Here is a 57,671-nt window from a genome sequence, read left to right on the forward strand (position 1 = left end):
CTACCTTTGGACTGTATGCATCTGCGCACCCGTCTCCGAGTATAACGGCATCAAAGCCCGCTGCATCTGCTGTACGTATCATTGTTCCGATATTCCCTGGATCCTGCACACGATCAATTAATAATACAGTTGAAATGTCCGCTCCTAACTCAGGGAAAGTTGGCTTTCTGCAAGCCGCTGCAACTCCCTGTGGTGTGTCAGTATCCGCGATTGCTTTAAAAATGTCTTTATGTACAGTAAACAGATCAATGCCTTCTAGCTCCCACTTTAAAGGTAAATCAGTACCTTCCTTTACAATCAGTTCTTCCACTAATCCATGCATAAGAGCTTCCTCTACTAAATGAAAACCTTCCACTAGGAAAAGACCGCTTTTATCCCTGTCCTTCTTTGTCAAAAGTTTCTTCCATTGCTTTACACGTGCATTTTGCATTGATTCAATATATTTCAATATAAGTCACCTTCTTATCAAACGTTCTTTCATTATATCCCAAATTTAATACATAGAAAAAGGAAAGAAAAGCAAAACTAAGTATGAGACCAAAATTGGAGGGAATATCCATGAATTTAAATCTTAGAAATGCCATTATCCATAATGTAACAGGCAATACCCAGGATGAACTTGAAGCCACTATTGTAGATGCCATTCAAAGCGGTGAAGAAAAAATGCTGCCGGGCCTTGGTGTATTATTTGAGCTTATTTGGCAAAAAGCCTCTGAAAGCGAGAAGGACGAGATGCTCCATCTATTAGAAAGTGCACTCAGCAAATAACAAAAGAACGATGACGGAGTTATTCTCCATCATCGTTTTTTCGTATTCAATCAAACGTAATCTTATCCACCGTTTCCCTGTTCAGACGTTTAACCAATTCTACAATAAGGTTAACCGTATTTTCATAATCATCACGATTTAATATCCCCGCATTAGAATGGATATAACGAGTTGGAATCGTAATCGCGATAGAAGGTACACCCGTACCGCTGACATGGAATGATCCAGCATCTGTTCCGCCGCCAGGTATATGATCAAATTGATAAGGTATATTCATTTCTTCTGCCACACCGACAATAAAGTCCCTCAAGCCTTTATGAGTCACCAGGCTTGCGTCATATAACACCAGTCCCGGACCGTCTCCCGCTTTTGTTAAACCGTCTTTTTCAGATAATCCTGGTGTATCGATTGCCACTCCAACATCTACAGCAATCGCAATATCAGGCTGTACATAATTAGCCGCTGTTTTAGCGCCGCGCAGCCCTACCTCTTCCTGAACAGTTCCTACGCCAAATACGGTATTCGGATGGTTTTCATCTTTTAGGCGTTTTAATACCTCTATTGCCACCGCACAACCAATTCGGTTGTCCCATGCTTTAGCCATTAACATTTTTTCGTTTTTAAGTACCGTAAATTCGGAGTACGGCGTTACCATATCTCCTGGACGAATTCCCCATTCAAGTACTTCATCCCGGCTTGTGGCTCCGATATCAATGAACATATTTTTGACATCTGCCGGTTTCTTTCTCGCTTCCGGAGTAAGGATATGAGGCGGTGAAGATCCGATTAAACCCGTAATTTGCTCGCCCCCCGAAGTGGTTACTGTAACACGCTGAGAAAGCATAACCTGTGACCACCAGCCCCCAATCGTTTGAAAAAAGAGGAATCCTTTGTCATCAATCCGGGTAACCATAAAACCTACTTCATCAAGGTGTCCGGCAATCATAATGCGCGGTCCTTTTTCTTCTCCTGTTTTCTCAGCAATCAAACTGCCGATTCCATCAAATGAAAGGCTATCAGCATATGGCTCAATCAGCCTTCTCATAACTTTTCTCGGTTCTCCTTCATTACCTGCAATGCCGTTAACATCTGTTAGCTCCTTCAGCATAGAAAGCGTATCATCTAGATGTTTCATAAAAAAGAGCCTCCTTAACTATGTATATCATTCTTTATAGTATATGTATTATTTCCCTTTACTATCAAATAATCGAAAGACCATTATGAATCAGCCGAAAGACTTCCGTTAATATTCACTTCTAAATATAGCCTGACCATGGAACTGGTTCATTCCATTAAACATGGTCATTCCTCCTGTATCCTAACCAGTCTTCAGTAAACTGAATAGAACTTCATTCTATTAACCATCTAAAAAAGCCTGCAAAACTTATCTATACAAATAAGTTTAACAGACTAATGTTAAGTATGACCAAAAAACTGACTCCACTTAATAATGACCTTCTTTTCTCTAAGGAAAAAGAGCAAGATAATCAGCGCTGAAATGATAATCAGCATCATCGTTGGAGAAAACTTTGCAATCGAATGTCCAAATACCGTATAAAAAAATGCCAAGGGAATATTGGACCAAAAAACGGCTTTTGCGTAATCCGTAAAGGTTTTGCTGTTGCCGATTAAATAAAAATTTAGGAGATGGAAATGTATAAACGGAATAAGCCTTAGGATACTCGCCTGCTTTACATTTATTCTTCCTCCGAACTTCAATGTACGCTCATCCAACTTTTCAAGCTTATGCTGTAATTTCGGCATTTTAATAATCATAAAGTAAAAAATAATCGATGATAGCCAGAGACCTAATAAAGATAATAACGTACCGAATACAGCACCAAACATAATCCCGCCCGCCATACAAACAACAGCTACCGGAATAAAAATATATTGCCTTACTATATGGAAAACTACAAAGACAAGAGGTGACCAAAAACCACCTGCCTCAATAAAAGCGAGCAACATGGTAAAATCATAATCCATACTCACACCCCATTTTGCCTTTCTACGTTGTTAAAACTTGGCTTATTTATTAATATATGTTCTCTTGCTTAATTATGACTGTATGGTTGATAAAAGAATAGCTGCTATGATTACGTCCACGATTGCTAATAATGGAAAGCCTGCCACAAAAGCTTTATGCTTTGTTTTATGCCTGAATAGCTTCATACCTGCTGTCCCGCCAATAGCTCCTCCAGCAAGAGCCAGAATCCACAATGTTTTCTCGCTTATGCGGTATAGATTATGTTGAGCTCTGTTTTTATCCAGTTTCATAACAAGAAGTAAGGTTAAATTGATGAGTATAAAATAACCGATGATAAGCTCTTTCATATTCTCCTCTCCTCCCATAACAAAAGGCGCCCCCAATCACTTGAGAAGCGCCTCTATTATTATTTATTAAGTTCTTTTTTAGCTGTTTCAGCTAATTGAGCAAATGCTGCTGCATCGCTAACTGCAAGTTCAGCAAGCATTTTACGGTTAACTTCAATACCAGCAAGTTTTAAACCGTGCATTAAACGGCTGTAAGAAAGACCGTTGATGCGAGCTGCTGCATTGATACGAGTAATCCATAATTTACGGAAGTCGCGTTTCTTTTGACGACGATCGCGGAATGCATATTGCAAGGATTTCATTACTTGTTGATTAGCAACTTTGTATAATGTATGTTTTGAACCGAAATAACCTTTAGCTAGCTTTAATACTTTTTTACGACGTTTGCGCGTCACTGTACCGCCTTTAACACGTGGCATATCTAATTCCTCCTAAAATTGAGCGTTCTCAATTACTTGATATTGTCTAATAGATGACGAATGCGTTTGAAATCTCCGGAACTAACCATTCCACTTTTACGTAATTTACGTTTTGCTTTAGTGGATTTGTTAGCGAATAAGTGGCTTGTGTAAGCATGGCTGCGCTTAAGCTTACCAGAACCAGTTTTTTTGAATCGCTTTGCAGCGCCTCTGTGAGTTTTCATTTTTGGCATGGGAAATTTCCTCCTCGAAACATTACTTTTCGTTTTTCGGTGCTAAAATCAAGAACATGCTGCGTCCGTCCATTTTTGGCGCTGTTTCCACAGTAGCCACTTCTTTACATTCCTCTGCAAAGCGAACTAACACGCGCTGCCCGATTTCTTTATGGGTAATAGCCCGTCCTTTAAATCGAATACTTGCTTTTACCTTATCTCCTTTTTCAAGGAACTTAATAGCGTTGCGAAGCTTCGTATTAAAGTCATGCTCGTCGATAGTTGGGCTTAAACGAACCTCTTTTAAACTAATTGTTTTTTGGTTTTTTCTAGCTTCTTTTTCCTTCTTCTGTTGCTCGAAACGGAACTTACCATAGTCCATAATACGGGCGACAGGAGGCTTTGCGTTCGGTGCAACCAGCACAAGATCCAAATTCACGCGTGTAGCAATTTCTAATGCCTCATTGCGGGATTTAATTCCAAGCTGCTCACCATTTTGATCAACTAGACGTACTTCTCGGGCACGAATGCCTTCGTTTAAGATTAAGTCTTGTTTGCTAATAATAAGCCACCTCCAAGATTTTCTAGCAAATACTACTTCACATGCTTTTTAAACATATAAAAAAGGCCGGTGCATGCACACCCGCCCATAAAAAGACATACCGTCTGATTATATCAATTGAACCAGTTAACTACTCTCTGAAGAGTGTTATACAGGTGAGAAGCGGGTGCTTCTGCTTTATAATGTGTCGTATTTGATTTGCTCACTAAAAATCATTTTAACATGTTTCGCTGTATAATGTCAATAGAAGCTCATTCGTAATGACAACAAAAGTTATTTTATCAAAAATTGTACCTGGTGGCAAGAGGTTTTTGAAGAAAGATTGGAAAGTTAAAATCCAGATACTATTGATTCTGTATAGATTTCAAAATTGGATACATGTTTGGCCATTCAACAAAACAATTCCAAATCCGGTTGATTTCGCAACAGAATTCAAACCTTAAGTGTGTACATTCATTACGACCACCATATTTCACTTGGTCTTTCGCGAATAAGCACACCATTTAAATTCTTAACCGCTCGAGTAAAACCTTCTTCAATAGACATTAATGGATCTTCATGTTCAATACTGACAGCATAATCATAATTGTAAATACGGAGCGCACTCATCATATCGCTCCATTCTTGAATAGAATGCCCGCATCCAACACTTCTGAATGTCCAGGCTCTAGATTCCACATTACCATAGGGCTGCATATCTGTTAATCCATACATATTTACATTATCCTGATCGATATACGTATCCTTCGCATGGAAATGATGAATAGCACCGGCCTTACCGAGAATCTTAATCGCTGCCACCGGATCAATTCCCTGCCACCACATATGGCTCGGGTCAAAATTAGCTCCGATTGCCGTACAGGTTCTTTCCCTTAGTTTTAATAATGTATAAGGTGTATGAACAAGGAACCCCCCATGTAATTCAATACCTATTTTTACATCATGTTGCTCTGCAAACGTCCCGATCTCTTTCCAATAAGGAATCAACTTATTTTCCCATTGCCATTCTAATAGATCGGCATATTCCGCCGGCCAAGCAACAGTTGGCCAATTTGGATATTTTGCTTCTTCACTGTCTCCCGGTGTACCGGAAAATGTATTTACAACGGGTACTCCCAACAAGGATGCAAGTTGAATTGTCTTACGTAAAATGGAATCTGATTCTTCAGCGAACTTTTTATCCGGTGTTAGTGGATTGCCATGGCAGCTGAACGCACTAATCGATAATCCTCTAGAGTTGACTTCTCCAAGATACGAATTCCTCTTTTGTTCATCCTCAAGCAATTCATCCAACGGACAATGAGCGTTCCCCGGATACCCTCCGGTTCCAATTTCAACAGTGGATAATCCTGCTTCTTTAACATAATCGAGCATATCTACAAATGACATTTTCGAGAACAATACTGTAAAAACTCCCATCTTCATTAAAAACCTTCCCCCTCAGCTAAGGAAACGGTCTTCTTCGTCCGCTCTGATTCAAGAGCACCAAGAATGATACCCAATGATTTTTTCCCTTCTTCTCCCGTAATTAGCGGTTCTTTATCCTCGATAATTGACTGAATGAAATGATTGATCACATGAGATGACGTTTGCCCACCATCTTCATTCGTCTGAATTTTATCCAACTTATGTTTAATGACACGTCCATCAACATACTCTTCAATTAATGAATGCTCTGGATCATCCTCCAATCGCAGAATACCCTTTTCTCCATAAATAACCGTTGAATTATCCCCGCCGCCGGCTACATAAGCCCAGCTCGCCGCTAAAGTGCCAATGATTCCGCTATCCGTGCGCAGCAGGACAACCGCATTGTCATCTACTTCAGTAGAATCCTTTGCATTGGTTTCAACAAAAGCACTTACTGCTGAAAACTCTCCAAATAAATAGCGAAGTAAATCTGACTTATGTACGCCTAAATCACCTAAAGCACCTATAAATGCTTGTTTCTTATTGAAGAACCAGCTTTCCTTGCCATCCACACTCCAGCCTTCTGGTCCGGGATGGCCAAAAGCGGTACGAAAACTATAAATCTTCCCTAATTTACCGCTATCCAAAATTCCCTTGGCAGTCTGATGTGATGCAACAAATCGTTGGTTATGGGCAATCATCAATTTTTTACTGGCCTCACGTGCGGCATGAATCATCTCTTCTGCTTCTTGCTTTGAAGTTGCCATTGGTTTTTCGCATAATACATGTTTACCAGATTTTAATGCAGCAATTGTAACGGGAGCGTGCAAATAATTCGGAAGGCATATACTGACAGCATCAATATCGTTTCTTGCTATAATTTCATCATAATCGGTATACACTTCACTGCCATAAAGCTCAGCCATCTTCTTTGCCCTTTCTTCAACTAGATCGCATACGGCAGTGATTTCTGAAGTCTCATTTGCAGCATACTCAGGTAAGTGGCGGAATTTAGCGATACTTCCACATCCAATAACACCCACTCTTATTTTATTCATCTACGTTCCTCCATTTTAAAATTATTGAACTTAATTAGCGTCTAGTAAAAATGGCTTCTCGCATTTACTTTCCATTACATAATGAGTCCCTAATTCCGAGGACCGATGTATTCCTTCCATAATTTCAAGTACATGCAAGGCCATTTCAGAGCTAGCACGGGGCTGATAGCCGTTCTGAAGAGCCTTTGCCATGTCGGCAAGACCAATCCCGCGCAGATTGTCATATGGATCTCCCATAGTCTTCAATTCAGTCCACTCAATCTCTCCATCTCTTTTTACAAGAACAGGATGATTAAATTGGTTCGGATCAGGCAAGCTAAGTGTTCCTTTTTCCCCATATATCTCAAGAAACGGAGTTCTAGCTCCCACTACATCAAAGCTTGTCGTAATCGTCGTAATCACTCCACTCGCCATTTCCAGTATTCCAGTCACATGTGTCGGCACCTCAACCGGGATAAACTCTCCAAACCGCTTCGGATTTGTGATCAATCGTTCCGTATAGGTTGTTCTAGCTATACCAGTAACTCTGTTCACACTGCCCAGTAAACTGATTAATGCCGTTAAATAATATGGACCCATATCAAACATAGGGCCACCGCCAGCCTTGTAATAAAAGTCGGGGTTTGGATGCCAGGATTCAGGTCCATTGGACATCATATTGCCTGTTGCCCCTACAATTCGCCCAATCAATCCTTCCTCAATCCATTTTCCAGCTAATTGAAGACTGCCACCGAGAAAGGTATCAGGAGCCGACCCTACTATAACTCCCTTTTCACGGGCAGCGTCCAGTATTCTTTTGCCTTCGTTATATGAAATTGAAAGAGGTTTTTCAGTATAAACATGCTTACCGTTATGAATAGCTTTTAGAGATACAGATGAATGAGCATAAGGAACAGTTAAATTTAAAATTAAATCGATATCTGGAGATGTAAATATTTCTTCAAGCTCCAACGGTTTTCCAACATTATACTTTCGAGCCATTTCAATCGCTTTTGTATAATCCAAATCCGCACAGGCTACTACTTGATAGTCTGTAAATCTATTACTATTCTCGATATAGATGCTGCTGATATTTCCGCAGCCGACAATCCCTACCCGTAAAGTCATGAAACCCTATCTCCCTTTATTTGTTGTATAATCAGGCAGGTTGCTTTTTAAATAATTCATACTAATTTCCATACTCCTAAACGGAGTTAATCTCGTAGCATCCTGTTCAACAATCCACCAGGCGACGTTTAACTCCTCGCCCTTTTCTAAAATTTTCTCAATCTCAACCCCACCTGTGCCCAGTTCTGCGAAAAACTGTTCATCATCTAAGGTCATGTCCTTTAAATGGATGAGAGGAGACCGATTCCGGTATTTATCCAACCAGGAAATAGGATCTTCCCCTGCCTTTTTTAGCCAATATACATCAAACTCCGCTTTAACCTTATCTGGATCTGTACCATCAAAAATAACCTCCAGCGCTTTCCGTCCATAGGATAGGGTCTCTAGCTCAAAATCATGATTGTGATAGCACAATGTAAGACCGTTCCTCTTACATGTCTCCCCTATTTCGTTTAATAAAGAAGGCAGAGCAAGATAATCTCTTTCATAGCGTCGGTCTTCTGCTAAATATGGACATACAATATAGTTTGAACCTAATATAATTTGCTCTTCAATTACTCGTTCAAGCTCACTTTCTAGCTCATCGATTGGGATATGGCTGGCTGCTGCTTTTAAGCCATACTCATCTAAGAGGTTCCTCACTTCCTGGGCAGTAAGATTACCGTGGCCAGCTAACTCAACACCGTCAAAACCAAGCTCAGCTACTTTTTTCAACGTACCTGCAAAATCTTTTTCCGCCTCTTCTCGCAGACTGAACATTTGAACCGCTATAGGAATCTGATTCATATGAATACTCTCCAATCCAGTAAATAATTTATTATTCTTTCATTTATATAGCCTGATAGTTAAAAACACTGTCCTCCTATAAAGATTCAGGAGGACAGTTATGATTTAATATCACTTATTCCATAGCTCAATACGGTCTTTTATTAGTTTGGTATATTCCTTTTCAGCTTGTTCGACATCCGCTTTTTCCAAATCCTTCATAAAGGTATCCCACACTTTATCAAAGTTATCTGGATCTGCCAGAATAGCTTCCGGAATCCGTTTTTTCACGATATCAAGACACTTTTGCATGATAAGCTCCGTATCAGAACCTGAAGGGACCGCCATATTAAAAGCTGCTCCCCATTCTTTTACAGGGAAATCTTCTTTTTGTGGATACAAATCGGCCCACATCTCTACGCCATAATTAGAAAGTACTTCTTTTTCAACATCAGTATAGCCGTCTTTGATTTGCTCTCTACTGGCAATTGAAAAGGCTTGTCCAGTTGAATCTGTTATTCCATCCCCGTAATAAGGAGCAAAGCCTTTTAATGCACCAATACCAGTTTCCTTTACATAATTGGCATTGCTATTACGCTGATCCATTTCTTCTTTCGAGATGACACGTTTACCATCTACAACCTCATAATGCTCCCCTTCAATTCCCCAGTTTTGAAGAATCTGTCCTTCTTCAGAGGCAAGATAATCGATAAATTTAATGGCACGTACCGGATCCTCATTATCTACTGTAATCCCGATGCCCCATCCGCCTAGATAGCCAGTATCCTGGAAATTATGATGTTTGAATTGTTCATTAAGTGTTACAGGATACATTCCATACATACGCTCTGTTTTTCCAGATTCACGCAGCGCACGGTCTGCATCGCCAATCTGCCAATCCGTATCGGTTACGGAAAGAACACGGCCAGAAGAAATCTTAGCTAAATATTGGTCGTATTTTTGTACAAAGCTTTCCTTATCCAATAAATCAATATCATTCATATGGTTTAACCAGCGGAAATATTCTTTTTCTTCAGCCCGGCGATAATGTAATTTTGCTTCATGTGATTTTGGATCGATATAAAATTCTCCATCATCAGGTGCACCTGTTGCATAAAATGCAGGATTTGTGGTAGATATCTGGATGCGCCAGTCATCAGCCAGTAGGGATAAACCTATCGTTGGCTTTCCATCAATCGTTGGATATTTAGCCTTATATTCCTTAATAGCCTTCTCTACATCCTCCACTGTGCGGATTTCAGGATAATCTAATTTTTGAACAACATCATGCTGGAGCATAAACCCAGTGCCTGGCTCGAAATACGTCTGATCAACAGCTGCAGTTGGAAGGATATAAATCCCTTCATCTTCATTACTCCATTTCAATCGATTTAAATAATCACCATAAATTTTCTTTAAATTAGGTGCATGTTCTTCAATTAAATCTGTCAGGTCTATAAAAGCTCCTGCATCAACCAAATTACCAGCATTCCCTTTTGGTAAAATTAAATCCGGATACTCCCCGCTTGCAATCATAAGCGAGATTTTCTGATCTCCGCCATTTACATCAAATTCAGGATCAATTGTCACATCTGTTTTATCCTTGATTGCTTTGCTCACTGGACTTTCCATCTTATCCCATTGAGAATGCGGATCAGCGCTAAATAAAGAAAAAGTAACAGGCCCAGTTGTCTCTTCCTTCGGACTCGAAGTACTATCATCCTTACAACCAGTTATCACCAACATAACGGCCATCAAAAGAATTAGTACTGATTTCGTTTTTGTTTTCATTCTCTTTTCTCCTTATCATTTATTGTCAAACAGATCATGATCTGTTTTAACTTAAATCAGCTTTTTACGGCACCTAATGTCATACCCTGTACAAAAAAGCGTTGTAGGAACGGGTATACTAGCAGAATAGGAACAATAGTGACAACTGAAATCGCCATTTTGATGGATTCCGGTGATACAGATGAAGCAGCTGCTTCACCGCTCGAAGTCCGATAAGCATTAGGATCACTGGCACTAACAGTCGTATTTTGTAAGATTTTCATTAATTCATATTGCAAGGTTGTTAAACTCTCATTTGAACTATTATATAAATACGTATCAAACCAGGAATTCCATTGACCAACTGCTACAAATAAAGCAATTGTCGCTAAAACGGGCGTACACAGCGGCAATACAATTCTCCAAAAAATAGTAAAATCATTAGCGCCATCAATTTTTGCTGATTCCTGTAAGGCATATGGCAATCCATCCATAAAGGACCGAACAATGATGATATTGAAGGCATTAACCATACCAGGCAATACATACACCCAGAATGTATCGATTAAGCCTAAATCTCTCATAAGCATATATCCAGGAATTAATCCCCCAGAGAAATACAAGGTTAAAACCAAGATCGTTGAAACAAATTTACGTCCACTAAAATCAGCACGACTTAAAGTAAAAGCCACCATTGCTGATGATAATACTCCAAGTACAGTCCCGATTATGGTACGAAGTGTTGAATTAACAAATCCTGTTACCAAATTATCGTACTGAAAAATAGTTTTATAGTTTTCCAGCGTAAACTCTCTTGGGAATATCGTAATTCCCCCTCGAATCGTGTCATTCGACTCATTAAAGGATATAGCCAATACATTCAAAAATGGATATAGGGTAACGACGAATACAAGTGTTAGAAAGATATAATTACAAATATCGAATATTCGGTCGTCCCGGCTGGGTCTCACGTTAACTCCTTTGCTACTCACTATCTCACCCCATTACATTACACTTTGGTTTGTAAATCTCTTGAAAATGCCATTTGCTAAGAATAATAAAATGATGCTGACTAAAGAATTGAATATCCCAATTGCCGTACCATACGAGAATCTTCCAAGACCAATACCGTAGTTTAAGGCATATAAATCTAAAACCTCTGCATAATCAACAACAGTAGCATTACCCAGCAAGAATTGTTTTTCGAAGCCAATGGAAATCAAATGACCAATCGATAAAATCAAAACAACCAAGATGGTCGGCCGAATACCAGGTAAGGTAATATGCCATATTTGCCTCAAACGGCTTGCTCCATCCACCTTTGCTGCTTCATATAATTGAGTGTCAATTCCAGCCATGGCCGCTAAAAAGATGATTGAGTTCCAGCCCATCTCTTTCCAAAGGTCGGATAATGTAACAATGATCCAGAATAAATTTCCCTGTGTCATAAATTGATAGGGTTCATCCAAAATACCTGTTGTAGTCAACAACTGATTGATGGCTCCCCCATCGACCGAAAGCATTTTTGTTACAATCCCTGCTACTACAACCCAAGAAACAAAGTGAGGAAGGTATGATACAGTTTGGATCGTTTGTTTAAATGCCTTCTTACGTATTTCATTAATACAAATGGCAAATATAATAGGGATAACAAATCCAAGTATCAGACCCATTAAGCTCATTGCAAGCGTATTACGTAAAGCAAGAAAAAACCTCTCGTCCTGAAAGAGTGCAATAAAGTGGTCAAATCCCACCCATTCCTGTTCCATAAATGATCTGGCTGGCTTGAAATTTTGAAAAGCCATTGTCCAACCCCATAAAGGGATATAGTTAAAAACAAACACCCACGCAACAAATGGCAATGACATAAGGTACAAATACTTTTGATTTTTTATTGACGTCCACATTCTTTGCGTTCTTGTAGGAGCTGCCTTCATAATTGTATGCGCTTTCTTTTCTGCCGTCTGCATTGATACCTCCCCCTTTTCTTACATTAATGATAACCGAATCAAAAAGGTGGTAATACCATACAGATTTAGGAGAAAATCAGGTGAAAATTTTAGATATGCAGTTCATATATATGCAAGGTAAAATAAAAAAGCCAAAGCATTCATCAACATAGCTTTGGCAAGGTACTATTACCCAGTATGATTTCGGTAGGCAGAAGGTGAGATCCCTTCATAATTTTTGAACTTTCTATGAAAATAATCAACATCGGCATACCCAATTTTTTCGGCAACCTCATAAACCTTTAAACCTTTTTGTAATAATATTTTTCCATTTTCAATACGGACCTTATCTAAATACGTATTAAAATATTCACCGGTATAATTTTTAAATAATTTTCCAAGATAGGCACTATTATAATTGAATACCCCAGCAAGACTTTCCAACCGGAGATTTTGATTATAATTCTTATGAATTAAATCAATCATTTTCTTCATTTGTGTACCGGTCAACCCATTATCAATTCTTTTTATAATAGACTCAAACTGTTGAAAAATATATTCGATTAAGTCAGACATAGTTTCGATTTTATAAATATCAGTGGCACAATCATTAACCTTCATTGAATCTAAACCAATGGAAGAATTTAATTGCAACAGCTTATTCATTGTATGGGTATAGATGTAAATAAACTGTTTCTTTATTTGCTGTTCCGAAAAATCTCGATGCATCATTTCTCTTCCAAGTTCATCTATAACAGTTCTGCAAGTATCAATATTAACAACATCTATCGCATAATAAAGGCGGTTTAAATATTCATCTAGCAGTAGTTCTTCTTTTAAAATCCCATGGGCGCTATCCAACTCTTTTCTATGGCTCTTTGTTAATATTTGTCCTTTTTCAAAATAAAATTGATGTTTAATCAAGGTAAGTGCTGTTTGATAGGATTCCTGTATACCGTATACACTCGGCATAAATTCTCCCAATGCAATACTTTTACAAAACGGATGAATCTGTTTCATTAATTTTTGCTTGATCATGTCAGTCCGAGAAATAAATGAATAATCTGATCTCAAATAAACAGCTGCATACCCATTTATCGTAAAAACAACGCCCTTTTTACAATCCTCGAAGAAGGATACTAACTCTGATTTTATTTTTTTCTGCCCATTCTCATAGCACTGAATTAATAAAATTTGACATCCGCTATCCTCCAATTCAAACTTATGAAGATTTTCTTGAACATTAGCCATTTCTTTAAAATCATTCAGACATAAGGAAGCGAGAAATTCATCCCTTTCGTGACAGTACTCAGCCTGAATCAAACTGGACCATTGTTTCCTTTCCTCAATATTTTGACGCAAGTCAATCAGGTACTGAATCAACTCCTCCTCGTCAATTGGCTTAAGCAAATAACCCGCTGTTTTTGCTTTGATTGCCCTTTTGGCATAAGCAAAATCTGAATAGCCACTCAGAACAATAAAAGAAATATCATTATCCTCTGCACGTATTAACTCAATAAGGGAAATACCATCCATCTCTGGCATACGAATATCTACAATCATTAAATCGGGTTTACACCGGCAGTATTCCTCATAGCCTTCCTTTCCATTTCTAGCCAATGCAATGATTCGAAAACCATATTCCTCCCAATTGATCAGAGTTTTTAAGCCTTCACGAATCATAGGTTCATCGTCAACAATCAATACATTAAACATGGCTATCTCTCCCTATTGGAATTCTAAATTGTATAACGGTTCCTTTATTAAGCTCACTTTGAATAGAAAGACCATATTCTTCTCCATAAATGAGCACCATCCTTTGATGGACATTCCTCAGCCCTATATGTTTCCCCTCTTCTTGATGGTTAATGGATTGAAGAATATCCATTAACCTCTGTTCCGAAATACCAATCCCATTATCAGAAACGATGATTTCTAAATCACACTCTTTTTTCTCGATTGTCACCCACACTTTTCCACCGTTATCTAATAAATCGAATCCATGAATAACAGCATTTTCAACCAAGGGCTGAATGATTAATGGCTGAATCAGCACGGTCAAAGCTTCTTCTTCTATATCCAGCTCATATTCCAACCTGTCCTGATAGCGGAATTTCTGTATTTGCAAATAGAGATTCACCATTTCCAATTCTTTTGACAGAGGAATTTTTTGACCCTGAATCTCCAAGCTGTGGCGCATCATTCTGCCAAGCATTTTTACAACATTCGCCACATCCTTCGCTCCCTCCATATGGGCTTTCATCCGAATAGACTCTAATGTGTTAAATAAAAAATGCGGGTTTATCTGGCTGGCCATCATTTTAATTTTGATTTCATTTTGCCTAATTTCCAACAGACTTTTCTGCCTATTCGTTTCCTCCACCTTGGCAATGAGCTCTCGCAGATTTGCCACCATTCGATTAAATTGCTTGGATAATGTACCAATTTCATCTTCCCCATCCACTTCAATCATGCTTGATAAATCACCGGCTGAAACCAAATCTATTTGCTTGCTCAATTTAGAAACCCGCTTAGAATAAAGGATTGATACAATCGAAATTAATACGCCAGCTAATGTAAATCCAAGCAGGGTAACAAAAAAACCCATCATACTGATGTTATTGGCATCTTTCATCATTTGGTCTTCTGTCATAACTGATATAATCCGTAAATGATCTTGACTTTGTTCCAGTAAGGAATCCTCCATAACCACAGATTTTTTGCCATTTAATTTACCTTCATAAACTTTGAATCCATCCTCTTCACTTACCTTTTCTAATGAAGGGATGACACTGGAAAGCTTTTGTCCCATATGCTTTTTCTGATTGGAGGCTACAATATTATTCTCCTCATCAACAATCATTGCCCTCAGGGTCTCCTGATTCAATATCCATTCCAACTCTGAAGTATTCACTGTTATAACAAGCGCCCCGTATGTATTAGTCTTAAGAAAATTAATACGTCTCACAAGTGATAAATAGGGCCCATTATCCTTAGTTGAATCATTGACGTAATACCATCTCATTAAATCAGGATTTTTCGTTGTTTCCTGATACCATTCTTCTTTTTTTACCTCTTCATCAATAGGTATAAATTCCCAATTATTTAACATCGTTGGATTATCCATGAAAAATCGAATTGTCGAGATTTCATTATAGTATTCAAGGTAATATGTAAATAGCTTATAATTTTCATAGGCTTCTACAACCTGATAACGCGAATCATAAGAGGTATTTGCGACCGTATCCAGCTGCTGATCAAACTGAAGGTTGTCAGATATATAGATTGGTACTTTTAAAACCTCAGCCGTTCTCTTTTTCATTCGTTCCATATTCATTTTCGATTCACTGATGGCGTCTTCAATAGCTCCATTTCGCAATTGCTGAGTTAAATATAGACCAACTATACTAATCGGAATCGCTACCAGAATAACCAGGGATATAATCAACTTATCTCTTAATTTCATATTATTTAATTTGCGAGTAATATACGCTATCATCAACGAACCTCCAACAAATAGTAAGCGCTTACATATATAAATATATTATACATGAGATTTTTTAAAGAATTTTCCAAATAAAGTGGTATATTTTTTATGATTTTTCATGTCATAATTAGTGATTATGCAAAACCTCATGGTAATAACTCCTATTTATTTTATATTTATCCATATGCTCACTCTATACCAATTATCGATAAACGTAAAAAAACACTATATTTGACTATAGTGTTTTTTTCTCCTATTACTCTATTGTTAACCAATGAATAGCCACTTCATCTTTAAATAAGAGATAGATATCTTCTACCTTGTCCTCTTCGATGTCCATGAATGATTTTTCCACTGTAGTCCAAGCTTGATACCCACCTGTACTTGGAACCTGAAGGGTACATAAAAGCTTTCCATTCGGCTTACATGTCCTCACTTCAATATCGGTTTGCTTTCCGCCATTGGCCAACCGTATTTTCATCATTCTGTTATTTGCTTTTATTTTAACGTCTTTATACATAATCCAACCACTAAAGCCAATACTTTGAATTGCATGCCGTCCTTCTAAGCACTCAACCATTTTGACTGAGTAATAATCATCATAATGAACAGAGTTTACTTTGCCCTTCAATGTTCTTTCTGTACGGGTTTCTCCTGTTATTTCAACTGTTTTTTCCAACTGAATAGCTTTGGATGAACTGCCCAGCATGACTGTATATGTTCCATCCTCCAATAGAAAACGTTCTTCTGCCACATCCCAGTATGCCAGATCCTTTACCTCTATTGATAAGATTATTTTTTTAGTCTCTCCGCCTTTAATATGCACCCGTTCAAAGTCCCTTAACGTTTTAATAGGCCGAATTACTTTAGACTGATTACATCGCACATACAACTGGACCACTTCATCACCATCCAGATCACTTCTATTGCTGATCTCTGCCGTCACATGTAAAACTTCTTCTTTCGTTACACTTTCTTTCGATAGTTCCAAATTTTTATATTCGAACTGTGAATAAGATAATCCATGTCCAAAAGGGTACAATACTTCCCCATCAAAATACTGATAGGTACGCTTTCCTTTTATAATGTCATAATCCATAATTTCAGGCAGCTGGTTGACAGATTGATACCATGTCATTGGTAAACGTCCCGCTGGATTGTAATCCCCAAACAACACATCAGCTATTGCGCGGCCTAGTTCCGGTCCTGCATGAGATGTATATATAATGGCAGGTACATGTTCATTAACCCAGTTAACAGCATAAGGATAGCTTCCAACAATAACAACGACGGTATTTGAATTAACCTTAAGTACTTCTTGGATGAGCCTTTCCTGAGCAGGCGGCAATGTCAAATCCGGACGATCAATGCATTCCTTTCCATTTATAAAAGGATTATTACCAGCAAAAATGATAGCTGTATCTGCTTTGCTTGTCTCTTCCACAGCTTTTTGGATACCATCCTCGGTTATGTTATAGGAGAACAATGCGGCAGGCATACCTTCGGCCTGAATAATGGATCCATCATCAGACAATTGGATAGGCTGGTTATCCCAGGAAAGAATCTCCATGCTTTCTTCCTTTTGAGAAAAAGTAAATACTTCTTTTACAAACCACCCTTTTGCTTCATCAGCGGTAGCCTTTAAATGAAGATCGTCATCTACGGTAATGAATTTGCCATTTTTCTCAGAGCGAAGCGTCTCACTCCCCCATCCCCAGTCCGTATGAATCAATACATCTCCTTCATTCTCACTTGCAAGCAAGAAGCCGGTATCAGGGTTAACCCCTATCGATTTTCCGCTTTCCGTAATACTGAGCCTTATGCGATTGCTTCCATCAGCGTAGGGAATTGTTTCACCGATTTTTCCCTTGATACCTTCAAGCGGTGTGATTGAATAAGGTGGTGTACCGCTGTACCAATCGGTTAACACTTCATCTGCCAAAGGACCGATTACGGCAACCTTTTTATTTTTCAATGGAAGGATTCCATTATTTTTAAGCAATACAATAGATTCCCGGGCAGCCTTCAAAGATAGCTCATAATGCTCCTTACTGGCTAATTTTTCTGCAGAAACATATGAATAAGGATTCTCCCCATCAGAATCAAACTCACCAAGACGAAATCTCACCCTAAAGGTGTTGCAAAGAGCCTTATCCAAATCTTCTTCCAATAGATATTCCTGTTCCAAAGCATCACGGATGGCTCGTACCGTTATGTCCTTATCATCTGTGATATTGTCAATTCCATTTTTAATGGAGTATGCAACCGCCTTTGAATAGGATTCAACATAGTGATGCTCATTAACTGAACCAAGTACATCTCCAGCATCACTTACAACAAAGCCATCCATTCCCCATTCCTTTTTTATAATCTCGTTAACATCAGGATTCATATTACATAAAGTTCCATTAACAGCATTATAGGCAGTCATGATCGATTGTGCTTTTCCTTCTTTAATTTGCCTTTCAAAAGCTTTCAGATAATATTCATTTAAATTACGGGGATCGAGACTGACTGAGCACTCTCCACGGTTAACCTCGTTATTATTTCCCAGAAAATGCTTTAATGTAGCGGCTGTCTTCAAATAAAATAGATGTTCCCCCTGCATACCCTTGATTAATTCTGTTGTCAGTTTACCAGTTAAGCAAGGATCTTCCCCATAGGCCTCTTCGGTTCTACCCCATCTTGGATCCCTTTCCATATCAACCGTTGGAGACCAAATTGTTAATCCATTATGTTCTGGATCCTTTTGATAAAAAATTCTCGCCTCATCTCCAATGACAGAGCCAATTTCCTTCATTAGATTTACATTCCATGTACAGGCCAAGCCGATATTTTGCGGGAACACGGTAGCTTCCCCCAGCCAAGCAATACCATGAGCTCCTTCTGTTCCATGCTTATATTTTTTTATTCCCAATCTCGGAACAGCATCTTGGTACTGACACATTTGATTAATTTTTTCTTCCAATGTCAGCTGAGACACCAGATCTTTCACCCTGTCCTCTAGTAAAGCTTTTATATTCTGAAAGAGATATGTATATTCCGTCTTCATCTTCAACTCCAACTCCCATCAACAGATTCTTTTTCTTATCAAAAACAAATAATCGATTAAAAGCCCAGCCTTTATTTAGGTTGTTTTTTCTTCTATTGTGTCTAAGCCACTATCTCTAGTTTGATTTTGATAGTGTATGGTTTTCTCAATAATCCGATAGAAAAAGCTAAAGGATAAAAACGCCAATATCGTTCCGGTAAAGAATGGCCATAAAAACGTAAAACCAATGCTAATATAAATTAATATCGCAGTGACCATGACTACCCCAAGGGTTGAAATCGGTCGTCCAACGGACATGATGAAAGAATTTTTGATAGATTGTAAGAGCCGATCGTGAATATGAACGGTATAGCAGCAAAAATATAAAGTCCATGTTAGGAGAATCATCGTAAAAAAAGCATAGAGAACAAGAAATATAACGGACTGTTGACTGACAAAACTAATATAATTCATAATCCAGCCAGCCCACATAAGGGTAAACACGATTCCCCCTATGAAACTCCTGAAATAGTTTTCCTTATAATAACGAAGAAAGGAAGTGGCAATCGGAATATCGCTTTCTCCCATCACCCATTTCCGTACAACTCCAAACAAAGCGACAGTGGAAGGGAAAGAGAAAATTGGCACTAACCCCATGATTAAAAGAAGAATATACGTGATATTTAAATATTCAGCATTCAATAAGCTTAAACAAAAATATAAAACAGGAAGATTTAAGAAAATCCATATGATATTTGACCAAGCCAGTCTGACAACCCATAAGCATACTCGATATGTCCCACCCAAAACTCCTGAATTCATTACCCGTCCCTCCTTATTCCTTTTGTTTAAATGTAAGTGTAGTATTTTCTCCTGCTTTTAAATTTATTTTCCATGTATCTCTTTGATTATTGTTTAAAAACCAATTTCCTTTTTCTTCTTCAATTGAAAGAGAGATTTCCTGATTTATATCTGAAAGTAAGGTACAGGAAAGAATTCCTTCTTCTAAATCCCACTCCATAGTCGATATCTTCATTCGTTTACGACATAAAATGCCCTCGACTGCTCCCTTTGTTAAGTTCTTAGGGATAGCTGGCAGCAATTCAAGTTTCCCAGGCAATGAAAAAACCAGGAGATTTACCAGAAGCTCAGGAATACATCCATTTGCATCAACATTAAACACATTAAAATGGTCATAATGAGCTGTCATTAAACTAGGATAGATAGCTCCGCCAGCTGCCATCATCCGGATAATATCAATCACAACATCTCCCATTCCTAATCTGGCAGCCGATAATCCTGCATGCATACGGCCATGAGACGAAGTATCGGTGTCAGGGTTATATAGCCAATGTTCCATTTTTAGCTCCAATGCCCGTTTGGATGCCTCCCAAAGTTCAGGAGTCTCGGTATCGGAAAATTCATAGCTTTGAAAAAGCGGATATAGGTGAGAAAAATGCCGATGGTTATAGTTATCATCATGATCCCATACAGCCCACTCCTTCAATGCCCCATCCTCATTAATCAGGTACGGCGGCATTTTTTCTATCATTTGCTGCCAATGATGTATAGATTCTTGATAAATTCCAAGCTCCCTGCAAGCCTCGATTGTATGATTTAAAACCTCTTTCGCTACGGCAATATCCTGAGTACTATTAAACGCGATTCCATTTTCAGCGGAATAAGAGGGATTAAAGACATATATTCCTTCTTCCTCATATAAAAAGTCCTCATAAAAGGCTATGATTTCTAACATAAACGGTAATGCATGTTCTCGTAGGAACTGCTGATTTCCAGTATACAAATAATAGTCATACAGCCAATGAGCAAGCCATCCTCCCCCGCACGTCCAAAAAGCGCCAAAAAACGTATCGCATTCTCGATCTCCCCAGAAAGATTCTCCCCAGTGCAAATGCCTTCCATGGCTTGAAGCCCGAACACCTGAGAGAATGCCTCTACATCCAAAGAGCATCCTGGCATTATAACGAAAATCTTCCATATAAGAATCGAGCAGGGCTGTATATGGGTGAATGCCTTCAAGCATATTACAGCTAAAAACAGAAGCCATGGCCAATTGCAAATTAGTATCTAACGTATAATCAGATGACCAGGAAGGCTCCCATGTTCCCGTCCATATCCCCTGAAGATTTGGCGGACGTACACCGGCACTGCAGATAAACATATATCTTCCTGCATCAAATAATCTCTCTAATAATGCCGGTGGTACACTGGAAGTTTCCTTAACATCCGCCAGTAGTTGATCGGTACTCCAGCCTCTTTTTTCTCCGCCATTTAAATTTAAGGAGACACGGTTAAAGACTTCTGAGTGTTTTACTTGATGGGAATCGAATAATGCTTCATATGTATCGGAAAAACCGGAAAATAAGGACGATACCTCTCTCACCATATCTTCATTGTGTTCGGCGAATGGAATAATTTTCATTAATATCAGTAACTTACTGGCATTCCTTGCTTCAATTGAAGTAGGCGTGCACTGTATCGATCCATCACAATTTTTTATGTGCACAAAGGTATAGTATCCGCCTTTTCCATGTACGTAATCATGAGTTCCAACTAACACGTCATTAGAGAGGCATTCATATCTAGACTTTATTAAAGGATGATTGTTTTCATCTATGGTTAAACAAGTTAACGGCAGATGTTCATCCATTTTAATACTTAATGCTATAAGCTGATCGGTTCTTGAGGAAAAAAGGCGGCGCTGAAACCTATTTCCATCATTCTCCCATGAAGAACCAATCTCTCCCTTTTCAAAATCTGTATAACGGCAGTATTCACGCAATCCTTCCGTTTGGCTTTGTTCAATATTTAGAAAGAATCCAGGATGGAATGGGTCTGTGTCCACGATTGTATGTCCCAGTTCTTCCCCTTTTTCAATAAAGAATTGATGGGATGCTCTATAACCATCACTCTTGCTGATTCTTCTCACATCTTCTAAATAAAAGGACATATCTGGCATGGTCTGTGGCGAGCCGGTTGGAAGAAATAATTCCGCATGGTTCACAATAATCGTTTCTTTGTGTGGCTGCCCATAATGTATGGCTCCCAGCTCTCCATTTCCACATACATTCGCAAATTCCCATTTATCAGCAGGCTTATCGCTATATGTCCAATGCCTGCTGAAGCCTCTCAATGGTTCACTTCCCACTTTCCTTCACCCCATTCTTACTAAGAAGAGGACAGCTTCCTGTCCTCTCTCCATTAAATCTTAGATAAAATAACAACATCTCTGCCTGAGATTGCTATTGAACCGGAGTATTCCCGTTGATGAATCAAATCAAAATAGGAGTCATCCACCTGAATCATTTCCTCATTTTCATTATGGTTCAATATAAAAATGATCTCTTCACCATTCTTTTCGCGTCTTGATACTTCAACTCCTTTTGGAGCAGTAAGCACCGGCTTCACATTTCGCTCTCTGCATACATTTTCCAGGAAATCACGAAGAAACTCAGGATCCACACTGGATGCAATATAGTAGGCATACCCATTACCATATTGATTCCGAGTAACTGCTGGCATTCCTTTATAAAAATCTTCACCATAGAAAGCTAATGCCTCAGCCCCTTCAAGGTGGAGAAGATCACAAAGCAATGAACATGAATAGGATGGCTGGTATCTATCTTTTTGAGAGGAAGCCATTAAAATATGATTCGTTTTTCCAGGCGGCAGAGCATCAATTTCTTCCACCCAAATCCCAAGTAAATGACGCAAATGGCCTGGATATCCTCCTCCTATGACTAAATCATGTTCATCGACTATGCCGCTGAAAAAAGTAGTGATAAAGGAACCCTCATTTTCAGTAAACGCTTCCGCTTTCTCTTTAAAACCAGCCTTGGTCATATAGAGAACGGGCGCAATGACAACCTCATACGAGTTAAAATCATCATTCTCAGCTATGATATCAACCTGAATATTTTGCTCAAATAACGCATGATAAAATTTCCATACCTCTTGTTCATAATTCAAATCTCTGCTTGGACCACTTGAAAGTTCCACGGCCCACCAGTTATCCCAGTCAAAAACAATCGCGACTTTCGCTTTCACTCTTGAATCGATAATTGTATCCCCAAGTGCAGTCAATTCTTTCCCCAGCTCAGCGCACTCTTTAAATACACGTGTATGTTCGTGTCCGGCATGATCAATTACGGCTCCATGGAATTTTTCACAGGCGCCAATAGAGCGACGAATTTGGAAAAACATCACACTATCTGCTCCATGAGCGACAGCCTGAAGACTTTGTAGGCGCATGACACCAGGCCGCTTTAGGGCATTATATGGCTGCCAATTTGTTACACTCGGTGTTTGTTCCATTAATATAAATGGTTCTCCTTGCTTCAATCCTCGCATTAAATCATGCCGCATTGCTTCCTTACTTACCGGAGATCCCACCTCAGGATAATTATCCCACGAGATAATATCCATATAGTTCGCCCACTTTTGATAATCTAACAGCTTGTATGTTCCCATTAAATTAGTGGTTACCTTTATATCAGGAGTGTATTTTTTGATAATGTCATATTCCAATTTATAGCATTCCAGCATACTATCAGAGTTAAAACGGCGATAATCGAGTGAAATCCCCTGAAAGCCTGTGTAATCTGAGTTTCCTAAATGCTCACTTAAATTATTTGGCAGGACAATTTCATCCCAGTCATAGAATGTATGTCCCCAAAATCGTGTATTCCAGACCCGATTTAATTCATCCAACGTGTTATATTTTCTTCTCAGCCAAACTCGAAATGCCTTTTCACAGTTTTCACAATAACAATCCCCTCCATATTCATTAGAGACATGCCATAGTGTGAGAGCAGGATGGTTTTGATAACGCTTAGCAATTTCCTCTACTAGTCTTGCTGAAAAGTGGCGGTAGGAAGAACTGTTCGGACAAGAATTATGGCGTAATCCAAATTTTCGTTTTCTGCCATCAAAATCCACACGTAACAAATCATTATACTTCCTGGCCATCCAAGCTGGGTGAACAGCCGTACTTGTTGCTAAACATGCATAAATCTTATTTTCTGCCAACAAATCCATCACTCTATCAAGCAATGAGAAATCGTATTCATCCTCTTTAGGCTGCAGCATAGCCCAGGCAAATACATTAATTGTCATGATGTCTATATCTGCGAGTCTTGTAATCCGCATATCCTCCTGCCAAATCTCTTCAGGCCATTGTTCAGGATTATAATCTCCACCATAAACAATTTTTTTAATTTGTTGGTGAATCATAGTTCAATCACTACCCTATTTTCATTTGCATGGATACATACACCCTGTTCTGTTTCTATACTTTCCCCGCCCTTAACAGCTAAGACGCTTTTTCTATTTCGAATGACGAGTGAATATGGTTTGGAAACTCTCTCCCCTTCTACGATTAACGCATTACCTGAGCGGGAAATCGTAATCCTGCACACATTCTCACCATTTTGGTTATAGATATGTGAGTTTACGGTTTTACCTTCTTCCAGTTCAAATAAATGAAAAGTTACTTCCTCTGCATAATCATAAACTGCTGTAGAATCAACAGAGCCTACCGCAATAAGAGAGTTTGGTTTTGCCATTAATGGTAATGTCATATACCCATGTTCCTCCGCCTGCCATGTTCCTCCGTCGACGACCTCATTTGTCAGGAAGTTTGTCCATTTACCCTTTGGCAAATAGTATGTTACTTTTCCATCTTCATTAAAGATTGGAGCAACTAATAGAGAATCTCCTAACATATATTGGCGATCTAAATAGTGGCACGATTCATCCTCCATATATTCAAGGATCATAGGCCTCATCATAGGAACACCAGTTTCCGCTGACTCACATGCCATTCTGTATAAATAAGGCATTAATGAATTTTTTAATTTTGTAAAAGTTCGTGTGACATCCACCGCTTCTTCATCATAGATCCAAGGAACCTTATATTCAGTATTACCATGATAACGGCTGTGAGAGGATAACAAGCCAAATTGAGCCCAACGCTTATACAAATCAGGTGTAGCTCCATGTTCAAAGCCCGCAATATCATGGCTCCAGTAACTAAATCCTGATAAGCCAAAAGACAAGCCCCCTCGTAATGATTCAGCCATCGAAGGATAAGTGGACCAGCAATCTCCTCCCCAATGGACAGGGAATTTCTGGCTTCCAACAGAAGCTGATCGGGCAAAGACAGCTGCCTCTCCCTTTCCAAGCTTTCTTTCTAATAACTCATAGACGATTTTGTTATATAAATACGTATAGTAATTATGCATTTTCTGCGGGTCAGAACCATCATGATAGACAACATCCGTAGGAATCCGCTCACCGAAATCTGTTTTAAAGCTATCTACCCCCATATCAATTAAAGCTTCAAGCTTTTCCTCAAACCATTTGCATGCTTCAGGATTAGTGAAATCTACAACCGCCAACCCCGGCTGCCACTTATCCCATTGCCAAACATGTCCATCCTTACGCTTAATGAAATAACCATTTTCCAGTCCCTCTTTAAATAATGGAGATTTCTGTCCGATATATGGATTAATCCACAAACAGATTTTTAACCCTTTATCCTTCAGCCTTTTCAACATGCTTTCCGGTTCAGGAAAAACGCGCTTATCCCACTCAAAATTACACCATTCAAATTCCTTCATCCAAAAGCAATCAAAATGAAAAACATCCAATGGAATATCTCTTTCCAGCATTCCATCGATAAAATGATTTACAGTCTCTTCGTCATAATCTGTTGTAAATGACGTACTTAACCATAGACCAAATGTCCATGCCGGTGGTAGGCTTGGCTTCCCTGTTAAAGTTGTATACTTTTCTAGTACATCCTTCATTGTCGATCCATTTATAATAAAATACTCCAGACTTTCACCTGGTACACTAAATTGTGCTTTAGAGACTTTTTCTGATCCAATCTCAAATGATACTTTCTCTGGATGGTTCACAAAAACTCCATAGCCTTTATTACTTAGATAAAGCGGTATATTTTTATAAGCTTGTTCACTGCTTGTACCGCCATCTTCATTCCATATATCAACCGTTTGTCCATTTTTCACAAACGGTGTAAACCTTTCTCCTAATCCATAAATTAATTCCCCAACATCTAATGTTAATTGTTCTCGCATATAGGGCTCTTTTTTATCAGTCAAAATATAGCTCATCCCCATACTTTGACTGGATACAATTCGTTCATCCCCAGAAAAGAAATCAATATTCCAATCCCCTTTTTTTCTAATAGAAGCCCGCAGATTTCCGCTCTGATACGATATCTCTTCATCCGCTTCCTCTATATAAACGTCTGGATTCTGTTTTGCCAGTTCAAATTCCGGCCCTCTCATCGGTGCTCCAATATGATGAAGCAGTTTGACAGAAATAACATCCTCAAGAGGTGAAGATAACTCAATGGTCATTAACCCTCCGTCCAATGTTTTTCCTCTATGTAGAATTTTTGTAAACGGAGCAAAAATCGATAGTTTATTACCATCTTTTTCCAGATCGTATACTTCCATTGGATAATGAAGCTGATAGCCTTCCTTATCCAGCCAATTCCCATTGCTAAATTTCATATATAATCACCCTTTTCAAAAATTGAGTTGCAGCATACCTCTTTAAAAAAGTAGATCGAAAAATCGAATTTGAGTAATCTGATTAGAATAAGCTCATTGCATATACCTGTTACTAAATTATTAGAACTTTCATCTGTCGAACAAAATTAATGCGCTTACATTTTTTTGTATCAACTAGCTCTCTTCCATTTTACAGAGGGAAATCAGGAGTGAACACCCTGTGAATTAAAGAAAAAATCAGGACAAAATTAGATTATTGTTTGTTAATTATCGTAAAAAATTTCACATATAGTACAGAATGGCGAAAAATGCCTAGAGGCTGAGTTTGCAGTAATCTTATTATTATTAGATAGATGTTCATCATGGGGATAAGGATAATGGGGAAAACCAGCTTTTAACCCTCTTTCAAGTTTGCCGGTAAATCATGAAGGTACCTTGAAATTTAAGTATAAAAACGAAGAGCATAGGCGCTCTTCTTTATAGCAAATTATAATATAATCCACCACAAAAGCTGGTTTCTTAATAAAAAGGGCCTATCCAAATTCGGATAGGCCCCTTATCATCTAGAGTTTTATTTCAATTCACCTTTAATCAAAGTCAAGAACTCATCAAATGGCATAGTCTCTGATTTCTGTTCTCCATACTTACGAACGTTAACATTACCATTTTCTTGTTCCTGATCTCCCACCACAAGCATGTAAGGGATTTTTAGCATTTGAGCTTCACGAATCTTATAGCCCATTTTTTCATCGCGTAGGTCTACTTCTACACGTAAACCTGCACGTTGAAGGCTCGCTTCAATTTCTTTTGCATAATCAAGATGAACATCCGGAGATACTGGAATAACCTGAACCTGAACTGGTGCTAACCAAGTAGGGAAAGCTCCTTTGTATTCCTCAATTAAGAACGCAACGAAACGTTCCATAGTTGAAACAACCCCACGGTGAATAACAACTGGGCGATGCTGTTTGCCGTCTTCTCCAACGTACGTAAGGTCAAAACGTTCAGGAAGCAAGAAGTCAAGCTGTACTGTGGAAAGAGTCTCATCTTTTCCAAGCGCTGTTTTAACTTGAACATCCAATTTAGGTCCGTAGAAAGCAGCTTCGCCTTCTGCTTCGAAATAGTCAAGACCCATCTCATCCATTGCTTCTTTCAGCATGGATTGAGCTCTTTCCCACATTGCATCATCATCAAAGTATTTTTCTTTATCCGCCGGATCACGGTAAGAAAGACGGAAGGAATAGTTCTCCATGCCGAAGTCTTTATATACTTCCAGAATCAAAGTAACAACACGTTTGAATTCATCTTTAATTTGGTCAGGACGTACAAATACGTGAGCATCATTTAATGTCATTCCACGTACCCGTTGCAGGCCTGCCAATGCACCGGACATTTCATATCTATGCATCATACCCAATTCAGCAATCCGAATCGGAAGCTCACGATAGCTGTGAATATCGTTTTTATAAATCATCATGTGATGCGGGCAGTTCATTGGACGAAGAACCAGCTGTTCATTATCCATATCCATTACTGGGAACATATTTTCCTGATAGTGATCCCAGTGGCCGGAAGTTTTATAGAGGTCAACACTTCCCATGATTGGTGTATACACATGGTCATAGCCAAGCTTTTGTTCCTTATCCACAATATAGCGTTCAATGACGCGGCGAATCGTTGCACCTTTTGGAAGCCATAACGGAAGGCCTTGTCCAATTAATTGAGAGTTCATGAATAAATCAAGCTCTTTCCCAATTTTACGGTGATCACGTTCTTTCGCTTCTTCTAACAGACGTAAATGCTCGTCCAAATCTTCTTTCTTGAAAAATGCAGTTCCATACACACGTTGAAGCATTTTATTATCGCTGTCTCCACGCCAGTAGGCCCCCGCAATATTCAATAGCTTAAATTCTTTAATTTTGCCAGTTGAAGGTACATGAACACCTCGGCAAAGGTCAAAAAATTCACCTTGTTCATAAATCGTTACAGTTTCCTCTTCAGGAATCGCATCAATCAATTCCAGCTTATACTCATCGCCAATTTCTTCAAATAGACGCTTCGCTTCAGCACGGCTGACTTCTTTACGGACAATATCAATATTCGCATTAATGATTTTCTTCATTTCTTTTTCGATTAAAGGAAGGTCTTCCGGTGTAATGGATTTCTCTAAATCCATATCATAATAGAAGCCGCCTTCAATTACTGGGCCTACACCGAATTTAACATCTTTATAAATACGTTTAACTGCCTGTGCTAATAAATGCGCTGTACTGTGGCGCAATACCTCCAGGGCTTCCGGTTGATCCGGAGTCACAATCTCTACTGACGCATCCTCTGTAATTGGTCGGCGCAAATCATATAATGCTCCGTTTACCTTTCCTGCAATTGCTTTTTTCTTTAATCCAGAACTAATGGAAGAAGCAATTTGCTCAGTTGTAATTCCAGATTCAAATTCCTTTACCGCGCCATCTGGAAATGTAATTTTGATCATTTCAGCCATGTGAGCCACTCCTTTTTCTACATAATAAAAAGCCCGTCCCTGATAAATTAAGGGACGAGCTATTGTATACTAAACAAACCCGCGGTTCCACCCAAATTCCGGTGCTGATGGTTCAGCTTTTCCGGCACTTGTATCTTTTAACGGAGTTCCCGTCAGCCAATAATCACCCAAATATGTTTTCCTGGCTGAAGTTCAAAGGCGGTAAGCATTTCAAGTCTATGAGGAAGCTTGCAGCCACTGGCTTCCCTCTCTGTTCACAGCTTTTTAAAACACTCATGTCCTTATCGTAACCTATCGAATTATAAACTTGTATGTAGGTTATTATAAAAGCTTATGAGGACAAAAGCAAGTCACTTTCTATTCTTTTATCATTATGAACGCTCTTCTACCTTTTTAACCTGTTCATGGAAGTAACTGATTCGGAATAAAAGGATTCTTTCCTCGAAAATTTTCCTCAATGTAGTGATTACACGATTATCCTCATCATCCGCATAAATATGAATTCGTTTCGGTGCTAAGGAAACCAGAGGTGCAATGGTGTTTGAATCAATAAACATAGGATTCTCAGCCATCAATTTACGGTCAATCACTTTAAGAATATCTTGTTTAGAAATTGGCTCAAAATATCGATTATAAAATTGAAATTCTTCATGATAAACTAAATGAATTTCATCAATCTGTGGATTCCGCTCCTCTATCAATCGTCTTAGCACAGAGATAAATTCCTGATAATCCTGCTCAAGCTTATACTCATCAATCGCAAATCCAACTAATGTAACAAGCGATTCATGGATATCCCTTAAACGGAAATTCCATAAGGATCGAAACGAAAAATCAATTCTTTGTTTAACTACTTCCTGCAGGAGATACTTGACTTGTTTTTTTAATTGTTCTGAAAGGTGATGGCTACCGCAGTAGGCAGCTTCACCATCCCACATGAGCAATGCGATTTCTGCAATCTGGCTAATTTCATCTTCATCCTCATATAAAAAGCGTTCCCGAATCACATCCCGAATTTTGCATTCCAGATGATAGGTAGAGAAAAATGTATATAAAGCATCAATGAGTGCGTGACAAAAAATTTCCTCCTGATCCGGGTCCCAAAGAAAGGAGACAGACTTTTGGCCATCCTTATGAACAGAATGAATTGCCTGTCGGATAAAAAAATCGCTGTTCTTAAATCGAACATGCCAATTAGCCTGTTCTTCCTGTGAATCAAAATACATCGTAAGCAACCCTATCCCTCCAGACTATCGGAACTCCTAGTTTTATGTATATGGGACATGGCAACCCTTTAGAATGGATGGATAAAATTAGATGTAAAATAAAAGCATCATGGCAGACTGTACAGAGCCGCTGTACTATTGCCTACATATCATATGAATTCCAGTCAATTTATTTCATGCCAGGTCTGTTAGCTTATTAAGGAATAGTAATATCTAAAAAGAGACAGCCCCTTTTTTGCGAGCTGCCTCTTTGCCAAACCTTTTATTCTCTTTAATCTCTACGATTTTTTCCGTCCATTTCAATTGGCTCCGTTAAATTACGGACTCTCTCCATGATCCTTTTACCTTTAACCAGTTCTTCATCTCCACGCTGAGAATACGTGAAATGGTGTTCCAATTGTTTCATGTTAAAATTGGAGGTGAAAAAGGTTGGAAGATTTTCATGCATTCGATATTGAAGGATCGGTCCCAGTACATCATCACGCGACCAGGCACTCATCGTTTCTGCTCCAATATCATCAATCATCAAAATAGGAACTTCCTTTAAGGCATCCACCTTTTGGTTATAGGAATTTTCCGCGAAGGACCCTTTTAATTCTCTTAAATATTCAGGCCAGTACACAATATGTGATGAAACGCCCTCTTCAGACAGTGCATTTGCAATCGCACCAAGCAAATAGGTTTTACCTACCCCAAATTCACCGTATAAATAGAGCCCTTTATGACCAGCACCATTTATATATGAGTCAACAAAATTCTTTGCCTTTTCGACTGCCTCCACACGTGCTTCGGTCGTATACTCATCCCAAATCAAATTAGAAAAAGAAGCCTCCACAATTTCTTTTGGTACATGGCTGGCACGGATCAGCTTACGTAATCGATTCTTCTCTTCCTGCCTGCGTTTTTTATGACAGGGTTCATACCGAACATCAATCCGTTTCCCCTGAATAAACAGGTGCGGATGATGACCCTGAAGAAGATTTTTACATTCAGATAAAGAAGGACATTCGTCACATGTCTTCGTTTGAGTGGAGAACTCGTAGAGCTTATTCATGCTTTTTTCAATCATGTCGCTTGTCAGCTGACTGCTATGTTCATTTATAAATAAACGGACATCAGGATCTTTTAAAACAATATTTCTCATTTCATCCAATCTTTGTTGAAAGTTTTCACGCTTCCCGAGCTGATTCAGTGCATCCTGTATATTTTTCATCCTTATACACCTCCTGTTTATTTAGAATTTTCATTTTGCAATTTTTCCTTGAGTTTTCTTACCCGCTCAGCAATTTCGGTGGATTGAGCAACTGGCTCTTTCTTCTTTGTTTCATCCAGCCAGTCAGGAACGATTTCCTTCCTCGCATTACCCGATGTGCGGCGTGTTGATTTATTTGTTTTCGTCTTTTTCTCATTAGCCCAGGTTTGGTATTTCTTATGCTCACTCAAAGCCATTTCATAGGCTTCACGTACGGTGGTGATATTTTTCCTCGCCCAGTGCGAAGCAATTGTCTCCACATAGTTTGATTGCAATTTCATATCTGATTTTAACATGACATAGTGCAGAAGGACATTAACGACTCCAGGAGGAAGCTTTTGATTGACCATGACCTTTTCTACAAGTGCCAGATCATTGTCGGAAGGCATTGCGCCTTGCGAAAGGCTAACTAGAAATTCCAACGGAGAGGTTGTTTCAAAAGTATACAGCAAATGCTCCTCGGGTGTTTTAGGTTCTATGATCGTACGTTCATACTCAGGCTGTTTCTGTTCAATCAATGTCGGCATTTCTTCACCATGATTGATGTGGAAAAACTCCCTTGCACATTTTCTAAGTTCGTCTATATCAATTTCATTATGTTGATTTTGACAGCGTAAAATCAACTTGCTCATATCCATTACATTAATTTTATATAAATACGATAGCATCGCGATGGATTCCATCACATTTGGAGTAAACGCTTTTCTCGATATAAAGCTGTTTTTAGCCGTCGCAAATAATAACTCGAAATCAAATTGCTCCATTAAATTATGGCTATATCCCTGTGGGTCCTTTGAGAAGAATTGCATGTTTTGATCAGTTTCCGAGCTGATGATTTCTTTTGGATTGCGAAATTCAGATGCAAACACCTCATTGAACGATTGTGTTATTTCCTCATAATCATCCGGTATACGTTTATCCGCAAACATCGTGAGCAGCCGTTCGTAATGTCTCTCTTCTAGTTTTTGCTTCAGATAAATAGGCAGCAAATCATCATGGAAAAATTTATCCGGACTTAAAGGACAAAGAATCTCATATATAAAAACATTACCTTCCGGAGTTGCTTTTTTATATGTTTTTAATAACCCGATTCCTTCAAGCCTTTTTCGGTATTGAAATATCTCATCCAAAGGTAAACCAAGTACATCCATTAACCAACGATGTGTCGTTTGTCTGGAATACATGTTACCTGTATTGACTTCGTTTAATAAGGTCATATACAAAGAAACAGCCAATCCTCCTACAAGTGGCTGATATAAATATTGAATCGATTTATGGTCCATTTCTGATAGCTTTTCTTTATATAGTACAACATATCTGTCTTTAGGATTTACAAACTTCCATGAAAATTGCATTGTCTACAAACCTTTCGTACTTCGGGTTTTTATAGTTGAAAAAAGAGCTAAAGAAACTGTCTTCAGCTCTACTTAATCCTCTTTTTTCATTAATTCTTTCAATTCGTCAATAAAGACATTTATATCCTTAAATTGACGATACACAGAAGCGAAACGGACATAGGCCACTTCATCCAACTCAGCCAGCCTATCCATAACCATTTCACCTATTAAATCACTTTTTATTTCAGAAAATCCTTGATTTCTTATTTCTTTTTCAACATCAGTTGCAATCTCTTCCAGTTCTTTAAGAGCAACATGACGCTTTTCACAAGCTCGGATTAAACCTCTTAGGATTTTTTCTCTGCTATATTCTTCCCGTGCGCCATCTTTTTTTACCACAATTAGCGGAATTTCTTCTACCTTTTCAAATGTAGTAAAACGATAACTACAGGATTCGCATTCTCTTCTTCTACGTATTGAACGTCCTTCATCCGCAGGGCGGGAATCCAGCACTCTTGTCCCATTATGTTGGCACGTTGGACATATCATAGATTAGCACCGTCCTTTTCTATAGTTCTATCTTATTAAAACAAATCGAATAGGACAAGTCTGTTTGCATAAAATGCTATTTTTTATCTATGATACGGCCAATACTATCGGAGAAAAGTAAATAATGGGCAAGTAAAAGACGTTTGCCACAAAAAAAAGAGATGCATATGTACTGCACCCCTAAAAGTTAGAGTTTGAATCTAGCTTTTTTGAGTCAACACAAAAGGACATCTCTTTAATATTTTTTATTTATAATGCTTTAGCAAGAACATGGCTGACAGCAACCGGACCCATGCCTCGCGGGATTTCAATGTGTTCCCTAACCTGAGCGTTTAAGGCTTCAGCTATAAAATCAGCAGCCACATTAGGATCTAAGTCACCGCATGTATATACATCAATACTCGCATAACCATGTTCCGGAAAACTATGAATGGTTAAATGTGATTCAGATATAATGACTACTCCGCTTACTCCCTGTGGCGCAAACTTATGGAAGGCTACTTCTCTAACTTCAGCTCCAGATCGTAAAGCAGCGTCCACGAATATTTGTTCAATCTGATTAACATCGTTCAATTTAGATAAATCACAGCCCCATAATTCAGAAATGACATGACGACCTATTGTATGCATGTTCAATTCCCCCTTTAGCATTTAAACGAATTATAATTATCTTCGTTTCTGGCCTTTACTACCACGGGGGAAAGTTAGTCCTGAGAGGTCCTAACCCTTTAAGTAGTACTGCCAGGATGATGAAGTTTACGACATTTAGTATATATGGTTTATATTTCAAAAGCAATCATACAATTCAATATTAGTTAATAATTACCACTAAATGTACATTAATTGTTTTTCTTAGTTTATTCTAGAATATGAATCAAAGAACGGCCTGAACCGCCTTTTTTTTAGAAAGACAGCCAGACCGTAATAGATATTGTTTATTATTATTAACTTACTTTCACCTTATCCTCCTGAAGAAGGCGTGCCACATGGTTTACTAATTCTACCACTCTGCATGAGTATCCCCACTCATTGTCATACCAGGCAAGCACTTTCACTTTATTTGCACCAATCACCATTGTTGAGAGTGCATCTACAATAGCCGAATGTGGATTCGTATTAAAATCAATCGAAACAAGCGGCTCTGTGCTGTATTGGATAATACCGGCCAATGATCCTTCAGCTGCTGTTTTAAACGCTTGATTGATTTCATTAACAGTAACTTCTCTTTTTAAATCTACTACCAAATCAACTAAAGAGACGTTTGGAGTTGGTACTCTCAACGCAATACCATGGAGTTTTCCTTTTAAATGAGGAAGCACCAGTGAGAGTGCTTTGGCTGCTCCAGTTGTGGTAGGTATGATACTTTGTGCACAGGCACGAGCTCTGCGTAAATCTTTGTGCGGGTTATCGATATTATTTTGATCATTTGTATATGCATGAACGGTTGTCATAAGACCATTGTCAATTCCAAATTGTTCATCGAGTACTTTTACAACAGGAGCGAGACAGTTAGTTGTGCAGGATGCATTAGAAATAACAAGGTGTTTATTGATATCCAATGTATCCTCGTTAACACCCATTACAATCGTGACGTCCTCATTCTTCCCGGGAGCTGTTAAAACGACTCGTTTTGCACCGGCATTTAAATGAAGAGCTGCTTGATCACGATGATTAAATTTCCCAGTTGCTTCGATTACGATATCAATCCCAAGATTTTTCCAAGGCAGGAATTCAGGATTGCGATTATTAAGCAAAAGAACTTTTTTACCATTTATCAATAAATGATCATCCATAGCATGTACATCACCATTAAACGGACCATGATTCGTATCATATTTAATTAAATGTGCTAATGTTTCAGGCGGATAGCTAGCATTAATGGCTACGATTTCAAGATGCTCATCCAATATTGCTTTTCGGAAAACCATTCTGCCAATTCGGCCAAACCCATTGATAGCAACTCTTGCACTCATTTAACTTCCTCCTATATATAAGTTATACTTATTGTAAAAATGATGTAATTAGTATAACACATTGAATAAAATGCTGCATGGTTTAAATACCCAAATTATCCAAATTAAATGGAATTTTATACAAAAAAAGACTATCCCAGGGTCGTTATCCCTCAGATAGCCTTTCTATTGATTATACATTCAATTGTTTAATTAGATCAATGAGTTGCTCTTCCGTCTCAAAAAATTCTCCGTTATTGTCAACAATATAATTGGCCAATTTTTTCTTATCATCAATTGGCATTTGTGCTCGTATTCTCGCAAGTGCTTCTTCCTCAGTAAAATGATCCCGCGCCATTAATCTTTTTAACTGGACCTCGGGCTTTACATACACAAGAATAATACCCTCTACCATATGCGTCAAATTACTTTCAAACAATAGGGGAATGTCCATGAAAACGAGTTCTTTCCCCTGGTGTAACGCTTTCTCCGTTTCTTCCATCATCCATTTCCTGACTGCCGGATGAACAATTCCATTTAACATTTGCCGTTTTTCAGAGTTTGAAAATACGATGGAACCTAATTTTTTTCGGTCTAATGTCCCATCAGGTAAACAAATATCCTGACCAAATACATTTTTAATTTCCTCTAATGCTGGCATACCAGGCTCGACAACTTTTCTTGCTGCGATATCTGCATCAATAACAGGGTAACCCTTGGAAATGAGCCATTTGCTGACGCTGCTCTTTCCACTGGCAATCCCTCCTGTAACTCCGAATATTTTCCCCATAGCATTCCATTCCCTATTAAATTATTTTGGTTAACCCAAGAAAAATAAGTACTAAACCCGGAATAAATGAAAAGACCTTTGCCATAATGGAATCCTGCAGAAATTTTCCCGCTTTTATACCCACAGTCATTAATAAAGCACTCATACCAAAACAGAGAGTCACCTGAATAAACAGGGGATAATGAAGTATACCAGCACCTATTCCAGCTCCAAATCCATCTAATGATAAGGCTAATCCTAGAAAGAAAGCCTCTAACCCAGTAATGGTCCCGGAACGGTCAAAGTCTGCACTTAATGGCTTTTTAAGTATATGAATAACCAGCCCAATAGACTTTATTTCTAATTGGAATAAGGTTCTTTCATCCACATAGGGACAATTATCTTCATTTCGCTTGAAGTAACTTGAAAGTGTCCAAATTCCAAGCACCAGCAAGATAAATCCTCCTAGCTTACCGGTCCAGGAATGTGCCATCAAATGCTCGCTTAACGATCCCATTAACATACCGAATGCTAGGCTTAATGCAGAGCAACCGGCAATGATGATGATGGAGCGAATCGGTATACTTACTTTTCGCATTCCATAGGTTATTCCCACACCGCAACTATCCAGACTCACTGCCAATGCCAATAATACTATTGATGCTATGTGCTCCATTTCATAGGGACTCCTTTCCATAATCAATACCCTACTATATGAAAGGAGCCCATCTTATGTTCATATTCAGTTAGGCTAATGGCTGACATTCAGGACAGTAGATGGTCCCTCTGCCTCCAACAATAATTCTTTCCATGTTTGTTCCGCAAATTTTACAAGGCTGTCCTTTTCTCGAATATGCAAACAGCTCGAGCTGAAACATGCCGATTTGGCCCTGTGAATTCACATAGGATCGTACTGTACTTCCACCTTTTTCAATGGCGGTAGCAAGAGTTTCCTTAATGGATGTATATAGTTTTTCTATTTCCTCTTTTGTCAATGTGGATGCCGGCCGTTCAGGATGGATACCGGAATGGAACAATGCTTCATCCACATAGATATTACCAAGACCTGCAACTACTCTTTGATCCAATAATACCGTTTTGATAAAACGATTTGTCTTACTGAGTGCTGTGCTTAAGTAATCTGGTGTAAATTCATCTGAAAAAGGCTCAGGTCCTACTTTTGAAAGTGGCAATACTTCCAATTCTGTCCCCTTTGTATGCAGATGCATCGTGCCAAACTTACGGACATCTCTGTATCTCAATTCCGTTTGATCCGTAAATTTGAATATAACATGCGTATGCTTATCTGCCGGTTCCGTTTCATCATAAAGACCGTATTTCCCTTCCATCCGTAAATGGGAAACAAGACTGTAATCATCTAAATGGAAAATCAGGAATTTACCTCGCCTCCCAATCTCATGAATGGTTTGCCCTTTTAAAAGCATACGAAACAGTTCAGCATCATCCGGCTCTTTTATAATTTTTGCCCAGCGTATATCCACATCATCAATTGTTTTTCCAAGTACCAAAACTTCGAGGGTCCTTCTGATTGTTTCGACCTCAGGTAATTCAGGCATACCTTTTCACCCCTTTTATTCCTATTTAGCATCATACCAGGTGTTGCCAAAAGAATAGTCCACTTTTAATGGAACCGCTAATTCAATTGCATTTTCCATTTCTTCCGGAACAATTTTCTTTAATATATCCAACTCTTCAGGTGGCGCCTCAAAAATCAATTCATCGTGCACCTGAAGCAGCATTCTAGTCTGTAAATTTTCTTTCTTTAATCTGGCATTCATTCGAATCATCGCCAATTTGATAATATCTGCAGCACTGCCCTGAATTGGTGTATTCATAGCTGTTCTTTCTGCAAAACCACGAACATTGAAGTTCCGATTATTAATTTCAGGTATATATCTTCGGCGCTGCAATAAAGTACTTACATATCCATTTTCCTTCGCCTCTTCTACAATATCCTTCATGTATTGCTGAACACCAGGGAAGCTCTCTAAATAGCGATCAATAAAGATTCCAGCTTCTTTTCTGGTAATTCCAAGACTTTGCGATAGTCCATAATCACTGATACCATACACAATTCCAAAGTTCACCGCTTTAGCCTGTCTTCTCATATTTGATGTCACCTGATCAGCATCCACATGAAATACATCCATAGCCGTTCTTGTGTGGATGTCCATATCTGAGTTAAAGGCATCTATCAGGTTTTCATCTCCCGCTATATGGGCCAGAACACGCAGTTCAATTTGAGAATAATCAGCCGCAAAAATGACCCAGCCTTCTTCAGATGGAACGAAAGCCTGTCTGATTTTTTTGCCTTCTTCAAGTCTGATCGGAATATTTTGCAGGTTAGGGTCTGTTGAACTAAGTCGTCCAGTTTGAGTTAATGCCTGATTGAACCTCGTATGAACCTTCTGATCATCATGTATAACTTTTAAAAGTCCCTCAATATAGGTTGATTGCAATTTCCCCAGCTGTCTATAATGAAGAATTTCCCGGACAATACTATGCTTGCTCTCTAATTTTTCAAGTATATCTGCTGATGTGGAATAGCCTGTCTTCGTCTTTTTAATAATAGGTAAATTTAATTTTTCAAACAGGATAACTCCAAGCTGCTTCGGTGAATTAATATTAAAGGATTCACCGGCCATTTCATAAATTTTAGCTTCGATGTCCTTTAATCTGCCTGCAAGTTCAGCTCCCATTTCTTTCAAACGGTTCTCATCGACCTTCACACCCGTAATTTCCATTTCAGCCAGGATAAGAGCAAGCGGCAGTTCTAGATCCTGCAGCAATCCTATTTGATTGAATTCCTCCAGCTGTCTTTCCAGGCTTTCCTTAATCAGTGTTAACGATAAAGCTTTCCGGGCAATATGCTCACCCAATTCAGCAGCCGGCGGAATTGAACGTTTCGCTCCTTTTCCATAAAAACTCTCATCTGTTTGAATATGTCCGGCATTATGTTTTTTAGCAAGATCCGCCATATCAACATCCGGTTCAGCTGGATTTAAAACATAGGATGCCAGATAAACATCAAATTCAATTCCTTTTAAAGCAATCCCATCATGGCTTAATGCCACAATACTTTGTTTGGCATCATACACTGTTTTTTTATATTCAGGATTCTCTGCCCACTCTTTGAAAAGAGGGGATCCTGCAGCCTTGTCCTTATCGATAAAGAATGTTCCATTTTCATTTGAAATAGCTATGCCAATTACTTTTGCAGTATGATAATTCGGATCAAGTAGTTCTAGATAGAGTGAGGACTCTGCTGTCAGCATATCTTCCGTCACTTCTTCCACTGCCTTATAGTCAATCTCTTCAAGGACGGCCATCTCTTCTTTTGCAGCTGGTTCCATTTTTTCAATTAAGGTTGCAAATCCAAGCTCCCTATAGATAGACAGCAGCTTTTCCTGGTCTGCACCCGCATAATCAATTGATTCAAGCTCTACCTCAATTGGAGCATTTGTTTCAATTGTTGCCAACTGCTTACTTAAAATAGCTTGGTCCTTGAATTCTTCCACTTTTTCTTTTAGTTTTTTTCCGCTGATTTCATCAGGGGAAGCCACTACCTTCTCAACTGTTCCAAATTGATTCAACAATTTTAAGGCAGTTTTCTCACCTACACCTGGGATTCCAGGAATATTATCTGAAGCATCCCCCATTAATCCTTTTAAATCAATTATTTGATTCGGCGTTAAGTTATACTTTTCACGAATATGCTCCGGTGTATAATCCTCCATATCCGTAATCCCTTTACGGGTAATACGTACAGTCGTTTTATCCGTAGCAAGCTGGGTTAAATCTTTATCGCCGGAGATAATTTGTACTTCATAATCCCCTTTTTCAGCTTCAAGAGCAAGTGTTCCGATAATATCGTCGGCTTCATAATTCGTTAACTCATAGCGAGAGATTCCGTATGCATCCAGTAATTCTCGAATAAAAGGAAATTGCTCTGATAATTCAGGTGGCGTCTTTTGACGTCCGCCTTTGTATTCTTTATATGTACTGTGTCTGAACGTTGTTTTCCCGGCATCAAAAGCAACTAATATATGAGTAGGATTTTCCTCTGAAATGATTTTGTTGAGCATCATCGCAAAACCATAGATGGCATTTGTGTGTACACCCTTCTCGTTATTCAGTAATGGCAATGCAAAAAACGCCCGATAGGCAATGCTGTTTCCATCGATTAAAATCAATTTTTTCTTCATGGTTACCTCCAGTATCCATATATATATTTTCATTAACATATAGCATAATTTAAATACGGCCACCGAATCATTCATCATAACAGGTGTGCCTTATAAATGCTTTTATCAGGATTTGAGACATTTTACTGATTCAGGCCTGATAAAAACCGTCACTTCACTTATCCACTCTATTTTATCATGACTAGAGTTTGAAAGAAAAATGACGGTTCAGTTCTATTTATTCAATTACACCGGTTTGGATTTGTCATAGGACTCTTTTAAGCTGGAAGTCATCAGGCCTATGTATGCTTGGCCTGGTATTTAGGAAGTATGATTGTAAAAGTGGTTCCTACATTCTTTTGGCTTTCTACCGTTATTTCTCCCTCATGTGCCTCCATAATATGCTTAGCTATTGCAAGTCCCAATCCCGTTCCTCCTGATTCCCGGCTACGGTCTTTATCCACTCGATAAAATCTTTCAAATATACGAGGAAACTCCTTTTCCTCTATGCCAATTCCGGTATCCTTGATAGCAATATAAATTTTATCAGATTCTTCTTTTGCAGTTATTTGTACTTTCCCATATGACGGGGTATAGGAAATCGCGTTACTAACAAGATTAAGGCATACTTGTTTAAGCCTGAATGTATCTGCTTCACACATAATAGGCTTTTTAAAATCCTGGATCTCGAACTGAATATGTTTCTTCGATGCTTTTCTCTCAAGCATGGCATACGTATCGGATAAAACAGGAACAATATCAATTTCCTGTATATCGAGCCGGAAGCCTTGTTGCTCCACTTTTGAAAGCTCCAGTAATTCCTTTATTAAAGCCTGCAGCCTGTCGCTTTCCTTTAAAATAATAGATAAGAAGTGCTCTAATGCCTGCGGATCATGCATGGCTCCATCAAGGAGCGTTTCCGAAAATCCCTTAATAGATGTAACCGGTGTATTCAGTTCATGAGACACATTGGCAACAAATTGTTTCCTTACTGACTCTAATTTCTTTAGCTCAGTGATATCATGGAAAACAAGTAGAATACCCTTCCATTCTCCCTTAGGTCCCATAATTGGTGCACCGTATACCTCAAAATTCTTCCGCTCAATTCCAATCGTCAATACGATTTGTTTCTTTAATTTTTGTTCAGCCATAAAGATCTCTTCAATAATCGCATTAATTTCTTCATGTTTGATCACTTTATAATAGAGTTCAGATAAATATTCTTCTTCCTCTACCTTGAAAAGATCAATATAGGCATGGTTAATCATACTGATAAACCCTTTATCATCGATTAATAACAGGGCGCTACCCATATTTTCAATCAGTGTACTCAATCTGTCTTTTTGGATTTCATGAGCAATTTTCATTTCCTGCAAATTTCGGGCAACAGTATTAATAGAATGATTAAGAATTCCATTTTCATTATTTCTACCGACATAAGAACGGGCCCGATAGTTACCTCTCGTTAATTCCAGAGCAGCTTTTGTAGCACTTTCTATAGGAATCGCAAACTTCTTGATTAACTGAAATACAAACAGGACGATCATCACACAGGCGAATCCCAAACAGCCCAAGAGTATAAACCATACTTTTGTATATAGAGAGGAATCTTCATTTGAAACCAATATGAAATGGCCTGTTTCCCCAGTATCCAACGAATAATCGTCCATATAGTAATAGGATGGCCCTGTTCTGATATCGGATTTCTTTCCTATTTGCTTGTCCGTTCTTATATCTCCCATATATTCTGTAAGGGATGCTGAATCATCCCAGTTTTTCCAGCCCGAAGGCTTGTCTGTTTTATACAGGATACGCCCTTCCTTATTCATGATTAGAAAGGATGAGCGCAAATGATTGTTCAACTTATTAGACTTCATCTCTAAATCATTGCCGTTATCAGCATCACCCAGGTATAGAGTTACCAATTGCCCTTCTTCCTTAAGGTGATTCATTACAGACTTATCATAATAATAAAGAAGTAATTTCCCAATTAACAAACCAAAGCATAGAAGTATAATAATAGTGATGGCTGCTATCTCTGCAGTTATTTTAAGCTTGAACTTTTTCATTGCCTTGGTTCCTCAAGTTTATATCCCAACCCGCGTACGGTTTTAATATAATCAGGCTTTTTCGTATCTTGTTCAATTTTTTCACGCAAGTGACTAATATGGACATCGACAATTCGAGTATCTCCGGCAAAATCATAGTTCCATATCACATTAAGGAGCTGATCTCTTGTCAGAACTCTGGATTTATTCCTCGCAAGATACTCTAACAGCTCAAATTCCTTCGGAGTTAGCTCAAGTAACTCCTCTCTCATATATGCTTCATATCTGTCCGGATATATTTGTAACTCTCCAATTCTCAAATTGCTTGTTTCTTGTTTTTCTAAAGAAGTATCCTGCCCGGAATTTCCCATCCCAGCTCTCCTAAGGAGAGCCTTCACTCTGGCCACAACTTCTCTCGGGCTAAATGGCTTTGTCATATAATCATCTGCTCCCAATTCTAGCCCAAGCACTTTATCAAATTCCTCATCCTTTGCTGTTAACATAAGAATTGGAGTCATAATTTTATTTTGTCTCAAGATTTTACATACCTCAATGCCATCCAGTTTAGGCAGCATCAAATCTAGAATAATGATATCTGGTGACTCAGCTATAGCCATTCTTTTACCTGTCTCACCATCCATTGCTTTAATAACCTGATAGCCGGCTTGTTCCAGATTATAGGTTAGTAAGGTAATAATTGATTGTTCGTCTTCCACTACAAGGACTTTTTTACTCATTGGCCCCTCCTGCTATTTTTTCACTATACTAACCATTATATATGAACATACGCTTTTGGGTAGTCTAGGATACGTCACTAACCGATTGCATTATTTGGGATACCCCCATATAGTCTCTCCTGGAAAATGCAAAAAAAAATCGGAAAGTAATACTCTCCGATTTATATAATAAGACTATTAAGCAAGTACAGACATAACGTTTCGAACTGCTTCAGCAGATTGATCCAATGCTGCTTTTTCTTCATCAAGTAATTCAAGCTCAATTACTTTCTCTATGCCATTTGCCCCCAAAATAGTTGGAACACCTAAGTATATTCCGCTATATCCATATTCACCTTCCAAATAGGCTATTGCAGGAATCACTCTCCGCTGATCCTTTAATACAGCTTCTGCCATTTCTACAAGTGAAGCAGCAGGGGCATAATATGCACTTCCATTACCAAGAAGACTAACAATTTCTCCGCCGCCTTTTCTCGTCCGTTCTACTATTTGCTCTAGACGTTCCTTTGGCAGAAGAGCTTCTAAAGGAATGCCGCCAGCATATGAATATCGAACAAGTGGTACCATATCATCGCCGTGTCCACCCAACACAAAACCTGTTATATCCTTAACTGACAAATTTAATTCCTGAGCGATAAATGTACGGAATCTAGCCGTATCCAATACACCCGATTGACCGATCACACGATTTTTGGGGAATCCGGTTTCCTTAAATACCGTATAGGTCATTGCATCAACTGGATTAGTAAGAACAATAATATAACTGTCAGGAGAATATTTTACAATCTCTTTAGCTACTGAGCGCATAATGTTTTGGTTCGTTTGAACTAGATCATCCCGGCTCATCCCTGGCTTACGCGCAATTCCTGCAGTAATAATAACCAGATCAGAATCCTTTGTATCCTCGTAATTTGATGTTCCAGTAATGGATGCATCAAATCCCATTACAGGGCCTGCTTCTGCCATATCTAAAGCTTTGCCCTTTGTGGGATTTTCCAATTGCGGAATATCAACCAACACTACATCCCCAAGTTCTTTTTGAGCTAAAAGAAACGCGGTCGTTGCTCCTGTAAAACCACTGCCAATGACAGATATTTTTTTTCGGTTAAATACCATTCGAATTTACCCCCAGTTTTTAAAAGGGGTAACCTTTTTCGAGATTACCCCTTTCGTGAATTATTAATCCATATTTTTTATGAGCTCATCAGCAAATTCAGAACATTTCACTTCACTCGCTCCATCCATTAAACGGGCGAAGTCATATGTAACCACTTTTGTTTCTATCGTTTTTTCCATTGATTGTGTAATCAAATTAGCAGCTTCAGTCCAGCCCAGATGCTCAAGCATCAATACACCTGATAGGATTACTGATGAAGGATTCACCTTATCAAGACCAGCATATTTAGGTGCTGTTCCGTGTGTTGCTTCAAAAATTGCATGGCCTGTAACATAGTTGATATTGGCACCAGGCGCAATACCTATTCCACCAACCTGTGCTGCAAGAGCGTCAGAGATATAATCTCCATTTAGATTCATGGTTGCAACTACATCAAATTCTCTTGGTCTTGTTAAGATTTGCTGCAGGAAGATATCTGCAATGGAATCTTTAACAATAATTTTACCAGCTGCCTCTGCATCTGCCTGTGCTTTGTTTGCAGCCTCTGTACCTTCTGCTTCTTTAATGCGGTCATACTGTGCCCAAGTGAATACTTGATCACCGAATTCTTCTTCAGCAACTTCATAACCCCAGTTTTTGAAGGCTCCCTCTGTAAACTTCATGATATTTCCTTTATGAACAAGCGTGAGGGATTTACGTCCTTCTTTAATTATATAATTAAGTGCAGCTCTGACAAGACGTTTTGTGCCTTCTTCAGAAATCGGCTTGATTCCAAGTCCGGAAGTCTCAGGGAAACGGATTTTGGAAACACCCATTTCTTCACGCAGGAAGGTTAATAATTTTTTAACGTCATCAGATCCTTTTGCATATTCAATTCCTGCATAAATGTCTTCTGTATTTTCACGGAAGATAACCATATCCGTGTCCTGTGGTCTTTTAACCGGTGATGGAACTCCATTAAAATAACGAACCGGGCGCAAGCAAGTATATAAATCAAGTTCTTGGCGCAAAGCTACATTTAAAGAACGAATACCTCCGCCAACCGGTGTTGTAAGCGGTCCTTTAATCGCGATTAAATATTCTTTAATAACGTCAAGCGTTTCTTTAGGAAGCCATTCTCCTGTTTGATTAAATGCTTTCTCACCAGCAAGTACTTCTTTCCAAACTATTTCTTTTTCCCCATTGTATGCTTTGTTTACTGCCGCTTCCAACACTCTTGATGCAGCTGCCCAAATATCAGGACCTGTTCCATCCCCTTCAATAAATGGTATAATCGCCTGGTTTGGCACTTGCAGTACTCCATCGACAACTGTGATTTTTTCTCCCATACTCATTCAAATCCCCTCCAACATCAATATACAAGGTTAGTGAAACAGTCCGTTTCAGCTAACCTTTTCTCTAAATCTATAAATTTAAGTATAACTATCCAGAAGTTAATTAACAAATCATCCTACTATTAATTTTCAGATAATTTGACCTCTTATTAACGATTATTAACTGGTATATATTTTTGCATTCCTGGTCCCACATATTCAGCACGCGGGCGAATCAATCGGTTGTTTTCATATTGCTCCAGAATATGGGCAATCCATCCTGACATACGGCTAACCGCAAAGATAGGTGTAAATAAATCATGATCAATCCCCAGACTGTGGTATACAGAAGCAGAATAAAAATCTACATTTGGAGGAAGCGGTTTTTTTGAAGTAACTAGCTCTTCAATTTTGGAAGATATTTCATACCACTTCGGTTCACCCGTTAAGTTCGTGAGTCTTTGGGACATTTCACGAAGATGCTTTGCACGTGGATCTCCTTTTCTGTAGACACGATGTCCAAAGCCCATTATCTTTTCTTTATTTGCTAATTTATTACTTATATAGCTATCAACATTTTCAACAGAGCCTATTTCAGATAGCATTTTCATAACTGCTTCATTAGCCCCGCCATGCAATGGTCCCTTTAAGGCACCAATTGCTGCTGTGACACCCGAATAAATATCCGACAATGTAGCTACACATACACGCGCAGTAAATGTAGATGCATTTAATTCATGGTCCGCATGTAAAACTAATGCTTTGTTAAATGCCTCAATTTCAATCTGTTCAGGTTCTTTGCCATTCAGCATATAAAGAAAATTCTGTGCATAGCCAAAATCTTTACGTGGCGCAATAGGTTCTTCGCCTTTACGAATGCGTGAAAAAGCCGTCACAATGGATAGGATTTTAGCTTGCAAACGTATTGCTTTTCTGAAATTTGCTTCTTCATCCATAATATCGGCTTCCTCATCATATAACCCCAATAAAGATACAGCTGTTCTTAATGCTCCCATTGGATGAATCGTATCAATCGGATACATTTTGAAATGTTCAATCATTTCATTAGGAAGTCCTGCATTTGCAGCAAGTTGATTCTTCAAATCTTCCAATTCTAGCTTGTTGGGTAATCTGCGATGCCATAACAAATAAATAACCTCTTCGAAACTTGCGTTTTCAGCCAAATCATCGATATCATAACCGACATATGTCAATGTGTCATCGATAATAGAACTGATTGAAGATGATGTAGCCACTACTCCTTCAAGACCCTTTGTAACAGACATGGTTTTTCTCTCCTTTGCTAGAAATCTCCCCTATGTTCCTGATTTTGGTTGACGAATTGGGTTACCGCTTCACTGTAATGTATGTATTGCCTATATGCTTTCATCACATTTATATCTCTTACTTGTAAGTAAGCGTTATCATAAGAGCGTAAATTTCACCCAGCATCTCCCTCGTTGAACGATTGCTCAGAATAACAATAGATTTCACAAGAAATTTTTTACAAATCTGTGAAATCTATGCCCTGTTTTCAATTATAAACAATTATTTAAAATTTGTGAAACAAAAACACCTTATAAAAATCCAAAAGTATTTTATCTTAATAATTATCTGAAAAAATCAATAAGCTGCATGGCAAGATATGCAATCCCAGCTCCGATTAATGGACCTACTGCTACCCCATTAAAAAGACCGACAGCTAGGATCGTTCCAAAAACGAGTGCCACCGTAATATGAGGATCACTTACCAAAAGCTGCACACCATTCTTCGCAATTAATGCAACGGCTATTCCAGATAACATAGCAATCCAGGCATACGGCGATTTCATTGCTTCCGTCAGTTGCTTAAACCCTATATGGCCTGTGGCAATCGGCACTAATACAGCAATGGTAATAATCGTAACACCCCAATTAATCCCCTTAGACTGAATATAACTGAACATTTTTCCATCTAAACCGACAATTTTAAATACAAGCAAAAAAAGAACTGCAAATGTAAGGGAACTGTTTTTCGCAAATATCCCTATCGCCAAAAGAATAACTAAAAATATGTATGGACCATACATGATGTTTCATCCTTCCTGTTGAAAATGTATATCAAGTATAAAAAGACTGATAATTTCAAAAAATACCACTTGTGGTTAATATATGAACTTTCTTTTAATGATCTTAAAGAATATAATTAAATTCAGAAAGCCAAATAAAGGAGGCTTATATGAACCTTGAACACCTTTATAGAGTTTTACGCTTCTTAGTCGTTATTATCGGGATTTATCTATCCGTTTATTTACTGCTTATCATAGCTAAATATACATACCCATTTATCATAGGTTTTTCGTTTGCCTACTTGCTTAAACCTTTTGTTACGTTCTTAACGAATAAACTTAAAATACCAAAAAGTTTATCTGTTATTCTCTCTATGCTTGTTACGGTTGCGCTTATTGCTGGTTTGATTACCTTTCTTGTAGCTGAAATGGTTGCCGGGATAACCTATCTGTCAGAAGCATTGCCTGAACATTTAAATACGATGGTAGTATATACACAAAATTACATTACAAATCACTTCATCCCATTCTACGAGAAAATCATATCCTTCTTTAATACTCTTGATACAGGGCAACAGGATACCATTTTGTCAAATATAGAACAGCTAGGGAAAGAAGCTGGTAATACCATTGTGTCGATTCTACAATCGTTTTTAGCTTTTTTGCCTGTTGTTATTGGCTGGCTTCCAAGTGTAGGAACAGGGGCTATCTTTACTTTACTGGCCACATTTTTTATTGCGAAGGAATGGGATAGATTTATTAATTACAGTAAAAAAATGCTACCGAATAAAACCATGTACAATCTTAAGAACGTCATGAAAGAGTTGGAGAAAGCATTATTCGGTTTTATAAGAGCACAGCTGACGTTAATATCAATAACAGCCTTAATTGTTCTGGTTGGTTTATTAATTCTGCGGGTTGATTATGCCATTACAATCGCCCTTATAATTGGATTTGTTGATTTATTGCCCTATCTGGGTACAGGTTTAGTTTTCGTTCCATGGATTATATACGAGTTGATTATCGGCAACTTCGGATTTGCACTTGGTCTTGGTATTTTATATACGGTAGTGATTGTTCAAAGGCAATTCATGGAACCGAAAATCCTTTCCTCAAGCATCGGTCTGGATCCATTGGCTACTTTAGTTGCTATCTTTGTCGGATTTAAGCTAATTGGGTTTTTAGGTTTTATTTTAGGTCCCATTATCTTAGTGATATTGAGTACATTATATAAATTGCATATCCTTCATGATTTAAAAGATTATATTATGGGAATTCAGCCCCCTCCTCCTAAATAAAAGGAGGAGGCTGCATCCAACGATTTTTCCATCGTCAGAAGCAGCCCCTCATTTATCGAATAATCGTAATCGTTTTGCGTGATTTACTCATATACTTTGTAAGCAGTGCATAGAGGATTGGCTTAAAGGCTTTCCTTGTAAATGGCATTAGCAGCAGGAACCCCACTATATCACTGATAAAACCAGGCAGTAATAACAGGAAGCCTCCAATTAGAATACAGATCCCGCTGTATACTTCTTCACCGGGCATAAATCCTTTACTCATCTGGTCCTTTGCGCGCTGGATGACCTGCAAGCCTTGTTTCTTGGCCAAGAATACTCCGATGATCCCAGTAAAAAAGATGAGGAAAACCGTCCAGCCAATACCCAAATAAGAACCCGACACCAACAAAACAATAATTTCAATAATTGGTATCAGAATGAAAAATATGGTTGAGAGCTTCATTAGGAACCTCCTTATTGCAAAGTGTCTGGCATTTTCCTTTAGTTTAGCATAATTGATAGAAGTGGATAGAAAAAAGAGCTGTTTAAATTAGCAAACAGCTAAGCAAACAGCTCCATCATGTTTATTACAGAATTCCTGTATTACCTTCGTAAATACGGCCGCTTCGGCTATCTACAGTAATAACCTGGTTGTCCTGTAACACTATTGTAGCATTTTCAAATCCAACAATAACCGGAATACCCTGGCTTAAACCAACTACTGCAGCATGGCTTGTTAAACCGCCTTCTACAGTTACCAATGCTGCGCATTTTTCAATCGCTGGCATCATATCTTTGTCCGTTGCATTTGTAACTAAAATACAACCTTCTTTTGCTTTAGCAATCGCTTCTTCAGCGTTGTTAGCAATAACTACACGGCCTGAAGCAGACTTTCTTCCAATTCCTTGAGCACTTGCTAAAACAGAACCGATCAAGTGGATTTTCATAATATTAGTTGTGCCTGATTCATTCACTGGTACACCCGCTGTGATAATAACCAATTCACCAGGTTTTACTAAGTTTTTCTCAGTTGCTGCTTGAACTGCATTTTCAAGCATATCATCTGTAGTAGTAGTACTAGTTCCTAGAATTGGATATACACCAGATACCAACGCTAATCTTCTCATCACTCTTTCATCAGATGTGATTGCGATGATAGGTGTTTTAGGACGGTAACGGGAAATTACACGTGCTGTTGATCCACTTTGTGTCGGTGTAATAATAGCTGAAACATTTAAGTTTAATGCTGTATGTGCTACAGATTGCCCAATTGCATCAGTTACATTATAATCATGATCTTTACTGCGGGCAGAAAGAATTGCTTTATAATTTAAAGCTGTTTCTGCTTTACTAGCAATGTTGTGCATAGTTTGAACAGCTTCAACTGGATATTGGCCAGCTGCTGTTTCACCTGAAAGCATGATTGCATCTGTTCCATCAAAAATTGCATTCGCTACGTCACTTGCTTCCGCACGAGTTGGACGAGGATTACGTTGCATTGAATCTAACATTTGCGTTGCTGTAATAACCGGTTTACCCACTGTATTGCAGCGTTTAATTAAATCTTTTTGAACAAGAGGTACATCTTCGGCAGGAATTTCAACGCCAAGGTCCCCACGCGCAACCATTAAACCATCAGAAACCGCTAAGATCTCTTCAATATTTTCTACACCTTCGTGGTTTTCGATTTTCGGGATGATTTGGATATGACCTGCATTATGATTTTCAAGCAATTCTCTGATTTCAAGAACGTCCGCTCCTCTTCTTACAAAGGAAGCTGCAATGAAATCAACATCTTCTTGAATACCGAATACGATATCTTCCGCATCTTTTTGTGTAATTCCTGGTAATTTGACAGAAACTCCTGGTACGTTAACACCTTTTTTATTCTTAATCATTCCTGTGTTAAGAACTTTTGTATAGATTTCTTTTTTATCTTTATCTAAACCAGTTACTTCAAGACCAATTAAACCATCATCAACAAGGATTCTGGATCCTTCATGAACATCATCAATTAAGCCTTCATAAGTGATTGAGAATTTCTCCGGAGTACCAAGTACTTCAGTCATAGAAATGGTAACATCTTGACCTGCTACTAATTCGAACCCACCATTTTCCATGTTGTGAGTGCGAATTTCCGGTCCTTTTGTATCAAGTAAAATCCCAACTGTTTTACCAGTTTCTTCTGCAGCCTGGCGAATAGTTTGAATTCTTGCACGGTGCTCTTCATGGCTACCATGAGAAAAGTTTAGACGGGCAACATTCATTCCTGCTTCCATTAATGCTTTTAACTTTTCTAATGATTCACTGGCTGGTCCAATTGTACATACGATTTTTGTTTTACGCACGTTGTATCCTCCTATTTACTATTTCTTAATTAAATTGAAAGCTCCTGAGATAATTCATACATTTTTTTGTCAACCACATGAGGTATCTTTAATGCCTCAATAATGTCATAATCAACCAATTTATTGTTAACGATCCCTACTGCGCGGCCGCCTTTTCCATCAAGGAGCAATTCAACTGCATTAGCAGCCAATCGACTGGCTAATACGCGATCTGTCGCTGTTGGTGATCCACCGCGCTGAACATGTCCTAGAACTGTCACACGCGTTTCGAAGCCAGTGCGTTTCTGGATATCTTCACCGATTTCCATACCACTGCCAACACCTTCAGCAACAATAATAATACTATGTTTCTTTCCTCTATCATGCCCACGCTTCAGCTTATTAATGATATCATTCATATCATAGTTTTCTTCGGGGATAAGAATAGATTCCGCTCCGCCTGCAAGTCCTGCCCATAGTGCAAGATCTCCGGCATTTCTTCCCATTACCTCAATAACGTATGTTCTTTCGTGTGAAGTAGCTGTATCTCTGATTTTATCAATAGAATCAATAACGGTATTCAAGGCAGTATCGAATCCAATTGTGAATTCGGTTCCTGGAATATCATTATCAATCGTGCCCGGTACACCTATACATGGAAATCCATGTTCTGTTAAAGCTTTGGCTCCACGATAAGAACCATCTCCACCTATAACAACAAGTCCTTCAATTCCAAATTTCTTCAATTGTTCTATACCTTGCAATTGAACATCTCTTTCCTTGAATTCCGGACAACGAGCCGTATACAGCATCGTTCCGCCTCTATGTATAATATCTCCTACAGATCCGATCTCAAGCTTTTTTATGTTCCCATTTAAAAGACCTTGGTATCCGTTGTAAATCCCATAAACCTCAATATTATGGTAAATCGCTTTTCTTACAACGGCACGTACTGCGGCATTCATGCCTGGTGAATCTCCCCCACTTGTTAATACACCTATTCTTTTCATGATATCACCCCAAGTTTAGTATTATCTTCATTGAGTACACATCTGTTTATAGCATCTGTATATAGACAGACAGAAACACAATCACGAAATATAGTTGTTTCCGTTTATTCATAATCGCATCCTTATTCTATGATAACAAAATCCTTTCGTAAAGCCCTTTGTACCAAGGAATTTTATATGAAAACGCTATCACATTGAGAGATTCTCATTATTATCAAGGGATTAAAAAAAATTGTACATCGTGTGTATTTTTCCCTATTGAACAAAAAAGAAACGTACATTTTCATGTACGTTTAATGATTCTTTACAAATTGAGTCGAAAATCCGTACTTGCCAATATTTTTATATTTTTCATATCTTTTATTGACTAGCTCTTCCTCACTCATATTTTTTAATGTATCAAGCGAATTTTTTAATATTTTATCAATCTCTTCAGCCTGATCTTTAACCGAGCGATGAGCACCGCCAAGTACTTCAGGAATAATTTGATCTATAATGCCTAACTCTTTTAAATCTGGTGCCGTAATTTTCATGGATTCCGCTGCCTTCTTTGCCATGGATGCATCTTTCCAGAGGATGGATGCAGCTCCTTCAGGAGAAATAACTGAGTAAGTTGAATTTTCAAGCATATGAATATGGTCTCCCACACCAAGTGCTAAAGCTCCGCCACTTCCTCCTTCTCCAATTACTATACAAACGATTGGCACCTTTAAACCGGCCATTTCGAATAAATTTCTAGCAATAGCTTCACTTTGACCTCTTTCTTCTGCCGCTTTACCAGGATAGGCTCCCTTTGTATCAATAAAACAAATAATTGGCCTCCTGAATTTTTCCGCTTGCTTCATGAGTCGTAAAGCTTTTCTATATCCTTCTGGATGAGGCATGCCAAAATTCCGTCGTATATTATCCTTTGTATCCTTACCTCGCTGATGACCAATAACAGTCACCGGCATCCCATGATACTTAGCTATGCCGCCCACTATTGCTTCATCATCACCAAAAAGTCGATCCCCATGACATTCAAAGAACGATGTAAATAAGTGTTCTATGTAATCGCAGGTTGTAGGGCGTAATGAGTGCCGGGCTATTTCAACTCGATCCCAAGGCTTAATATCTAGATACAGCTCTTTTTCCAATTGGCCCAAGCGTTCCTCCAGCTTATTAATTTCCTCTGTAAACTCTCCATCAGAGTGTGAAGTCATTTTCTTTAATTCATCTATTTTTTTTTGTAAATCCTGTATTGGTTTTTCAAATGACAATTCACCCGGCATTATTTACTCCCCCCTGATGTATGAATATCGATAATTGCAGCCAGTGTATCTTTCATTTTATTTCTCGGCACTACTGCATCCAGTTGACCATGTTTTAGAAGGAATTCAGCAGTTTGAAAATCTTCCGGTAACTTTTCATGGATTGTTTGCTCGATTATTCGACGGCCGGCAAATCCAATTAAAGCTTTAGGTTCTGCAAGGTTATAATCTCCGAGAGAAGCAAAACTCGCTGATACCCCACCGGTAGTTGGATGAGTCATAACCGATATAATCAAACCGCTATGCTCACTGAAACGTTTTAAGGCTGCACTTGTTTTTGCCATTTGCATGAGACTTATAACTCCCTCTTGCATTCTGGCTCCTCCGGATGCGGTAAATATAATAAAAGGTACCTTTAATTCATCAGCTTTTTCAATGGCCCGGGTTATCTTTTCACCAACTACAGAGCCCATACTGCCCATACGAAATGTAGAGTCCATTACAGCAATCACAGTGGTATGACCACTAATTCGACCTATTCCTGTTACTACAGCTTCATTTTGTTTTGTCTTATTTCGATCTCTATCGAGCTTTTCTGTATAATCGGGAAAGTTCAGTGGATTTTCCGATATCATCCCCCGATCGTACTCCTCAAAAGACCCTTTATCCATTAAATTGCTTAAACGTTCAACTGCACTCATCGGGTGGTGATAACCACATTTAGGACAAACTTTATCATTTTTTAATATTTCTTTAGAGTATTTAATAGTTTTACAAGACGGACATTTCATCATAATTCCTTCAGGCACATCTTGATTTGCTTTATCAGAAGGAATGGTTGCATACTTTTTCTTTTTTGTACGAGAAAACATGTCTTTCAACAAAACTCTCGATCCCCTTTCGTAATACAGTACATCAATGGTTCATAAATAAACCTTACTGATTTTCTCATCAGCCAGTGATTACTGAAACCACCTTGTCCATTATACCTGCCATCCCATCAGATATATACAGACTATGGTAATAGGACAAACTACTTGCACATTATTGAAGTCCTATCTTATCTACATACAAGAAACACATCTTTGAAAAATCATATCCTTACCGACCAATAGGACAAATCATATGCATCTTCATTAACCCTTATGTCTTAGTAAATCTATAAACCTTAATTGCAAGCAATGGAAAGTTTATAAAATTGGCCTTATATAGTTTACAAAACGTACCTATATAAGGCCAATATACTACAGATATCTATTATTCACTTTTCGCAGTAGCTCTGATTTTTGTATCATATATTTCAAGTGCTTGATCTTTTTCCCCGTTTTCCATTAAAGCAGCTAAAATAATATATTGCTTTCGGTCTTGAATGGAGAATTCATAGCCAGATGCTTTACAGTAACTGTTTACCGTTTTCCAAATTCTTTCCATCAATCGATTGTCAGTCAAACTGGCTAATTGAGAGAAGTAAGCCTCGTCCGTAAATGAGTTGGTTCTAGCCCAATTATATAGATCTTTAATAGTCTCAGGATTTTTACGGTTGTATTCGGACATTATACGTATACAATCTTTTTCTAACAACAATTTCACTTCAATCAAATCTTCTTTTGTTTTACCTTCTAAAATGAAAAATGAGCCAAGTAATTCAACAAGCTTATGCTCTTGAAAATCATGAATGAATGTTCCTTCTCCTCTTCTTGTTTCAATCAATCCCAAAAGCTCCAACGCTCTTAAAGCTTCTCTGACTGAGGAACGGCCAACATTTAAGCGGTCAGACAGCTCCCGTTCAGAGGGGATTTTATCACCTGGAACAAGATGATCCTCTTCAATCATTCTTTGCAGCTTGCGAACTATTTCTAAATATACTTTTGGCTGTCCTTCAGTTTGTAATTCCATCTGTCATCACTCACTTTTTCCAATGGATGATAGTAATTCTGTCTTCTTTCTGATTTCTTCCGGATCAACTTTTAATCTTGCAACCCCTGTTTCCATCGCCGCTTTTGCTACTGCAGCAGCTACTGCCGGAGCAACTCGCGGGTCAAAAGGAGCAGGGATTACATAATCCGTTTGCAGCTCTTCATCTGTAATTAGATTTGCAATCGCCTCAACGGCTGCAACTTTCATTTTCTCATTAATATGAGTTGCTCTTACATCCAGAGCCCCTCGAAAAATTCCCGGAAAGGCTAAAACATTGTTTACCTGGTTGGGGAAATCGGATCTACCAGTTCCTACGACTGCCGCACCTGCTTCTTTAGCCAATTCCGGCATAATTTCGGGAACTGGATTGGCCATCGCAAAAATGACTGGATCTGAGGCCATTGATTTAATCATTTCAGGAGTTAGCGCGCCTGCAACCGAAACACCGATAAAAACATCTGCATCTTTAATGACGTCCTCAAGACTGCCTTCCAAATGATCACGATTTGTATATTTAGCCACCTCTGCTTTTACAGCATTCATACCATATGGGCGTTCTTCATAAATCGCACCCTTGCTATCACACATAATTAAATCGCGTACACCAAAGTGATATAGTAGCTTAATAATGGCAATACCGGCAGCACCAGCGCCATTTGCAACCACTTTAATCTCAGACATTTTCTTATTGGAAAGCTTCAAGGCATTAACAAGACCTGCAACCGTTACAATTGCTGTACCGTGCTGATCGTCATGGAAAACAGGGATATTCGTTTCTTTTTTCAATCTTTCTTCAATGACAAAACAATTTGGAGCCGCAATATCTTCTAAATTAATTCCGCCAAAAGTTGGTTCAAGTAATTTTACTGTCTCCACAATTTTATCTACGTCGTTCGTATTTAGACAGATTGGAAAAGCATCGACTCCTGCAAACCCCTTAAATAATAATGCTTTTCCTTCCATCACAGGGAGGGCAGCTTCCGGACCAATATTGCCGAGTCCAAGCACTGCTGTACCATCTGATACTACGGCTACCATATTGCCCTTGAAAGTATATTCATATACTGTTTCCGGTTTATCATGTATAGCTTTACACGGTTCAGCTACACCTGGAGAATATGCCAGGCTTAAATCGTGTGCATTCCGCAGAGGTACCTTGGCCACTGTTTCCAATTTCCCCTTATTTAAACGGTGCATATGCAACGCTTCTTCTCTTAAAGTCAATTACCCACACCCCACTTTTTATCATACGATACATTTTATCCCACTTCTGGTATGACCAAAATTATACTGTAAATATATCACAATATTCTGTCTTGTACATAGTTAATCTTCTTTAATCAGGACATTTCCTTCTCCTATAATTCTTTCTAAATCTTTCAGTAGGGCGGGAGTAGGGTTCACCCAGTTTTCCTTGGATAATTGAATAGTTTTTGTATCTTTTTCGTAATATATATACACCTTTGTGTTCCCACGATATTGAATCAAAACATTACGAATAGCTGTTAAGGTTTTATTGGTTTGAACATTTGGAGCAACCTTAATATAGACGGATTTAAAAAGTTCCTTTATTTTCGGTATATCATTCTCTAAATCATAAAGATTTTGTGTGATAAATTGTTTCTTCCCATTGCGCTCCTCCAGCTTTCCTTCTATTAAAACTAAATTTCCTTCTTTTAAAATGGATGAATATTGCTTGTACACATTTGGAAAAGTAACCCCTTCCATATCACCCGTTTCATCACTTAGAAGCAGAAAAGCCATATTTTCGCCTTTCTTTGTACGGATCAGTTTAACAGATTGAATATAAGCACCAACAAATCCTGTTGAATTCAGTGGAAAATTGGACAGAGGAAGTGCTCCTGCATGTTTTAATAAAGGTCTTGAACCGCTGATTGGGTGGTCGGATAAATATAAGCCGAGAACTTCTTTTTCTTTTTGTAACTTTTTGTCCGTTGGCATCGGGTCGACTACTACATATTTCGGTTTAATGAACATATCATCAGCATCAAAAAAACCAACTTCTCCTGAATCAGGACGAACCAATTCAGCATGCTCCAGTGCCACATCTATGCTTGCCAAAATACTTGCACGATCCATTTTAAACTCGTCAAATGCACCCGCGTAACATAAATTTTCCAATACTTTTCTGTTTATGATACGGGAAGGAATACGTATACAAACATCAAATAGATCTTCAAATGGGCCATTTTTACGAGCTGCAACCAGTTCTTTTAAGACGGAAGCTCCAATGCCCTTCACAGCTGCCAGACTGTAACGCACCCCTTTATCTCCTTCAAGAATAAACGGGAAATGACTTTTATTGATTGATGGCGGATAGACTATATAATCTTTTGACTTTAATTCCTGAACGTATTGAGCTATTTTATCATCGTTTCC

General features: G+C 38.5%; 48 protein-coding genes and 1 other annotated feature (2 of these 49 cut by a window edge). Of the genes, 2 read left to right on the top strand and 46 right to left on the bottom strand.

Going from position 1 to position 57,671, the window contains the following annotated elements; all coding sequences use genetic code 11:
- A protein-coding gene (locus AC4BHA_RS08550; protein ID WP_490551629.1) for a TrmH family RNA methyltransferase crosses the window boundary here: on the bottom strand, positions 1-430 show its 5' portion. Its footprint begins 302 nt before the window's first position; 430 of the gene's 732 nt are visible here — the first part of the coding sequence; the start codon lies at positions 428-430; its stop codon lies off the left edge, out of view.
- A 128-nt stretch (positions 431-558) separates the two neighbouring features.
- Here AC4BHA_RS08550 and sspI point away from each other — a divergent pair, with 128 nt between their 5' ends.
- Positions 559-768, top strand: coding sequence for a small acid-soluble spore protein SspI (sspI, locus tag AC4BHA_RS08555; protein ID WP_066108794.1), 210 nt, complete (start codon positions 559-561; stop codon positions 766-768).
- Positions 769-814: 46 nt separating this feature from the next.
- Here sspI and AC4BHA_RS08560 read toward each other — a convergent pair whose 3' ends face one another.
- The 37 genes from AC4BHA_RS08560 to AC4BHA_RS08740 form a co-directional block, all read right to left on the bottom strand.
- Positions 815-1,903 carry a M42 family metallopeptidase gene (locus tag AC4BHA_RS08560; protein ID WP_066108797.1) on the bottom strand — a complete coding sequence of 363 codons (1,089 nt, stop codon included), beginning with the start codon at positions 1,901-1,903 and terminating at the stop codon, positions 815-817.
- Positions 1,904-2,184: 281 nt separating this feature from the next.
- The gene (locus AC4BHA_RS08565; RefSeq protein WP_066108799.1) at positions 2,185-2,754 is read right to left on the bottom strand and encodes a VTT domain-containing protein; all 570 of its coding nucleotides are present in this window, start codon (positions 2,752-2,754) and stop codon (positions 2,185-2,187) included.
- A 72-nt stretch (positions 2,755-2,826) separates the two neighbouring features.
- Positions 2,827-3,102, bottom strand: coding sequence for a DUF1294 domain-containing protein (locus AC4BHA_RS08570; protein ID WP_490558441.1), 276 nt, complete (start codon positions 3,100-3,102; stop codon positions 2,827-2,829).
- Between the two features lie 59 nt (positions 3,103-3,161).
- Complete coding sequence (gene rplT, locus AC4BHA_RS08575; RefSeq protein WP_066108802.1) at positions 3,162-3,521, bottom strand: 50S ribosomal protein L20; 360 nt, start codon at positions 3,519-3,521, stop codon at positions 3,162-3,164.
- Between the two features lie 32 nt (positions 3,522-3,553).
- On the bottom strand, positions 3,554-3,754 hold the full coding sequence (rpmI, locus tag AC4BHA_RS08580; protein WP_049669916.1) for a 50S ribosomal protein L35: 201 nt from the start codon (positions 3,752-3,754) through the stop codon (positions 3,554-3,556).
- Positions 3,755-3,776: 22 nt separating this feature from the next.
- On the bottom strand, positions 3,777-4,298 hold the full coding sequence (gene infC, locus AC4BHA_RS08585) for a translation initiation factor IF-3 (RefSeq protein ID WP_077248178.1): 522 nt from the start codon (positions 4,296-4,298) through the stop codon (positions 3,777-3,779).
- A gap of 48 nt (positions 4,299-4,346) precedes the next feature.
- Positions 4,347-4,479, bottom strand: a sequence feature (ribosomal protein L20 leader region).
- Between the two features lie 272 nt (positions 4,480-4,751).
- Positions 4,752-5,720 (bottom strand): sugar phosphate isomerase/epimerase family protein, encoded by a 969-nt coding sequence (locus AC4BHA_RS08590; protein ID WP_066108818.1) that lies wholly within the window; start codon positions 5,718-5,720, stop codon positions 4,752-4,754.
- The gene (locus AC4BHA_RS08595) at positions 5,720-6,763 is read right to left on the bottom strand and encodes a Gfo/Idh/MocA family protein (RefSeq protein ID WP_066108822.1); all 1,044 of its coding nucleotides are present in this window, start codon (positions 6,761-6,763) and stop codon (positions 5,720-5,722) included. The genes AC4BHA_RS08590 and AC4BHA_RS08595 overlap by 1 nt, the downstream gene beginning before the upstream one ends.
- A gap of 30 nt (positions 6,764-6,793) precedes the next feature.
- Positions 6,794-7,870: a Gfo/Idh/MocA family protein gene (locus tag AC4BHA_RS08600; protein ID WP_490558442.1), complete on the bottom strand. Its 1,077-nt coding sequence runs from the start codon at positions 7,868-7,870 to the stop codon at positions 6,794-6,796.
- A 6-nt stretch (positions 7,871-7,876) separates the two neighbouring features.
- Complete coding sequence (locus AC4BHA_RS08605; protein WP_490558443.1) at positions 7,877-8,656, bottom strand: sugar phosphate isomerase/epimerase family protein; 780 nt, start codon at positions 8,654-8,656, stop codon at positions 7,877-7,879.
- 111 nt (positions 8,657-8,767) lie between these two features.
- Positions 8,768-10,426 (bottom strand): ABC transporter substrate-binding protein, encoded by a 1,659-nt coding sequence (locus tag AC4BHA_RS08610; protein ID WP_490558444.1) that lies wholly within the window; start codon positions 10,424-10,426, stop codon positions 8,768-8,770.
- Between the two features lie 56 nt (positions 10,427-10,482).
- On the bottom strand, positions 10,483-11,397 hold the full coding sequence (locus tag AC4BHA_RS08615; RefSeq protein WP_066108832.1) for a carbohydrate ABC transporter permease: 915 nt from the start codon (positions 11,395-11,397) through the stop codon (positions 10,483-10,485).
- Positions 11,398-11,409: 12 nt separating this feature from the next.
- Entirely contained in the window at positions 11,410-12,342 is a 933-nt protein-coding gene (locus AC4BHA_RS08620; RefSeq protein WP_225983735.1) for an ABC transporter permease, read from the bottom strand.
- 201 nt (positions 12,343-12,543) lie between these two features.
- Positions 12,544-14,070 carry a response regulator transcription factor gene (locus AC4BHA_RS08625; protein WP_490558445.1) on the bottom strand — a complete coding sequence of 509 codons (1,527 nt, stop codon included), beginning with the start codon at positions 14,068-14,070 and terminating at the stop codon, positions 12,544-12,546.
- The gene (locus AC4BHA_RS08630) at positions 14,063-15,853 is read right to left on the bottom strand and encodes a sensor histidine kinase (protein WP_066108840.1); all 1,791 of its coding nucleotides are present in this window, start codon (positions 15,851-15,853) and stop codon (positions 14,063-14,065) included. The genes AC4BHA_RS08625 and AC4BHA_RS08630 overlap by 8 nt, the downstream gene beginning before the upstream one ends.
- Positions 15,854-16,097: 244 nt before the next feature.
- A complete protein-coding gene (locus tag AC4BHA_RS08635; protein ID WP_490558478.1) occupies positions 16,098-18,893 on the bottom strand; it encodes a glycoside hydrolase family 3 C-terminal domain-containing protein in 2,796 nt (931 codons plus the stop codon).
- A gap of 75 nt (positions 18,894-18,968) precedes the next feature.
- The gene (locus AC4BHA_RS08640; RefSeq protein WP_066108846.1) at positions 18,969-19,694 is read right to left on the bottom strand and encodes a YesL family protein; all 726 of its coding nucleotides are present in this window, start codon (positions 19,692-19,694) and stop codon (positions 18,969-18,971) included.
- A gap of 13 nt (positions 19,695-19,707) precedes the next feature.
- The gene (locus tag AC4BHA_RS08645; RefSeq protein WP_490558446.1) at positions 19,708-22,041 is read right to left on the bottom strand and encodes a glycosyl hydrolase family 95 catalytic domain-containing protein; all 2,334 of its coding nucleotides are present in this window, start codon (positions 22,039-22,041) and stop codon (positions 19,708-19,710) included.
- 53 nt (positions 22,042-22,094) lie between these two features.
- The gene (locus AC4BHA_RS08650; RefSeq protein WP_490558447.1) at positions 22,095-24,125 is read right to left on the bottom strand and encodes a beta-galactosidase; all 2,031 of its coding nucleotides are present in this window, start codon (positions 24,123-24,125) and stop codon (positions 22,095-22,097) included.
- Positions 24,122-26,434: an alpha-xylosidase gene (gene yicI / locus AC4BHA_RS08655; protein WP_490558448.1), complete on the bottom strand. Its 2,313-nt coding sequence runs from the start codon at positions 26,432-26,434 to the stop codon at positions 24,122-24,124. Before yicI ends, AC4BHA_RS08650 begins: the two co-directional genes overlap by 4 nt.
- A 571-nt stretch (positions 26,435-27,005) precedes the next feature.
- The gene (thrS, locus tag AC4BHA_RS08660) at positions 27,006-28,934 is read right to left on the bottom strand and encodes a threonine--tRNA ligase (RefSeq protein ID WP_066108853.1); all 1,929 of its coding nucleotides are present in this window, start codon (positions 28,932-28,934) and stop codon (positions 27,006-27,008) included.
- A gap of 371 nt (positions 28,935-29,305) precedes the next feature.
- On the bottom strand, positions 29,306-30,160 hold the full coding sequence (locus tag AC4BHA_RS08665) for a putative sporulation protein YtxC (protein ID WP_254654738.1): 855 nt from the start codon (positions 30,158-30,160) through the stop codon (positions 29,306-29,308).
- A gap of 271 nt (positions 30,161-30,431) precedes the next feature.
- A complete protein-coding gene (gene dnaI, locus AC4BHA_RS08670; RefSeq protein ID WP_066108861.1) occupies positions 30,432-31,373 on the bottom strand; it encodes a primosomal protein DnaI in 942 nt (313 codons plus the stop codon).
- 17 nt (positions 31,374-31,390) lie between these two features.
- Positions 31,391-32,767: a replication initiation and membrane attachment family protein gene (locus AC4BHA_RS08675; RefSeq protein ID WP_066108866.1), complete on the bottom strand. Its 1,377-nt coding sequence runs from the start codon at positions 32,765-32,767 to the stop codon at positions 31,391-31,393.
- A 72-nt stretch (positions 32,768-32,839) separates the two neighbouring features.
- Positions 32,840-33,298 (bottom strand): transcriptional regulator NrdR, encoded by a 459-nt coding sequence (gene nrdR / locus AC4BHA_RS08680; protein WP_066108869.1) that lies wholly within the window; start codon positions 33,296-33,298, stop codon positions 32,840-32,842.
- A 249-nt stretch (positions 33,299-33,547) separates the two neighbouring features.
- The gene (speD, locus tag AC4BHA_RS08685; RefSeq protein WP_066108871.1) at positions 33,548-33,928 is read right to left on the bottom strand and encodes an adenosylmethionine decarboxylase; all 381 of its coding nucleotides are present in this window, start codon (positions 33,926-33,928) and stop codon (positions 33,548-33,550) included.
- A 314-nt stretch (positions 33,929-34,242) separates the two neighbouring features.
- Positions 34,243-35,271, bottom strand: coding sequence for a glyceraldehyde-3-phosphate dehydrogenase (locus tag AC4BHA_RS08690; RefSeq protein WP_066108875.1), 1,029 nt, complete (start codon positions 35,269-35,271; stop codon positions 34,243-34,245).
- 172 nt (positions 35,272-35,443) lie between these two features.
- On the bottom strand, positions 35,444-36,040 hold the full coding sequence (gene coaE / locus AC4BHA_RS08695; protein WP_490551055.1) for a dephospho-CoA kinase: 597 nt from the start codon (positions 36,038-36,040) through the stop codon (positions 35,444-35,446).
- 16 nt (positions 36,041-36,056) lie between these two features.
- Positions 36,057-36,695 (bottom strand): sporulation membrane protein YtaF, encoded by a 639-nt coding sequence (gene ytaF / locus AC4BHA_RS08700; RefSeq protein WP_490551054.1) that lies wholly within the window; start codon positions 36,693-36,695, stop codon positions 36,057-36,059.
- A 70-nt stretch (positions 36,696-36,765) separates the two neighbouring features.
- The gene (mutM, locus tag AC4BHA_RS08705) at positions 36,766-37,596 is read right to left on the bottom strand and encodes a DNA-formamidopyrimidine glycosylase (RefSeq protein ID WP_066108883.1); all 831 of its coding nucleotides are present in this window, start codon (positions 37,594-37,596) and stop codon (positions 36,766-36,768) included.
- Between the two features lie 21 nt (positions 37,597-37,617).
- Entirely contained in the window at positions 37,618-40,245 is a 2,628-nt protein-coding gene (gene polA, locus AC4BHA_RS08710; RefSeq protein ID WP_490558449.1) for a DNA polymerase I, read from the bottom strand.
- A gap of 278 nt (positions 40,246-40,523) precedes the next feature.
- Entirely contained in the window at positions 40,524-42,293 is a 1,770-nt protein-coding gene (pnpS, locus tag AC4BHA_RS08715; RefSeq protein ID WP_490558450.1) for a two-component system histidine kinase PnpS, read from the bottom strand.
- Positions 42,290-43,009, bottom strand: a complete 720-nt coding sequence (locus AC4BHA_RS08720; RefSeq protein WP_066108894.1) for a response regulator transcription factor — start codon at positions 43,007-43,009, stop codon at positions 42,290-42,292. Before AC4BHA_RS08720 ends, pnpS begins: the two co-directional genes overlap by 4 nt.
- A gap of 177 nt (positions 43,010-43,186) precedes the next feature.
- Positions 43,187-44,125, bottom strand: a complete 939-nt coding sequence (gene mdh, locus AC4BHA_RS08725; protein WP_066108897.1) for a malate dehydrogenase — start codon at positions 44,123-44,125, stop codon at positions 43,187-43,189.
- Between the two features lie 63 nt (positions 44,126-44,188).
- The gene (icd, locus tag AC4BHA_RS08730; RefSeq protein ID WP_066108900.1) at positions 44,189-45,460 is read right to left on the bottom strand and encodes an NADP-dependent isocitrate dehydrogenase; all 1,272 of its coding nucleotides are present in this window, start codon (positions 45,458-45,460) and stop codon (positions 44,189-44,191) included.
- Between the two features lie 149 nt (positions 45,461-45,609).
- Positions 45,610-46,725, bottom strand: coding sequence for a citrate synthase (citZ, locus tag AC4BHA_RS08735; protein ID WP_066108903.1), 1,116 nt, complete (start codon positions 46,723-46,725; stop codon positions 45,610-45,612).
- A 324-nt stretch (positions 46,726-47,049) separates the two neighbouring features.
- Positions 47,050-47,508 (bottom strand): DUF441 domain-containing protein, encoded by a 459-nt coding sequence (locus tag AC4BHA_RS08740; RefSeq protein WP_066108905.1) that lies wholly within the window; start codon positions 47,506-47,508, stop codon positions 47,050-47,052.
- A gap of 149 nt (positions 47,509-47,657) precedes the next feature.
- On the opposite strand from AC4BHA_RS08740, the gene ytvI reads away from it, so the two are divergent.
- Positions 47,658-48,785 carry a sporulation integral membrane protein YtvI gene (gene ytvI, locus AC4BHA_RS08745; RefSeq protein WP_066108908.1) on the top strand — a complete coding sequence of 376 codons (1,128 nt, stop codon included), beginning with the start codon at positions 47,658-47,660 and terminating at the stop codon, positions 48,783-48,785.
- 52 nt (positions 48,786-48,837) lie between these two features.
- Here the strand turns inward: ytvI and AC4BHA_RS08750 are convergent, their stop codons facing one another.
- From AC4BHA_RS08750 to dnaE, 8 genes are all read right to left on the bottom strand, one after another.
- A complete protein-coding gene (locus AC4BHA_RS08750; RefSeq protein WP_139892802.1) occupies positions 48,838-49,230 on the bottom strand; it encodes an FxsA family protein in 393 nt (130 codons plus the stop codon).
- 124 nt (positions 49,231-49,354) lie between these two features.
- Positions 49,355-51,115: a pyruvate kinase gene (pyk, locus tag AC4BHA_RS08755; RefSeq protein WP_490558451.1), complete on the bottom strand. Its 1,761-nt coding sequence runs from the start codon at positions 51,113-51,115 to the stop codon at positions 49,355-49,357.
- A 29-nt stretch (positions 51,116-51,144) separates the two neighbouring features.
- On the bottom strand, positions 51,145-52,104 hold the full coding sequence (gene pfkA, locus AC4BHA_RS08760; RefSeq protein ID WP_066108917.1) for a 6-phosphofructokinase: 960 nt from the start codon (positions 52,102-52,104) through the stop codon (positions 51,145-51,147).
- 293 nt (positions 52,105-52,397) lie between these two features.
- On the bottom strand, positions 52,398-53,375 hold the full coding sequence (gene accA / locus AC4BHA_RS08765) for an acetyl-CoA carboxylase carboxyl transferase subunit alpha (RefSeq protein WP_066108919.1): 978 nt from the start codon (positions 53,373-53,375) through the stop codon (positions 52,398-52,400).
- Complete coding sequence (accD, locus tag AC4BHA_RS08770) at positions 53,375-54,238, bottom strand: acetyl-CoA carboxylase, carboxyltransferase subunit beta (RefSeq protein ID WP_066108920.1); 864 nt, start codon at positions 54,236-54,238, stop codon at positions 53,375-53,377. Before accD ends, accA begins: the two co-directional genes overlap by 1 nt.
- Before the next feature lie 373 nt (positions 54,239-54,611).
- The gene (locus tag AC4BHA_RS08775; RefSeq protein WP_066108923.1) at positions 54,612-55,250 is read right to left on the bottom strand and encodes a FadR/GntR family transcriptional regulator; all 639 of its coding nucleotides are present in this window, start codon (positions 55,248-55,250) and stop codon (positions 54,612-54,614) included.
- A gap of 6 nt (positions 55,251-55,256) precedes the next feature.
- The gene (ystJ, locus tag AC4BHA_RS08780) at positions 55,257-56,495 is read right to left on the bottom strand and encodes an NADP-dependent malic enzyme (RefSeq protein WP_066108928.1); all 1,239 of its coding nucleotides are present in this window, start codon (positions 56,493-56,495) and stop codon (positions 55,257-55,259) included.
- 102 nt (positions 56,496-56,597) lie between these two features.
- A protein-coding gene (gene dnaE, locus AC4BHA_RS08785) for a DNA polymerase III subunit alpha (RefSeq protein WP_066108931.1) crosses the window boundary here: on the bottom strand, positions 56,598-57,671 show its 3' portion. 2,283 nt of this gene lie beyond the right edge of the window; 1,074 of the gene's 3,357 nt are visible here — the last part of the coding sequence; its start codon lies off the right edge, out of view — the gene reads right to left on this strand; the stop codon is at positions 56,598-56,600.

Source organism: Pradoshia sp. Z3_51, from assembly GCF_058215915.1.

Coding starts and splice junctions, on each gene's coding strand:
- AC4BHA_RS08560 (WP_066108797.1), bottom strand. CDS start 1,903: ATGAAACATCTAGATGATACGCTTTCTATGCTGAAGGAGCTAACAGAT.
- AC4BHA_RS08650 (WP_490558447.1), bottom strand. CDS start 24,125: ATGATTCACCAACAAATTAAAAAAATTGTTTATGGTGGAGATTATAAT.
- AC4BHA_RS08750 (WP_139892802.1), bottom strand. CDS start 49,230: ATGAAGCTCTCAACCATATTTTTCATTCTGATACCAATTATTGAAATT.
- AC4BHA_RS08675 (WP_066108866.1), bottom strand. CDS start 32,767: ATGCAATTTTCATGGAAGTTTGTAAATCCTAAAGACAGATATGTTGTA.
- AC4BHA_RS08720 (WP_066108894.1), bottom strand. CDS start 43,009: ATGAGTAAAAAAGTCCTTGTAGTGGAAGACGAACAATCAATTATTACC.
- sspI (WP_066108794.1), top strand. CDS start 559: ATGAATTTAAATCTTAGAAATGCCATTATCCATAATGTAACAGGCAAT.
- ytvI (WP_066108908.1), top strand. CDS start 47,658: ATGAACCTTGAACACCTTTATAGAGTTTTACGCTTCTTAGTCGTTATT.
- AC4BHA_RS08640 (WP_066108846.1), bottom strand. CDS start 19,694: ATGAATTCAGGAGTTTTGGGTGGGACATATCGAGTATGCTTATGGGTT.
- pnpS (WP_490558450.1), bottom strand. CDS start 42,293: ATGAAAAAGTTCAAGCTTAAAATAACTGCAGAGATAGCAGCCATCACT.
- rplT (WP_066108802.1), bottom strand. CDS start 3,521: ATGCCACGTGTTAAAGGCGGTACAGTGACGCGCAAACGTCGTAAAAAA.
- AC4BHA_RS08605 (WP_490558443.1), bottom strand. CDS start 8,656: ATGAATCAGATTCCTATAGCGGTTCAAATGTTCAGTCTGCGAGAAGAG.
- coaE (WP_490551055.1), bottom strand. CDS start 36,040: ATGGGGAAAATATTCGGAGTTACAGGAGGGATTGCCAGTGGAAAGAGC.
- AC4BHA_RS08635 (WP_490558478.1), bottom strand. CDS start 18,893: ATGAAGACGGAATATACATATCTCTTTCAGAATATAAAAGCTTTACTA.
- polA (WP_490558449.1), bottom strand. CDS start 40,245: ATGAAGAAAAAATTGATTTTAATCGATGGAAACAGCATTGCCTATCGG.
- AC4BHA_RS08775 (WP_066108923.1), bottom strand. CDS start 55,250: ATGGAATTACAAACTGAAGGACAGCCAAAAGTATATTTAGAAATAGTT.
- mdh (WP_066108897.1), bottom strand. CDS start 44,125: ATGGTATTTAACCGAAAAAAAATATCTGTCATTGGCAGTGGTTTTACA.
- speD (WP_066108871.1), bottom strand. CDS start 33,928: ATGCATACAATAGGTCGTCATGTCATTTCTGAATTATGGGGCTGTGAT.
- pfkA (WP_066108917.1), bottom strand. CDS start 52,104: ATGAAAAGAATAGGTGTATTAACAAGTGGGGGAGATTCACCAGGCATG.
- AC4BHA_RS08665 (WP_254654738.1), bottom strand. CDS start 30,160: ATGTATTTTGATTCACAGGAAGAACAGGCTAATTGGCATGTTCGATTT.
- AC4BHA_RS08595 (WP_066108822.1), bottom strand. CDS start 6,763: ATGAATAAAATAAGAGTGGGTGTTATTGGATGTGGAAGTATCGCTAAA.
- AC4BHA_RS08570 (WP_490558441.1), bottom strand. CDS start 3,102: ATGAAAGAGCTTATCATCGGTTATTTTATACTCATCAATTTAACCTTA.
- AC4BHA_RS08630 (WP_066108840.1), bottom strand. CDS start 15,853: ATGATAGCGTATATTACTCGCAAATTAAATAATATGAAATTAAGAGAT.
- ytaF (WP_490551054.1), bottom strand. CDS start 36,695: ATGGAGCACATAGCATCAATAGTATTATTGGCATTGGCAGTGAGTCTG.
- mutM (WP_066108883.1), bottom strand. CDS start 37,596: ATGCCTGAATTACCTGAGGTCGAAACAATCAGAAGGACCCTCGAAGTT.
- yicI (WP_490558448.1), bottom strand. CDS start 26,434: ATGAAATTTAGCAATGGGAATTGGCTGGATAAGGAAGGCTATCAGCTT.
- AC4BHA_RS08625 (WP_490558445.1), bottom strand. CDS start 14,070: ATGTTTAATGTATTGATTGTTGACGATGAACCTATGATTCGTGAAGGC.
- icd (WP_066108900.1), bottom strand. CDS start 45,460: ATGAGTATGGGAGAAAAAATCACAGTTGTCGATGGAGTACTGCAAGTG.
- AC4BHA_RS08590 (WP_066108818.1), bottom strand. CDS start 5,720: ATGAAGATGGGAGTTTTTACAGTATTGTTCTCGAAAATGTCATTTGTA.
- nrdR (WP_066108869.1), bottom strand. CDS start 33,298: ATGATATGTCCAACGTGCCAACATAATGGGACAAGAGTGCTGGATTCC.
- AC4BHA_RS08600 (WP_490558442.1), bottom strand. CDS start 7,870: ATGACTTTACGGGTAGGGATTGTCGGCTGCGGAAATATCAGCAGCATC.
- dnaI (WP_066108861.1), bottom strand. CDS start 31,373: ATGAAAAATATACAGGATGCACTGAATCAGCTCGGGAAGCGTGAAAAC.
- rpmI (WP_049669916.1), bottom strand. CDS start 3,754: ATGCCAAAAATGAAAACTCACAGAGGCGCTGCAAAGCGATTCAAAAAA.
- citZ (WP_066108903.1), bottom strand. CDS start 46,725: ATGTCTGTTACAAAGGGTCTTGAAGGAGTAGTGGCTACATCATCTTCA.
- thrS (WP_066108853.1), bottom strand. CDS start 28,934: ATGGCTGAAATGATCAAAATTACATTTCCAGATGGCGCGGTAAAGGAA.
- AC4BHA_RS08565 (WP_066108799.1), bottom strand. CDS start 2,754: ATGGATTATGATTTTACCATGTTGCTCGCTTTTATTGAGGCAGGTGGT.
- AC4BHA_RS08610 (WP_490558444.1), bottom strand. CDS start 10,426: ATGAAAACAAAAACGAAATCAGTACTAATTCTTTTGATGGCCGTTATG.
- AC4BHA_RS08740 (WP_066108905.1), bottom strand. CDS start 47,508: ATGTATGGTCCATACATATTTTTAGTTATTCTTTTGGCGATAGGGATA.
- AC4BHA_RS08690 (WP_066108875.1), bottom strand. CDS start 35,271: ATGAGTGCAAGAGTTGCTATCAATGGGTTTGGCCGAATTGGCAGAATG.
- AC4BHA_RS08620 (WP_225983735.1), bottom strand. CDS start 12,342: ATGAAGGCAGCTCCTACAAGAACGCAAAGAATGTGGACGTCAATAAAA.
- accA (WP_066108919.1), bottom strand. CDS start 53,375: ATGCCGGGTGAATTGTCATTTGAAAAACCAATACAGGATTTACAAAAA.